Source organism: Cylindrospermopsis raciborskii Cr2010 (assembly GCF_003367075.2).
GTDB lineage: Bacteria > Cyanobacteriota > Cyanobacteriia > Cyanobacteriales > Nostocaceae > Raphidiopsis > Raphidiopsis raciborskii.
Genome location: NZ_CP065936.1, coordinates 3,574,227 through 3,631,897, shown reverse-complemented (window position 1 = coordinate 3,631,897; position 57,671 = coordinate 3,574,227). Strand labels below are relative to the sequence as shown.

Here is a 57,671-nt window from a genome sequence, read left to right as displayed (position 1 = left end):
CCATTTTCTATTAGTTCTACAGCTCCTCCAGATTTAGCTGCGATGACTATTTTACCACAGAGCATACCTTCCACAATAACTCTTCCAAAAGGTTCAGGTGCAATGGATGTATGGGTGATTAAATCACAAGCTGACATTAATTGTGGTATATCCTGACGAAAGCCTAAAAATTTAACTCGGTGTTCCAATTGTAGGTGATGAACTTTTTGGTGTAATTCCCGAACATACTCATGTTCCCCAAATAAAGCATCTCCCACCAGAATAGCTATGATATTGTCTGGAACATGGGCTAATGCTTCTATCAGAATATGCTGTCCCTTCCATGGAGATAACCTACTGAAATGTCCAATGACAAATTTATTCTCTACTGCTAAAGTGTTTCGTATTTGCTGGGTTTGATATTCTGACACTTGATAGTTTTTCGTATCAAATCCATTATATACAACTTCTACCAGTTTAGAGATTCCGCCGGCTTGAATAAATGCGTCCTTACTAGATTGAGAGTTAGCAATCACTAAAGATGCAAACCTATTGGCAAAATTAACAGCGATTTGTAAGTTAATGTGACTAAAATGTTCTAAAGACAAAATATCATGTAGATGGTAAACCAAGGGGACACGAGTCAAAAAACTAGCAATTGCTCCTACAACTAAAGCCTTTTGGGTGTTAGCATAGATTAAATCATAGTTTTTAGCATGGCAAATAACTGCATTAATAAGAGGGATAATGTGTTGTATACCAATCAAGCTAGATAAAAAACTACTTTTCTTTCTAATAGGAATACTTTGAGTTGTTAAAACCTCCACAGGAATTTGATAGCTTTCTAATAGCTTTCTAAAATCACCATCAGCAAATAAACCCACTAAACAACTATCACCAAAAGGTTTAGCAATATCTAATAGACATAACTCTGCACCACCTGGTTTACCACTTTGGTCTAAAAATAGAATCTTCATAATTATCTTATTTATGGAATACAATTACTTGTCTCACCCTTTGAGCAATATTAGTCCAATCATAGTTTTCAGCAGCATAATTTCTACATTCTTCCCTAGAGGGTAAAACAATCTTTGCTAACATTACTTCCTGCAATTTATTAGCAAGACTATCAACCGCGATGGAATCAGTAATTAACTCAGGTGTAAAGGGTTGTAAAATTTCTGGCATTCCCCCCACAGGAGTACATAAAACAGGAGTTCCACAAGCCAAAGACTCTAGAATTGCCAGTCCAAAACCTTCAAAAGATTGACTTGGCATCACAGTCAAATCAGCTGCTTGGTAGGCTATAGGTAACTGTTGATCTGGTAAAAATCCTAAAAATCTGACTTGATTTTCCAATCCCAATTCCACCACTTGTTTCTCCAGAGAAGTTTGTATATGTCCCCTTCCAGCAATAGCTAACCAAATATCTGGAACTACAGGCTTAATTTTTGCTATTGCTGTCAAGAGTTTATCAATTCCCATACGATGTACTAGACGACGAGAGGTAAATAATATCTGTCTTTCAGTTGGCCAACCCAGTTGTTCTCTCGCTGCTAAACGGGATAAATTATTTTTAAAATGTTTCACATCTACTCCCCCAGGAATAACATGTATTTTTTCCCAGGGAACCTCATACTGTTGATGTAAAATGTTCCCAAAAGCTCGACTTAAAACTATAAAGCGATCGCATTGGTTATAGGTATTTTTTTCCACCAAGTGTTGCTTGATCCAAATAGTCAGTTGTTTATTTAATAGTTCCTCTTGACTTTCAGCGGCCCATGGACCATGGAAATTAAATGTAATTGGCAATCTCTTGGGTAAAAGATCTAAAATAGGAAAGCTATACAATGCAAAGTGTAAGTTAACTGCATCAAAGTGATTGAGGTTAATTTGTCGAAAGCTACTGCGAATAGACCATAATCTTTGCCAAATCTTGCTATGGGGAGATGCGAGATTACGTAACCTAATATTGGCAATAGATATATCCTCTTGTTCAGGTAGACCAACTCCGCATAATTCAATCTGGTCTTGGTTAATAGCCAATTTATCAATTAGTTCATAAATATACCTTTCCATTCCCCCTGGTGTGGTAGGGAACCAACCGCTCCCGACGGTGAGGATAGAAGCGGAATTTAATACTGATTTTGTACTTATATCTTCCACCTAAAAATCTCCTTTGATAAATCGGTCAACAGTACTGATTAACAACATCAACTTACATGTGTTCAAATCCGGTCAAAAATCCCGGTTCAATCATGTCTTTATAATTCAAAATAATTGAATGTTAAGTACCCAGTTAACCCATCTATCCTAGGAATTATTTTTAACCCATATTTTGTAGAAGAGGGTCTACTATTTGATAGTAAGTAGGGAGGCACAATTATTTGTAGGATGGGTTAGTGGTAGGGTAACCCGTGGGGGGTTTCGTTCCTCAACCCAACCTACGTTCATGTTTAATTCCACTCACCCGGTTAGGGGTAGATTCAGGTTTAGGTTCAAAATCTCACCTTATATAAGGCTATTATTTCCCCTACATTTAATTGTTCCTTCACTATTTTACCTCCTTGGGATTTAATAGTTTTTTTCCAGTCGCTGGTAGTTTCTAAAAACACCTCCGTGCCTAAATAGGTTTCCAAAACTGCCCAATCTTCTGCTACTGGTTGAACTGAATTGATAGTGTCAAAGACAAAATTTCCACCAGGTTTTAAGACCCGTTTTACCTCCTCCAGTACCAATTGCCAATATTCCAAAGGAAAGTAATAACTAAATCCTGTAGCAATGACTAAATCAAACTGTGCTGCATCATATTCCAAACAATGAGCTGCTCCTAATTCCACACCCTTAAACAGCTTAGAATTTAATTGGGAACCCCGAGAATTTAAAGCATCCCTGGCTATATTGCTAATTTCCTGTCCGTGGAAATATGCTTGCCAATCTCGCCAAGGATATATTAAAAAACTAACTCCGCAACCAATATCTAAACAGTGTTGATTTTTTTGAGGTTGGGCAATTTCCCAAAACGGGGTGGCAATTTTTGATGATAGGATCCCACTTTTCCATTCTTGATAAATGGACATTTGTTTGATTTCCTCTGGTAGTTCAAAGGGTTGATTTTGATATTCTTGATTGAATCGATGAGCTACCTGTTCTATTCTCTGTTGCCATTTGTCCGCAGAATAGCTGTTTTTAAAAATATGGGAGAGTGAATTTTTAGACATGATTTCTCCGTAACTTAATTAAACCCTAGCTAATAATGGTGCAGCACCCAACAGAGTTTGGGTGTAAGGATGCTGGGGATGGGAAAATATCTCCTTCGTTTTTCCTAACTCTACTATTTTACCACTATTCATTACAGCAATGCGATCGCACAAAAACCTAGCCAACCATAAGTCATGGGTAATAAATAGGTAAGTTAGGTCAAATTCCGCCTTTAATTGTAACATTAAATCCAAAACCTGGGTTTGGACACTAGCATCCAACATACTCACAGGTTCATCACAGATCACTAATTTAGGGCGGGTAATCAAAGCTCGCGCTATGGCTACCCGTTGTTGTTGTCCCCCCGATAAATCTGCTGGATAACGGCGATAATAAGTTTGCCAAGGAGTTAACCCCACTTTTTCTAACATCCATACAACCTCTTCTTCGGCCTGTTTTCCACGGGCTATTTTGTGAATTAATAGGGGATCTGCTATACTTTCTCCCACGGTCATAGCTGGATTTAAACAAGCATGGGGATCTTGAAATATCATTTGAATTTCCCTGCGGAAACTGCGAACTTCTTCACGGGATAATCTGGTTAATTCTTGCCCTAAAAATTCCACTTTTCCACCCGTGGGAGGAATCAATTGTAAAATGGTTCTAGATAGGGTACTTTTACCACAACCTGACTCTCCCACCAGACCTAATATCTCTCCTGGATATAATTCTAGGTTAATGCCATCTACTGCTTTGATTGTTTGCTGTTGACTCTGAAATAATCGCTCTAGAAAATTCGGCTCTATACTATAATACTGTTGTAATTCTGTGATTTTAAGGATGGGATTTTCTTTTTTCTCCTCTTCTCCCACACCTACTGGTTCTTGCTGAATGTGTAGAGCTGCTCTTAATAAAGATTGGGTGTATTCATGCTGTGGTTGTTTAAATACACTCTCTGTTTTACCCATTTCCACTATTTTACCCTGGTACATCACCCCAATGCGATCGCAGTATTCTGCTACCATTGCTAAATCATGGGAAATCAACAACAAGCCCATATTATCTTCTGCACACAGTCTAGTTAGTTCTTGTAAAATCTGGGCAGAAACAGTTACGTCTAAACTAGTTGTTGGTTCATCCGCAATAATTAACTTGGGATTGAGTAACAAAGCTAAAGCAATAGCTACTCTTTGACGCATTCCTCCACTAAACTCATGGGGGTACTGACTCCAACGACTTCCAGGAATTTTTACTTTTTCTAAGGTAGCCAAAACTCTTTCCTTAGCTTGTTTTTTAGTCAGTTGTGGTGAATGTGCAGCCAAGGTTTCCAAACAGTGTTCACTAATAGTCATTAGTGGGTCTAACCTGGTCATAGGATCTTGAAACACCAAAGCCACCGCTTCACCTCGAAACTGTCGCATTTGAGCAGGAGTTAAATTTAACACCGAACTCTCACGAAAATTTACCTGACCTTGAACCCGACTATGGTCAGGCAATAATCGCATAATTGCCCGACCAATAGTAGATTTACCACAACCAGACTCACCCACCAAACCAATCTTTTCTCCTGGTTTTAGACTAAAGGATACATCATTAACCGCCCAGATTGGAGTTTGGTCATAATCTTGAGGATAAGCTACACAGAGATTTTGAATATTCAATAGGGATTCAGTCATAGAGAAATTTGCTCAGTACCACAATGATAACAATAGGGTAACTTCTTATAAGTCAAGTTATGGCAATGGTGACATTCCACATACTGGTAATAACCACAATGGGGACAATGGGCCTCACGAGACCTAAGGTTTCTTCCACAGTTGATGCACTGGGAGTTCTGTACTCTTTTACCAGCTTGAATTTTACTATTAAAAACTACATTCCTTTGCAACAACTTAATAATCCCAAACCCGACTAGGGGAATCACTACAATATAAACATAGCTAACTAAGAATAGTAACCCCCCCAATAAGCTACTAATAATATCTACTAAGAATTTAAATACTACGCCAACTTGCAGAAATTCCAAGACTTTGATAACTAGGGGAATCACAAATATAACTAGTAAATGCCAGCTAATTAGAGATACTAGTCCATACCCTTGGCGTTGTGACCTACCATAAATGAATGAAGCGATGAAAATTAAAGGTAATAGGAATATAGCTTGCAGGGTTACTTGAATGCTGGGATACCAAAATGAGGCTGTTTTATAGCCATTAACTAAGTTAGAAAATTGAATTTTATCCTGCAAAAACGAGAGAAATTTGCCACTTGCTGGTCGGTTGAGTAGCTGATTTTTTCTCTTTTTATTTTCCTCTTTAAATTGGGCAATTTGCCTCGTATTACTATCTAGTTTTTGCCTAGCTTTATCAGCTTCTACTTGGTTGATGGACTTGCTATCAGGTTGACGAACCATTTTTTCCAGAAGGGTGGAATCGTATTGTCTACGAATTTCGGCATTTTCTTGCCCCAACTTATTGATTTTTTTTTGGGTCTGACCAATACTTTGTAAAAATTGCCGATTTTGAACGGTATTTAAATTGTCTTTTAATAGGCCATAGTTCAGGCATATTTCTGACACTTTCCCTAATCTTCCTTGTTCTTGCTGTTTATATTTTGCGTTAAAGTTGGGCTGATTATTTTCTACTAATGAATTAGTAATTATTTCATAATCTTTAGTTGCTGAGGTTTGCTCTTGATAACCCTTCCATTCATTATGACAGGGATAAGTTTCGTCAGGAGTAAGATGCCATCTACCAATACTATCCAATCCTGTAAATACATTAATTAGAATAAAAACGTCTATTATGATAATAACTATCAAGCTGGCCTTATTTAATGGTTCTCGATTAAGCGTGCTAGTATTATTAAAAAACTTGCTAAAAAGATTACGTACTTTGTTTAACATATTAAATCTGTCAGTTAGTTGTTAAGTTTTCTAGTAGTGTTGTTTATTTGCGAAAGTTACATGCTTGTGCTACCAAAAATAATGACTTTCCAACCAACTGTATCATCTTTTTGACTTCTCATTCATTAGAACTGTAGGAGGAAAATTCGCGGGGTGTAATATTGGGTGGTGCGTCCCACCCATGGGAAATATTAGATCCGATCTCTCCAGGTTGCGAGTCCTTCGCGAGCTGGAGAGCTTTGAGACTTAAATTTTACAGTAGGGAACAGGAGAGGGAAAATGTATTAATAAACCATATTCCAAACCTGCTACCACTGCTTGATAGGAAGCTTCCAAAATATTAGTGGATACTCCTACGGTTGTCCAACGTGCTTGACCATTACCAGACTCAACTAGGGCGCGGGTTTTGGCAGAGGTGCCCACATTACCATTGAGAATTCTGACTTTGTAGTCTGTTAGTTCAAACTCGCCAATTTGAGGGTAAAAATTCAACAGCGCTTTACGCAACGCTGCGTCTAAAGCTGCAACAGGACCATTTCCTTCTGCTACCTCTAAAATATTTTCTCCCCCCACACCTACCTTAATTGTCGCTAGGGAGTTAGTGATGTTTTTTCCCTCAGCTAGATCACAATGTACTCGAAAACCTTGGACTTCAAAGAACTGTTGTTTGAGTCCTAATACTTCATACATTAATAGGACAAAACTAGCTTCTGCAGCCTCAAATTGATAGCCTTCATTTTCTAGTTCCTTAATGCGTCTGAGAATTTCCTTGGTTTTCGGGTCATGTTTATCTAATTCTATGCCCAAAGTTTTCGCCTTGGCTAAAACATTACTCACCCCAGCTTGTTCAGAAATCACGATTCGACGGAGATTGCCCACTTGCTCCGGTTGGATATGTTCATAGGTGAGAGAATTACGCTCCACAGCTGAGACATGAATGCCACCTTTATGAGCAAAAGCTGAACGTCCTACATAGGGCGCGTGGTCATCTGGTGCTAAATTAACCACTTCACTCACAAAACGACTTGTGGGTGTTAATTGACTTAGTAGATTTTCGCCAATACAATTATAACCTAATTTTAATTGTAAGTTGGGAATTAAAGAACAGAGATTAGCATTGCCACAACGCTCACCATACCCATTTATCGTCCCCTGAACCATTGTAGCTCCCGCCATTACAGCTGTAATAGCATTAGCAACTGCCATTTCTCCATCATTGTGAGTATGGATACCAATATGAGCATTTGATGACCAGTCAGAAATTGACTTGCTAACGATAGTAACAACTTGGGAAACCTCCTGGGGGAAAGTTCCACCATTAGTATCACATAAAACTAACCACTCAGCACCGCACTGAGCAGCTGTTTTGATGGTCTGTAAGGCATAATCTGGATTTTGCTTATATCCATCAAACCAATGCTCGGCATCATAAATTACCCGCTTACCTTGGGAACGTAAATACTCGATGGTATCACCAATCATGGACAAATTCTCATCCAAAGAGGTCTTAATGCCCTCTGTAACGTGTAGATCCCAAGATTTGCCAAAGATTGTCACCCAAGTTGTACCCGCAGCTAAAATCGGTTCTAGCATGGGTTCATTAATAGCTTGGGAAAAAGGACGACGGGTGGAGCAAAAGGGGACTAGTTGAGCTTGCTGTAGAGGATTTTTCCCCACTTGCCAAAAAAACTCTATATCCTTGGGATTAGCGCCTGGCCAACCACCTTCTATAAAGGGTACACCTAATTGATCCAGTTTATGGGCAATACATAATTTATCTTGTATAGATAATGACAAACCTTCCCGTTGACTGCCGTCTCGGAGAGTAGTGTCATAGATGAGAATTGGCGTGGAGAGAGCTTTAGTCATAAAGCAAAGATCTGGTAAACTACTACCTATTTTCTATGTTCTTTAATCACTGTACAATTTGGTGCGAGTCAAATTGACCATCAACTCCTACCTGTTATCCCCAAAGTGAGATATGATTTGTTCTTAGCCTGTCAAATCTGGATTTTAGGTAGTTTGAAAATGACACATCATGGATTTTCACGGTCAAGGTTCTCAGCCAGCTTGCACACCGGAAACTTATAAAGGAGATAAACAAGATGGGTAAATGGACACCATTAGTTTTAATGGCTGGAGGCGTGGCAATCCTAGTGGGCACCCTATTGGGGATTAACTTTCCCATGGGTGGAGACCAGTCTGCTAATGTTCCCCCAGAAAGGCGTGCTTCCGGCGTTCTCCCAGCTAATATTAATGTTAACACATCTGCTCCGGGAGAGGATGGGGAATCTGCTAATAGAAATAATCAAAACAATTCGGAAAGTGCCAATAACACGGATATCCCCGATGACGTTCCCAATACTCCCAGAGGTGCTAGGGTAGCTCAAAGCAATTCTACTACCGGTTCACCCAGAGATTCTAGTACCACCCAAGACCTGAACAACAGTGATGGATCTAGCTCTGATATAAATAATGGATCGGAATCTGTTAGAATTAATCGAAACAAACGACCTATTCGTGCTTTGTGGTAGTAAAGTAATTATATAAGGTGTAATCTAGGTTAGGGGGCTAAAGCCCCCAGTCTACCATTAATAGCTAATAATGGCTAAATAGATACTGATAAATACTGAGTAATGAATACGGATATTTTGATTATTGGTGGTGGTGTTATTGGCTTGGCCTGTGCTGTAGAGTTGAAGTTAAGGGGTGAAAATGTTACGGTTTTATGTCGTAATTTTACTGAAGCAGCTGGTCATGCAGCAGCAGGTATGTTGGCTCCTGATGCTGAAAACATAGCCAATGAAGCTATGTTGACCCTGAGCAAGCGATCGCTTTATTTATACCCAGAATGGGTTAGTAAGTTGGAAGAGTTAACAGGGTTGAGTACGGGTTATTGGCCTTGTGGTGTTGTTGCTCCCGTGAGTCAAAAACCAACTAATTACACCCCAGGTTACTGGTTGGATAAATCAACAATTGAGCAATATCAACGGGGTTTAGGATCGGATATAATTGGTGGTTGGTGGTATCCTGAAAACGGACAGGTGAATAATCAGTCCCTAATTCAGGTTTTACGTTCAGCAGCAGAGTCTTTAGGGATTGAGTTCCAGGATGGGGTTACTGTTGAGGCAATTCTACAGCAACATTCCCAGATTATGGGGGTTCAAACCAACAAGGGTTTATTCCACGCTGGTCACTACATCCTAGCTGCTGGTGCTTGGTCAAATCAATTGTTACCTTTACCAGTGCGCCCCTGTAAAGGACAAATGTTGCGGTTGCGCGTGCTGGGAATTGTGCAAGAAATACCTCTAACAAGAGTGCTATATGGTGAAAATGTTTATATTGTGCCTCGAAAAGACGGTTCTATTCTTGTGGGTGCTACCGTGGAAGAGGTGGGGTTTACACCCAATAACACACCAGCGGGGATTCAAAATTTACTCAACCAGTGCACCCGGTTGTACCCGTCCCTAGCAGATTATTCCCTAGAAGAGATGTGGTGGGGTTTCCGTCCAGCTACACCCGATGAATTGCCCATTTTGGGTGAAAGTTACTGTCAAAACCTGACCATGGCCACTGGTCATTATCGCAATGGGGTTTTGTTAGCACCAGTGACAGCCAAACTACTAGCTGACCTGATTGTGTCCCAAAAACCCGATCCTCTGCTCAACCATTTCCATTATTCCCGCTTTGAACATTCATCCGTGCCAAACATACCATTCACTCATTCCGCTAATTTTACTGACAGCAAAGCTAATAATTCATACTTAAAATTTCCAGAATTTAAGCAGATAGATTCAGAATTAAAGATTGGTCACAAGGTCTTCCATTCCAGATTAATGACCGGGACAGGAAAATATCGCAGTATGGGGGAAATGCAAGCAAGCATTAATGCTAGTGGTTGTCAAATAGTTACCGTAGCTGTGCGCAGGGTGCAAACTAATGCTCCTGGACATGAAGGTTTAGCAGAGTCCTTAGATTGGAGTAAAATTTGGATGTTACCCAATACAGCTGGATGTCAAACCGCCCAGGAGGCCATCCGAGTAGCTCGCTTAGGTAGGGAAATGGCTAAATTGTTAGGACAAGAAGATAATAACTTTGTTAAATTAGAGGTCATACCCGATCCTAAATACCTGTTACCTGACCCCATTGGTACCTTAGAAGCAGCAGAGCAACTGGTAAAAGAAGGTTTTGCGGTTTTACCCTATATCAATGCCGATCCAATGTTAGCAAAGCGCTTGGAGGAAGTAGGATGTGCCACAGTTATGCCCTTAGCAGCTCCCATAGGTTCAGGACAAGGATTAAAAACCAGTGCCAATATCCAGATTATCATAGAAAATAGTAAAATACCAGTAGTGGTAGATGCGGGAATTGGCTCACCTTCAGAAGCAGCACAAGCTATGGAGTTAGGAGCTGATGCCTTATTAATTAATAGTGCGATCGCCCTAGCACAAAATGCACCAGCGATGGCCTATGCTATGAACCTAGCCACCACAGCGGGAAGAATGGCATACCTAGCAGGTAGAATGCCAATCAAAGAATATGCCAGTGCCAGTTCACCTACAACAGGAACCATCACATCCTTGTAGGTGATGCTGATGGATTCAAAAAATTGTTAGAATATAACTAGAATGTAAATGGATATTTTCCACACAAAGCCAGTAGGCGAGGCCATACATGCTTATAAATACCTTACTTATTTCCTCTCAAATCCCTAACTTAAATTACTCATCCACCACAGAGCGGTTTGACCAAACCTGGGAAGCTCCATTAGCAACCTTATTGGGGTTGGGGCGTGCTGCTGGTGCGGACTTTGTGGAGTTTTTTTTAGAGCGTCGTAATTACATTAGTTGTTTAGCAGAAGAAGATATTATCACCAGTATTTCACCTAGTTTCAGCACAGGTGCGGGTGTGAGAGTATTCCATGGTAAAGCGGATTGTTACGTTAGCACCAACAATCTCACCTTTGCGGGTTTAAAAGCAGCCTTAGAAAAGGCACTTTCCATACTAGGCTTACAATTACCCATAGCAAATGCCTTCATCCCTGAAATCTACCTGGAATTGTTCCGAGACTATGGCAATAAAAGAGGAAAAGACAGTTGGTTACCCCTGTGTACCACAATTAGGGAAATGGGGGAAATACTGCTAGAGGGTACAGCCCAATTGCATAAAAAAGCCACTCACATTCAATCTCGTCGTGCCAGCTATTTTCGTGATTGGCAAGAAGTATTAGTTGCAGCCAGTGATGGTACATTTGCTCGGGATATTCGCCTGACTCAATCCGCAGGTTTTAGCCTTCTATGTGCTGACGGATCTCACCGTACCTCCATCAGTGAAAGAGCAGGCAATACCAGCGATCCTAACTTCCTCAAAAGCTGGGATTATGAACAGTCAGCAGACCAAATTGCCGAATCAGCTGGTAAAATGCTTTATGCTGACTACGTAGAATCAGGGAATTACCCCATTGTCATGGCCAATCACTTTGGCGGGGTAATATTTCATGAAGCTTGTGGACACCTACTAGAAACCACCCAAATAGAAAGAAAAACCACCCCATTTGCGGATAAAAAGGGCGAGAAAATTGCCCATGAAAGTCTAACAGCTTGGGATGAAGGGAGATCAGATAATGCTTTTGGCACAATTGACATGGATGATGAGGGAATGCCAGCCCAAAGAACATTACTCATAGAAAAAGGAGTTCTCAAAAACTTCTTAGCTGATCGAACCGGGTCTATGAGAACTGGACACCCAAGAACAGGTAGTGGTCGCCGTCAAAATTATACCTTTGCTGCTGCCAGTCGCATGAGAAATACCTATATTGCTCCTGGAGAATACACCAACGAAGATCTGTTTGCTTCCATCGACAAAGGTATTTACTGCAAGAAAATGGGTGGAGGTAGTGTAGGTGCAACTGGGCAATTTAATTTCAGCGTTGATGAGGCCTATCTCATAGAAAATGGGAAAGTCACCAAACCTTTAAAGGGCGCTACCCTAATTGGAGAAGCTAAGGAAATCATGAACAAAATTTCCCTTTGTTCCCAGGATTTAGAATTGGCACCTGGTTTTTGTGGTTCTGTGAGTGGTAGCATTTACACCACAGTAGGACAGCCACATATTAAGGTAGATTCCATTACCGTGGGGGGGAGATAGTTTGGGATCACATATCGATAACCAATAACAAAGTTTAAATACTAGAATTCTCATGTCTAATATCCAACAAGTCGCTAAAAACGCCCAGGAAACCGCTAAAAAACTGGGTATTGAAAAATTCGATATTTATGGTTCAACTGTAGATGACACCAGCGTACAAGTTGACCAAGGAGAACCCAAACAGGTAAAAGCTTCCAATCGTTCTGGGGTGACAGTCAGGGTTTGGAACGAGGAGAATACAATGGGTGTTACCAGCACCACAGACGTGGATCCCAAAGGTTTAGAATTAGCCTTGCAAACTGCTTATGAAGCTAGTTTCTTTGGGGTGAAGGAAAATGTTCCTGACTTTAGTCCAGAAGCAACATTGCCCATTGAAAGTACATCCAAAGAGAAATTTGCTCAAGCACCTGTTTCGGAACTGATTGACAAACTGCTATTGGCGGAAAAAGAACTTTTAGACTCCCACCCTGCAATTAATGGTGTACCTTATAATGGCTTATCTCAACGAGACATAGAGCGGTTCTATCTCAATAGTAATGGTGCACTAAGAAAAGAGTCTCACTCTTTAGCCTCAATTTATTTGTACAGTAAAACAGAACAAGAAGGGAAAAAACCTCGCAGTGCTGGTGCTTATCGGGTAAAAGAAAATTTAGGCAATTTAGATATTGCAGGTTGCATCAAAGAAGCAGCAGATAAAACTATCAGTCATTTGGATTACCAAAAAGTTAAAACTGGTAGATATCAGGTAGTTTTTTCTCCTGAAGCTTTTTTGAGTTTATTGGGTGCGTTCTCTAATTTATTTAATGCCCAAAATATTCTAGATAATCAAAGTTTATCCCAGGTAGATGACCTAGGGAAGCAAATTGCCTCTCCTTTACTTTCAGTTTATGATGACGCCTTGCATCCAGCTAATGTAGGAGCAGAAACCTTTGATGGAGAGGGTACACCTACCCGTCAAATAAAGCTAATAGAAAAGGGAATTTTAACCAGTTTTTTACACAGTGCAGGAACTGCCAAAAGACTCAATGCTCAACCTACAGGTAATGCCAGCATTGGTGCCAAAGTAACTGTGAGTCCTAATTTTTATCATGTGTTTGCTGCTAATACAACTGAAAAAGAATTCAGTTTACAAACAGCAGAAAATGTGATACTAATTGATGATTTACAGGCTCTTCATGCGGGTGTTAAAGCTTTACAAGGTTCTTTTTCCTTACCTTTTGATGGTTGGTTAGTGAACAAGGGCGAAAAAATCAGCATTGATTCAGCAACCGTGGCGGGGGATTTTCTGGAACTATTGAAATCTATTGTTTACATAGAGAAAGAACCAGAATTAACACCGGGGGGAGTTTGTCCCAGAATTTGGGTAGGTGAACTTTCCATTACTGGAGACTAGGTTCTTGAGATTTCTACTTGGTCAAAGATTTAGTGAGGATAGACTATGAACAATTGTATCTTAATGGTAGAGATTTATGATGAACCTCAATTGAGACACACAACAGAGGGGTTAGAAGTCACAGAGATGATAGTTCATGTACCAGGATTACGTACTGATGACCCTACCCATCCCTTAAAAGTAGTAGGTTGGGGGAATTTAGCCAAGGATATTCATCAGAATTATCATGCAGGTGACCGGGTGATTTTAGAGGGACGTCTGGGAATGAACACCTTTGATCGTCCTGAAGGGTTTAAAGAAAAACGCGCTGAGTTGACAGTGCAAAAAATTCACCCTGTCACCAAAAATACGGGAACTAGTCAATCAGCTGCACAACCTTCCCAAGAGACCCCCAACTATCAAGCAAGTAGACCCACTCCCACCCCAACAGAAACAGCACCTTCAGTAACCACCTTGGATCCCAGTCCTCAACCTGTAGCTCAAGTGGTAAGTCCTCAACCAGTGATTCAGCCAACACCTAATCCGGACGAGATACCATTTTAGCTTGTACAGCCTTAGCCAGAATGCTTGCTAGTCATTCTGGCTGTGACCGGATGGTTAGGGTTATAGGAGATGATTGTGGACTAATGGGGCTTATATTTCAGCTACAGCCCGTTCAATCAAGCGACGAGCTAGAGTTTGAGTTCCCGTGTGTTCATAATAGTTGGTGGACACATCTAAAAAGGCTGCTACATAGTCTAATTTATCATCAGCAAAATCAAGAAAACCACTGATGTTATTCAGGACTTTTTGAGCAGTTAAGGCATTAGCAGAAACTATTCCATTCATCCAACCCTGAACAGAGTCCAGACTTTGACCAATAAAGTCTATTTTTCCCCCGATACCATTTCCGGGGATTGCATCCTTGATGCTTTTAAAAGTAGAATTTTGGTCCAATTCCTGGGGATTCATACTACTGAGGAAGGCCAATGATTTTTGCACAAAATCAGGACCGAGGGGGAGAATACCATCCACACAGATTAATGCTACCATCCTAATTAGTGATTCACCAGCATATTCCCCCAAAGCGGCTACAAAATCGCCAATACTATCACCGGGAATGCCATTAATTTGACAAAAAGCCACTAATTCTACCACAATTTTTAAGGTGAGGTCAATAGTTTGGGCTTTATCGGGTTTGGGGGTGATAGAGTTTAAGAAACCAAGTAGGGGTATGGTTTCACCAACCTTATTTGCCAAAGCTGCTGCACCCAAAGCTTTATCAGTGCCATCTACGGTTTGATACAACCATAAGGCAGTTTGATAACCTTGAGATTTATCATTAAAAAGGTAAACCGCCCGTTCACCAATGGCTTGAATTAAATCTTCGTCAGTTTCACCAGTAACAGTTTTAATTGTATTGACAAACCCCACTGTATTTTGCCATTCACCAGGAGCAACAAAGTCCAAAGCGTTCAACAAAGAAACAGTTAAACCACTGGTAGGTAACTCATCAACTAGTTCAAAAATTGGCTTGCTCACAATAATCTCCTGATTTATCTCTGGTATGGTAGTATTTGTTTTGCTACTGTGCTATTTTAGGTTGTTGAGGGAGGGGGGTAATTTGACTTTAGTTGAAAGGTTATTTCAACTTGGATAAACCATCAAGATCAAATTTTTCAATCCAATCTTCTCTCTCACTGGCGTTAAATAATGGGTCTTTAGAAATCACTTTTACTTGGTACTTACCTACCAAAACAGAGGTTTGGGTTTTACCCAGTTCCACTGCTGGATAACCATCTATTGTTTTGGTGCTATTGGCATATTTTGACGCCGTTCCAGGAGTGCTAGTGGTGTCAGAAATGGCTAACTGTGCTATCACTTTACCATCTTTTTTCAAATTAGCCTCCGAGAACCCCTTTTTCTCCTGGGTATAAACTCGACTGTAGCCATCTTCACTTTTAGGAAAGAAAGCATTTAATTTACTACCCTGGGTGGCGTTTTTAGAAACTGCTTGACCACTTTTTTGCTTTGTACTTTCTTGTTGTACCGCATCAAAACGACTAGGTGCTTTGGCTGCGCAAGCTGTTGTCAACAGTAAAATGCACAGTAGCAAGCTGGCCAATATCCTGCGTCCACGGGATAAATTCATGTTGATTCTCCTGGAATTATTGTAATTTATTGTGGTTTTTGTTGAAGCAATTACCAATTTAATGCAGGGTGATCATTTGTAAGGAAAAATTTATTATTTCCTTATTATTTTTCTATTCTTTTCTAAGAAATACTACTTAATTTTAAGTATTTTTACTTGGAGGCTCGATGAGCTATCACCGCGTAAAATGGGTCTCCTCCAGGTAAACCCAACCATTTTTGTATTAAATGAGGAGCTTGTGATCTAGTAGCAATCACCTTGGGGGTGGTAAAACCGGACACGGAGGCAAAATAACGTTTGACTAACTCCACTCTAGATGATTCTGTGCCATCACGCCAGATTTGAATTGCCTTCTGATAGAACATCCGATTGGAAAAACTAATAATCGCCACACCACCAGGTTTGAGAATACGATGGATTTCTGAAAATATAGCTTCTGGATATTGGATGTACTGTACAGACACGCAATTGATCACAGCGTGAAAATCCTCATTCGCTAGTGGTAGTTGGGGTTGGGCGTTAATATTTTGGACGAAATAATGTTTTAAGCGAGGATTGCGTGCTAGTTCCTCAGCGTTTAGTCCGTGCCCTTCCACATGGTCAAAATCTACCTCTGGTGGTAAATGAGACACCCAGCTACTCATCATATCAAAAATGCGGGTTTTAGGTTGCAGGTATTGACGGTATATGTCGGTTAGCTGCTGAATGAATCCATCATCAACATGAGTTACCAATCGTGGGTAGTCGTAAAATAGGTTGTCATCGGTATCGTCTATTTTTAGACGTTGTTCTGGTCGCAGCAGCATAAGAAATATTTGTCCGTAAAATTCTTTTGAGCTTTATTAATTGTAGCAGATTTAGCTTCCTAAGTGGCGATCGCATCGCTTACCTTTTCTATACCTAGCTATTGCACATTACTGAGTTCGACGAAAAATTTGACCGAGTTTTGAATGAGTTACAGCGAGATAGGGAAGAGCAAGCTCGTAAATGGGATGAGAAAAATCGCAAACTCGATGCTTTTCAAGCTGAGCAAAATCGTAATAGAGTGGTTGACCGTAAAATTGTGATTTCCCCCATGGTGGACGAACGAGCTATACCGGTAGCGAAATCCCTAGGCATTGAGACATATAGTTACGCTCATATAGTGGTATCATAGATTATAATCACACTCTACTCTGTTAAGGAATTAAGTGTGTGAGTTTAATTAAATATAAAATGAAGCTAGGTTAAGTTTAATATGAACCGAACACCCCCATGGGTTAACCTACCGCTAACCCATCCTGCAATTGTGCATCTTTACTTAGTAGAGTTTACAAAGATCCTAAAATTAGAGGTTATAATATGGGTAAGTAGCTAAAAACTAGTTACCAGAATCCCTACCATTTGAGGGGAGCATTTCAACATCTATACCCAAAACCTATGATAGAGGCTGAAATTAAAGCATTAATCCAAAAAGAATTGCCCAGGGCGATTGCCGAAGAACCGGGGGTACGGGATTTCGTCTTGCGCACGGTGTCAGAATATTACACCCCCCGGACTGAGTTCGACGAAAAATTTGACCGAGTTTTGAATGAGTTACAGCGAGACAGGGAGGAGCAAGCTCGTAAGTGGGATGAGCAAAATCGTAAATTCGATGCTTTTCAAGCTGAGCAAAATCGTAAATGGGATGAGCAAAATCGCAAATTCGATGCTTTTCAAGCTGAGCAAGCTCAGAAGTGGGATGAGCAAAATCGTAAATGGGATGAGCAAAATCGTAAATGGGATGAGCAAAATCGCAAATGGGAGGAAAATACTCAACGTCTTGACAGAATCGAAGCTCAGAATAGTGCTACTCTAGAGGAAATCCAGAAGGCTAACCGTCGTTATGAAAGCGCCATTGGTGCTATTGGTTCCCGCTGGGGTCTCTATTCTGAAGCTAGTTTCCGTAATGGACTGAAAGCTATTTTAGGTCAGTCCTTCGGGGTGGAGGTGCTCAATCTTACCCTTTATGACCAGGAGGGGGAAGTATTTGGACGCCCAGAGCAGGTGGAATTGGATATAATTATCAAAAATGGACTGACTATTGTCTGTGAACTTAAATCTTCCATTGACAAAGCTGGTATGTACGTTTTTGGTCGCAAGGCGGAATTCTACGCTAAAAATCAAAATAGAGTGGTTGACCGTAAAATTGTGATTTCCCCCATGGTGGATGAACGGGCTATACCGGTAGCGAAATCCCTAGGTATTGAGACATATAGTTACGCTGACATGGTGGTATCATAGCTTATAATCACACTCTACTCTGTTAAGGAATTAAGTGTGTGAGTGGAATTAAATATAAAATGAAGCTAGGTTGGGTTGAAGTATGAACCCAACACCCCCATGGGTTAACCTACCGCTAACCCATCCTGCAATTGTGCATCTTTACTTAGTAGAGTTTACAAAGATCCTAAAATTAGAGGTTATAATATGGGTAAGTAGGTGAAAACTAGTTACCAGAATCCCTACCATTTGAGGGGAGCATTTCAACATCTATACCCAAAACCTATGATAGAGGCTGAAATTAAAGCATTAATCCAAAAAGAATTGCCCAGGGCGATTGCCGAAGAACCGGGGGTACGGGATTTCGTCTTGCGCACGGTGTCAGAATATTACACCCCCCGGACTGAGTTCGACGAAAAATTTGACCGAGTTTTGAATGAGTTACAGCGAGACAGGGAGGAGCAAGCTCGTAAGTGGGATGAGCAAAATCGTAAATTCGATGCTTTTCAGGCTGAGCAAGCTCAGAAGTGGGATGAGCAAAATCGTAAATGGGATGAGCAAAATCGTAAATGGGATGAGCAAAATCGCAAATGGGAGGAAAATACTCAACGTCTTGACAGAATCGAAGCTCAGAATAGTGCTACTCTAGAGGAAATCCAGAAGGCTAACCGTCGTTATGAAAGCGCCATTGGTGCTATTGGTTCCCGCTGGGGTCTCTATTCTGAAGCTAGTTTCCGTAATGGACTGAAAGCTATTTTAGGTCAGTCCTTCGGGGTGGAGGTGCTCAATCTTACCCTTTATGACCAGGAGGGGGAAGTATTTGGACGCCCAGAGCAGGTGGAATTGGATATAATTATCAAAAATGGACTGACTATTGTCTGTGAACTTAAATCTTCCATTGACAAAGCTGGTATGTACGTTTTTGGTCGCAAGGCGGAATTCTACGCTAAAAGTCAAAATAGAGTGGTTGACCGTAAAATTGTGATTTCCCCCATGGTGGATGAACGGGCTATACCGGTAGCGAAATCCCTAGGTATTGAGACATATAGTTACGCTGACATGGTGGTATCATAGCTTATAATCACACTCTACTCTGTTAAGGAATTAAGTGTGTGAGTGGAATTAAATATAAAATGAAGCTAGGTTGGGTTGAAGTATGAACCCAACACCCCCATGGGTTAACCTACCGCTAACCCATCCTGCAATTGTGCATCTTTACTTAGTAGAGTTTACAAAGATCCTAAAATTAGAGGTTATAATATGGGTAAGTAGGTGAAAACTAGTTACCAGAATCCCTACCATTTGAGGGGAGCATTTCAACATCTATACCCAAAACCTATGATAGAGGCTGAAATTAAAGCATTAATCCAAAAAGAATTGCCCAGGGCGATTGCCGAAGAACCGGGGGTACGGGATTTCGTCTTGCGCACGGTGTCAGAATATTACACCCCCCGGACTGAGTTCGACGAAAAATTTGACCGAGTTTTGAATGAGTTACAGCGAGACAGGGAGGAGCAAGCTCGTAAGTGGGATGAGCAAAATCGTAAATTCGATGCTTTTCAGGCTGAGCAAGCTCAGAAGTGGGATGAGCAAAATCACAAATTCGATGCTTTTCAAGCTGAGCAAGCTCGTAAGTGGGATGAGCAAAATCGCAAATTCGATGCTTTTCAAGCTGAGCAAGCTCAGAAGTGGGATGAGCAAAATCGCAAATTCGATGCTTTTCAAGCTGAGCAAGCTCAGAAGTGGGATGAGCAAAATCGCAAATGGGAGGAAAATACTCAACGTCTTGACAGAATCGAAGCTCAGAATAGTGCTACTCTAGAGGAAATCCAGAAGGCTAACCGTCGTTATGAAAGCGCCATTGGTGCTATTGGTTCCCGCTGGGGTCTCTATTCTGAAGCTAGTTTCCGTAATGGACTGAAAGCTATTTTAGGTCAGTCCTTCGGGGTGGAGGTGCTCAATCTTACCCTTTATGACCAGGAGGGGGAAGTATTTGGACGCCCAGAGCAGGTGGAATTGGATATAATTATCAAAAATGGACTGACTATTGTCTGTGAACTTAAATCTTCCATTGACAAAGCTGGTATGTACGTTTTTGGTCGCAAGGCGGAATTCTACGCTAAAAATCAAAATAGAGTGGTTGACCGTAAAATTGTGATTTCCCCCATGGTGGATGAACGGGCTATACCGGTAGCGAAATCCCTAGGTATTGAGACATATAGTTACGCTGACATGGTGGTATCATAGCTTATAATCACACTCTACTCTGTTAAGGAATTAAGTGTGTGAGTGGAATTAAATATAAAATGAAGCTAGGTTGGGTTGAAGTATGAACCCAACACCCCCATGGGTTAACCTACCGCTAACCCATCCTGCAATTGTGCATCTTTACTTAGTAGAGTTTACAAAGATCCTAAAATTAGAGGTTATAATATGGGTAAGTAGGTGAAAACTAGTTACCAGAATCCCTACCATTTGAGGGGAGCATTTCAACATCTATACCCAAAACCTATGATAGAGGCTGAAATTAAAGCATTAATCCAAAAAGAATTGCCCAGGGCGATTGCCGAAGAACCGGGGGTACGGGATTTCGTCTTGCGCACGGTGTCAGAATATTACACCCCCCGGACTGAGTTCGACGAAAAATTTGACCGAGTTTTGAATGAGTTACAGCGAGACAGGGAGGAGCAAGCTCGTAAGTGGGATGAGCAAAATCGTAAATTCGATGCTTTTCAAGCTGAGCAAGCTCAGAAGTGGGATGAGCAAAATCGCAAATGGGAGGAAAATACTCAACGTCTTGACAGAATCGAAGCTCAGAATAGTGCTACTCTAGAGGAAATCCAGAAGGCTAACCGTCGTTATGAAAGCGCCATTGGTGCTATTGGTTCCCGCTGGGGTCTCTATTCTGAAGCTAGTTTCCGTAATGGACTGAAAGCTATTTTAGGTCAGTCCTTCGGGGTGGAGGTGCTCAATCTTACCCTTTATGACCAGGAGGGGGAAGTATTTGGACGCCCAGAGCAGGTGGAATTGGATATAATTATCAAAAATGGACTGACTATTGTCTGTGAACTTAAATCTTCCATTGACAAAGCTGGTATGTACGTTTTTGGTCGCAAGGCGGAATTCTACGCTAAAAATCAAAATAGAGTGGTTGACCGTAAAATTGTGATTTCCCCCATGGTGGATGAACGGGCTATACCGGTAGCGAAATCCCTAGGTATTGAGACATATAGTTACGCTGACATGGTGGTATCATAGCTTATAATCACACTCTACTCTGTTAAGGAATTAAGTGTGTGAGTGGAATTAAATATAAAATGAAGCTAGGTTGGGTTGAAGTATGAACCCAACACCCCCATGGGTTACCCTACCGCTAACCCATCCTGCAATTGTGCATCTTTACTTAGTAGAGTTTACAAAGATCCTAAAATTAGAGGTTATAATATGGGTAAGTAGCTAAAAACTAGTTACCAGAATCCCTACCATTTGAGGGGAGCATTTCAACATCTATACCCAAAACCTATGATAGAGGCTGAAATTAAAGCATTAATCCAAAAAGAATTGCCCAGGGCGATTGCCGAAGAACCGGGGGTACGGGATTTCGTCTTGCGCACGGTGTCAGAATATTACACCCCCCGGACTGAGTTCGACGAAAAATTTGACCGAGTTTTGAATGAGTTACAGCGAGACAGGGAGGAGCAAGCTCGTAAGTGGGATGAGCAAAATCGTAAATTCGATGCTTTTCAAGCTGAGCAAGCTCAGAAGTGGGATGAGCAAAATCGCAAATTCGATGCTTTTCAAGCTGAGCAAGCTCAGAAGTGGGATGAGCAAAATCGTAAATGGGATGAGCAAAATCGCAAATGGGAGGAAAATACTCAACGTCTTGACAGAATCGAAGCTCAGAATAGTGCTACTCTAGAGGAAATCCAGAAGGCTAACCGTCGTTATGAAAGCGCCATTGGTGCTATTGGTTCCCGCTGGGGTCTCTATTCTGAAGCTAGTTTCCGTAATGGACTGAAAGCTATTTTAGGTCAGTCCTTCGGGGTGGAGGTGCTCAATCTTACCCTTTATGACCAGGAGGGGGAAGTATTTGGACGCCCAGAGCAGGTGGAATTGGATATAATTATCAAAAATGGACTGACTATTGTCTGTGAACTTAAATCTTCCATTGACAAAGCTGGTATGTACGTTTTTGGTCGCAAGGCGGAATTCTACGCTAAAAGTCAAAATAGAGTGGTTGACCGTAAAATTGTGATTTCCCCCATGGTGGATGAACGGGCTATACCGGTAGCGAAATCCCTAGGTATTGAGACATATAGTTACGCTGACATGGTGGTATCATAGCTTATAATCACACTCTACTCTGTTAAGGAATTAAGTGTGTGAGTGGAATTAAATATAAAATGAAGCTAGGTTGGGTTGAAGTATGAACCCAACACCCCCATGGGTTACCCTACCGCTAACCCATCCTGCAATTGTGCATCTTTACTTAGTAGAGTTTACAAAGATCCTAAAATTAGAGGTTATAATATGGGTAAGTAGCTAAAAACTAGTTACCAGAATCCCTACCATTTGAGGGGAGCATTTCAACATCTATACCCAAAACCTATGATAGAGGCTGAAATTAAAGCATTAATCCAAAAAGAATTGCCCAGGGCGATTGCCGAAGAACCGGGGGTACGGGATTTCGTCTTGCGCACGGTGTCAGAATATTACACCCCCCGGACTGAGTTCGACGAAAAATTTGACCGAGTTTTGAATGAGTTACAGCGAGACAGGGAGGAGCAAGCTCGTAAGTGGGATGAGCAAAATCGTAAATTCGATGCTTTTCAAGCTGAGCAAGCTCAGAAGTGGGATGAGCAAAATCGTAAATGGGATGAGCAAAATCGCAAATGGGAGGAAAATACTCAACGTCTTGACAGAATCGAAGCTCAGAATAGTGCTACTCTAGAGGAAATCCAGAAGGCTAACCGTCGTTATGAAAGCGCCATTGGTGCTATTGGTTCCCGCTGGGGTCTCTATTCTGAAGCTAGTTTCCGTAATGGACTGAAAGCTATTTTAGGTCAGTCCTTCGGGGTGGAGGTGCTCAATCTTACCCTTTATGACCAGGAGGGGGAAGTATTTGGACGCCCAGAGCAGGTGGAATTGGATATAATTATCAAAAATGGACTGACTATTGTCTGTGAACTTAAATCTTCCATTGACAAAGCTGGTATGTACGTTTTTGGTCGCAAGGCGGAATTCTACGCTAAAAATCAAAATAGAGTGGTTGACCGTAAAATTGTGATTTCCCCCATGGTGGATGAACGGGCTATACCGGTAGCGAAATCCCTAGGTATTGAGACATATAGTTACGCTGACATGGTGGTATCATAGCTTATAATCACACTCTACTCTGTTAAGGAATTAAGTGTGTGAGTGGAATTAAATATAAAATGAAGCTAGGTTGGGTTGAAGTATGAACCCAACACCCCCATGGGTTACCCTACCGCTAACCCATCCTGCAATTGTGCATCTTTACTTAGTAGAGTTTACAAAGATCCTAAAATTAGAGGTTATAATATGGGTAAGTAGCTAAAAACTAGTTACCAGAATCCCTACCATTTGAGGGGAGCATTTCAACATCTATACCAAAACCTATGATAGAGGCTGAAATTAAAGCATTAATCCAAAAAGAATTGCCCCGGGCGATTGCGAAGCACTCCCTACGGGAGCTCGCCGAAGAACCAGGGGTACGGGATTTCGTCTTGCGCACGGTGTCAGAATATTACACCCCCCGGACTGAGTTCGACGAAAAATTTGACCGAGTTTTGAATGAGTTACAGCGAGATAGGGAGGAGCAAGCTCGTAAGTGGGATGAGCAAAATCGCAAATGGGAGGAAAATACTCAACGTCTTGACAGAATCGAAGCCCAGAACAGTGCTACCCTGGAGGAGATCCAGAAGGCTAACCGTCGTTATGAAAGCGCCATTGGTGCTATTGGTTCCCGCTGGGGTCTCTATTCTGAAGCTAGTTTCCGTAATGGACTGAAAGCTATTTTAGGTCAGTCCTTTGGAGTGGAGGTGCTCAATCTCACCCTTTATGACCAGGAGGGGGAAGTATTTGGACGCCCAGAGCAGGTGGAATTGGATATAATTATCAAAAATGGACTGACTATTGTCTGTGAACTTAAATCTTCTATTGACAAAGCTGGTATGTACGTTTTTGGTCGCAAGGCGGAATTCTACGCTAAAAGTCAAAATAGAGTGGTTGACCGTAAAATTGTGATTTCCCCCATGGTGGATGAGCGAGCTATACCGGTAGCGAAATCCCTAGGCATTGAGATATATAGTTATGCTGATATAGTGTTACCATAGCTCATAATCACACCCTAATTTGTTGATGAAGTGAAATTCTCAGCCCAAAGTAGAAAGTTAAACCCTAATTTAAAGATAATTAATTAGATGTGCATCTATTTTTATAAGCGGTAATTACTGGTTGCATTCAACCTCTTAATAAAAATGCTGTTAAGGAAATTTGCATACTGGTAGGTTTAATTCCTTCATCCAAAATTAGGTTTAACCTATCCGTATCTTCCACCAACTGAATAATAAATTTCTCATCATCCAAATTTGATTTATCCCCATCTGTATATTCCTTCAAAAGTTTTTGTACAGATTTTCCCTCTTTCCAACTATTCAGTTTTTTCAGCGTACTTTTCACCATAACACGGTCTAAATTACCTGGGAACCTATCTAGCTTATTTAAACGACGTTGTATTTTGGTAATCCGTTCCGAAGTAATATTAATATTTTCTAGGGTTTCTGGTTCCTCTAGTTCTGCACTGCGTTGTTCCTTGAGTTTCACCAGTTCGTCATAAATTGATTCAGCTAATGATATTAAATATTTTGAAGAAAACACATTGTTAGCTGCTGGGGTTTTGATAGCAGTGGCGATCGCCAAACCATAACCATCTTTTTCTCTTGTGATATTGTTCCAAAATAGGGTTTCTTGTTTATTTTTTATAGGTTCACCATTGGGTCCGAAATATCGCACTATTAGTGCTACTAATCCGGTTGGTTGGTTTGGTTCATTGATTCGACCTAGAGCAATGGGATTTGGTTGGTAATCATCGCCCATTTTTTTTAAAAGTTCACTCAGCTCTTCACTGTGTAATATTTCATTTTGGGTATAAACATCTCGATTGGTTTCTTGTTTTTTATAAGCATCCTCCTGTAAATTACCTTGTTCCATTTTTCTAGCTTTAATTAGACTTTGGATGAAATCCACATATCCTGGTAAAATTTCATCATCAAATAATGTATCACCATAAATAGAAGATCCTAATTTATTAACACTGGAAATAGTAGGAATAGGAGGATGGTCTTCAATATTTGTGATCTTCCCATCTAGTTGAGCTAATTCACCTACTAGTTTTTTATGTAAATTTGTTAATCGAGATGCTTGTCTCAGTAGCTGACTTTCGCTGTTGGCATAATAAATATAAATATGTTCCGTCTTATGTTGTTTCGGTCTATCAATCCTGCCAATTCTTTGCTCTAAAATCATGGGATTCCAAGGCAAATCAATATTAATCAAATAATCCGCATCTTGCAAATTTTGACCCACCGATAAGGTTTCTGAACCAATTAATACTCTAATTTCTTCTTCTGGTTTGGGAAGCTCTTCAGGACTTTTACAGGTAGCATGTGGAGCAAACAATCTAAAGATACTTTGGCGATTGGAAACAACTCGACCTTGTTTAGGTTGTACTACATAAGCAGGACTTACTCTTTGTGGTTTATCTGAATTGTCCGGATAATATAATTTTGTGGAACCAATTAACATCCCAATACCCTTAGCTGCGATCGCACTGTCGCGGGTCATATAATGATAATAATCAATCACAGTATCGCTAAAGGTAGAAATTAGTAGTACCTTATGACCAAGTTTCACTAACTCACGAACTTTTTGGGTAACTTGTTGTTTTTTGTGATCAACCAAAAACTCATTCTTTAATAAGGCGTGAATTTCATCCAATTGTTGTAGGTCTTTTTCACAATCATCTAGCATGCGATTATAAATTTTTTGGGCATTGTCAGGATCATTCTGTAGATTACCTGTGAGAGTATCTATAGAACGTCTTAATTGTTGACGGTTTTGTTCTTGATTTGCTTCATTTTCCTCTTCTTCCTCCTCTTCTTCATAATCCTCATCTTCATAATGATCTAAATAATGATCTAAGAACTTTTCTGAGTTATCTTTTCTATCGGAGTTGAAATTATAGTGGACTAGTAAAAACTCCTTTAGTCCCTCCGCATCAGAAGAAACTGATTCTAAACGTTTCTGCATTTGTTCAATTCGGTAACCAAAACTCCCAATAGTTCTACCCAAGGCATACATACTAGATTCAGCTCTTTGTAAGAAAAAGCGGCGCTGATTGGATAACAAACTACGTTGTTCCACATTACTGGTTAAATAACGAATAGGGTCAGCAAAAGGAATATATAAACTAGTTTCAAACTGGGTGAAAATTTGATTTAGCGCTAATTCAGTACCATCTTCAAATTTTACTGGTAACCATTCCGCCACCCGTTTGGCATACAAGTTTAAATCCGGAGTAGCTTCTCGTAGCATTTGTCTAGTCCGTTGAAGAAACAGTTCCCGATAGGTGCGGCGAAATAGTTCCGTATTGTCCGTAAAATTTTCTACACCACTTTCGCGATTTTGAAACCAGTGGGTTACTTCTGGGGGGAATTTTAAATCATTAAAACCTTCTGGACGACTAATAAAGGGTGAAAGGATATTATAAATATCTTCTCGGCGATTATTCCAGGGAGTGGCGGTCAAAAGCAGAAAATGACGTTGCTTGCCAGTTTTTCTATCTTGTTCTTGTATCTCTAAACAAGTTTTGTGAATACGGTTTCTATAATTGCGAATACCTTCGTGGGCCTCATCAATAATTACTAAGTCTGGTCCCCCAAAACGACCAAAGTTTTCTATAAAACCACCTTTACGACTCATGAGGTTTTTGTTATAGGGTTCGTAATCACGGGATTGAAATAATCCTAATTCTCCCAGTTCCCGTTCCCAGTTGGGATGAAGTTTTTTAGCAGCTATAATAGCAATTTTAGCTTGTGCATTTTGTTGACGATATAGTCTGGCTACAGTAGCAGCTAAACGGGTTTTCCCTAAGCCTACTGCATCTGCACACACAGCTACACCAAAATTTTTCATCACTCTTAAACAATGTTGGGCCCCTGACTTTTGGTGTTCAAAGAGGGTGCTATTATTTAACAGTTCATCTAATAAATCACTGCGTTCTACTTGAAACTGTTGGGGTTTTTGCCGTGCTAACCAATAAAGAAAGTCACTAGGTGTGCCATGATTACCCGCTAAAATCATTTCTACTGCTCGTTTAAATCCCTCAATTTCTGCAAACTCAGGAATTTCTGGGGAATTAGTGACCACCGGAGGTTTTTTCGGTGCTATTTCATAACTTTGTTCAGTAGTTCTTACCTTAAACTCTTTTAAAACTGTTGGTGGATGGTTTGTGTTTATAGTAATTTGACCGAAAATACGCTCTGGTTCTTTACTATTAATGGTAACTTGTACCAGGTCATTATCAACAATTTGGATTTCTTCTACGCGATCTAGGTTTTGACCGGTAATTTCAACGTTGGTAGTTTTTCCCGAGGGAACGGTGTCAGGGGTGATAGAATCAATAACTGGTGTTTTTAATTGACTGCGACGTTCCTTTTCTGCTAATACTTCTTGGAGGAATTCTAAACTGATATCAAATGCTATATCTTCCCGTTCCCATTCCCTATCAAATTGACGAATGTTCTCTAATATGGTTTCTGTATCCAGTTCATCCCAGGAATATAAAAAAGTGATACTTTCAGCATTTCGAGAATAAGCAGCGCGGGTGAAGTTGTCCGAACCATCATGTTGAATATGATATCCCAGGGAGTCGCTGAGAATACCTGTTTTTTTATGATAAATGGCCCTTTCTGATTCCATTTTGACTAGTTTAATCACCATAAATCCTAGTCTGACTAACTCAGCTAATATTTCTGTGTGATCTAATTCTCTATCTTTTAAATTTCGTAGAAACTCTTGTAAGGTGCGTTGAATAAACTGAGTGCGATAATTAGAGTCATGAAGTTTTTCCAGTTCTTGAACATCGGACTTTTTAGTAAATCCTTGCCAGTCCACTAACAAGCGAATTCTTCCTTCTGCTTGAATAATAGCAGCCAATGGTTCCTCATATAATTTCAGAATACCACTATCAAAGTAAGCTGTGGAACGACGATAAATTTGACTGCGTTCTAATACTTTACTAAAGAATTGATGGTACTTATCCAAATCATTGGGCAGATTGAAGCGCCGCTGACGACCAGAGATTTCTCGGAAACTACCAGTTAATAAGGCTTTTTCTTTAGTGACATTTTCCACATCCAAGAATTTTTCAATAATATCGAGCTTGGATGTTCTCAGTAAGCTGGTGCTGGGTAAGTCATTTTGCTTGATGGGGGTATATGTAAAGACCTTAGCAGCTTTTTGGTCTATTCTTAATAGTTTATAAGTTGTTTGTTTTTTACTAGCACCTAAGAATTTAACAACTTTATGCAGCAGGTTATCTGCATCACGATGTTTGAAAACCAACCAATACTGATTCTCAAGCCCTTTTATGGGTGTACCTTGGATGATGTAGTAAGGACGCTGTTTTCGGATCAGTTCTTGGATAAAGGTGTCCAGCATTTGAGGTTAAAAATATCTAAAAATCACAGGTGCGGTTTGGGGAAATAATTAGTTTGATTGTAGCAGATGAAAAATAACTAATGCAATATTTACTGAATGGGCCAGTTTAGTATGGTTTCGTCATTCTTATGATCATAAATCCCTTCTTCATCAATGGTAAAATCTATATCCGCACAACTCCCCGCTAAATTTAATAACCCCCCAGAATGTAGGGGGAAATTTGCTGATAAAAAAGCCTTGAAAGCATTTTCATCCTGAAAACTTAACATCTGTCTAAATTCATTAAAATTAATCAATCCTTCTAAAAAAGCTTCTAAAGCTAATTTATTCATGACCTTTTCGGATAAGTGACCTAATTTATCCCGGAATTTATCTGTTAAGTTATCTGGTATATTGATTGTGATTTGCATAATTATAAAATCTCTTATTTAATTCCACCCACCTACTTAGACTAAACAGAAGAGCGATCGCTTCGGAGATGTCTATTATATTACTTTGATTGTAGCAGATGAAAAATAACTAATGCAATATTTACTGAATGGGCCAGTTTAGTATGGTTTCGTCAATTGATTGCATGAGTTTAATAGTTTCCTGTAGTGCTACAATTATGCGCTGATAATGTTGAATATCATTATCATTTAGGGTGCGTCCCTTACGGTCTTTAAGCCATTTTTGGCAAACTTGATAACCTCCAACATAAAAGTTCCAGACTGGTTCTGGTACTCCCACAAATTTGTCACCTTTTTTGTTGATGACTACTGTGCTTTGGGTATATTTAGGGTGACCGGGATCCACTATTCCATAACCTCCATTTTCGGTGAATTGGGTGATGAGGTTATTTAATTTGGGGGATTTCATCAGGTGTAGTGCTACTAGTTCTTCCCCATATTTTGCCAGTTGAGAGAAGAGGTTTTTGTCACTGGTGATGGGAACTCGGGGAAAATCTATTTTTAAAAATTCAGCGTAGCGGGTGCGGTAGGTGGGGGAGTGGAAGATGGCGTATATGTAGTAGAATATGGTTTCTGGTGTGGGGAGATAACCCAGGTTTATTTCTATTTTTTTTAGAAAGTCTTCTGAAAAGTTGGCGCGTTTTTCTTGTTGGAGTTCTTTGGGGTTGTTTTTATCTGGGTAGAGGTAAAGGGGACAAACATACCCAATTTCTTTAGTTTTATTAGAAATTGAACAAGATTCCGTTAGAACATTGGTTACTCCCACTAGTTGCCAGTTACCTTGTTGTGATTGTTGCCTACTAACAACTAAACAAAGATTAATAAACTTAATTAAGTGAGACATAACTTCGGGACGAGGCATACAAATAAAACCTCTACTCTTCCCAGTGTAATAAGTGAACTTCTGGTCAAATGGTCTGTATAAAATCGGTGATATATTATCTTTATCAAGATTACTGTTTCTAATATCTTCTTGGGCTAGATTAACTTTCCAATCCCTAGTATCTTCACCTAAACTATACTTCTCTCTTGCTTCTTCAATACCTAAATTTACAAAATCAGTAACAATATTCCAAACCTCTTCAGGACTGTCTTGAATAGTTAATTTATCCCTAGCTGTCACAATACCTACAGAATTCACAGGCATAACATCAGTTATTTTAAAATAATGCTCATATTCTGTAAATAAATCCGTATCTTGAGGAATTAATAAATAGAACTCAGACTTTGGTTTAACCTCAGAAAACCTAGTAGTATTAACTGTATTTTCAGTCAAAGTATTATATTTGTAATCTCTCAATCCATATAAATGAGCATGATTATTAATACATTCATTCTCTACTTTAAGAGCTAAAGTAATACTTACACCTTGCTGAATATCAAAGACATTTTCATCTTTCCCTCCATCCATATCAGTTTCCTTCTTCTTACTATTGCCATGTAAATCATAAATATAAATGCCATTAAAACTATCAATCAAATGCTGACGCATTCCCCGAAAGGTGGGATTATCTAAAAATCCATGATTACTAATAAAAGCTAAAACTCCCTGACCTGATTTATCAATTCGCCACTGAGCAAAACGGATAAATTTAACATAATCATCTTGTAACCATTTAGGATTTTTCTCACCCAATGGTTTGCCATCTACAAAATAATAATCATTAACTAACTCCTTAATCCAAGGGTTATTATTTTCTGAATGTCCCGAATAGGGAGGATTACCAATTACCACCATAATCGGTTCCTCCTTCTTAACCCTAGCCCCTGCTTTCGCTTCCTCAGCTATTAATTCCTCCATTTGGGGAATATTTAAACTTAACTGCTGGGTTTCTTCCCTTAACGTAATATCCTCCAAAGTATTAATTAAATAAACTCCCAATCGCTTAGCACCATCAAACCTATACCCGGTTTCTTGCAAAAACAAACCTATTTTCAGATGGGCGATCGCATAGGGGGACATTAACAGCTCAAAACCAAATATTCTAGGTAGCAACCGCTCCTCAACATACCCAGACCAAGACCTATCAGCTAAGCCTTCTGTAAGTGTTGCTGGGGACTCTTGAAAGCGTTGATAGATAAGTTGAAAAATATACAATAAAAATGTACCAGTACCACAAGCAGGGTCAAGAATCGTCACTGTTGGATCTGCCAAACCCAAGGGTTTATTAAACTTTTCCCGCACCAAAATATCCACAGAACGCACCATGTAAGAAACCACAGGTTCAGGTGTGTAATAAACCCCCCGTCGTTCCCGCATTTGGGGTTTATATGCTGCTAAGAAATCTTCATAGAACCGAATTACAATATCCTCCCGGTTCATTTTCATCTCAAAATCCGATAAAATCGCATCCATCTTAGTAGTACGAAGGATGACAAAAATATCCGCGATCGCCCCTATCAAATCATCACCCAATTTCTCAGCACTGCGTTCAGAAACATCCTGAAACAGCTTACGTAGAAACGGATTAGTTTCGGGTAATTGTTGCCAAGCTGATTCTCTATCAAATAAGGTTTCTTGTGTCCTTCCTGCTCTTTTATCTCTCACATAACCGAATACCCGAGCTGTAAACAAAGCATAAGCAATAGTTTGGGCATAAATATCAGCAAAACTGTAATCTTTTTCATTATCTGCACTAAGTTTAAGAGAAGGTAATAATTCCCGCTGAAAACTTTTAAGTAATGTATGTAAATATCCATCTTCCCGTTCTTGCTTGTAAGCGATAGGTATTACCTGCTCAATCTGACGTGCTGCTTGTGCTAATTTTAGAGCCAATTCCTTAGCAGTCTTGATTGGTTCATAAAACACCCATTCCACCAAAGGAACAGACATCAGTGCTTTAGTAGCAATAAATATTTCATCTTGTGTAATTCTTTTTAGTCGTGACAGTAACTGCTCATCATCACAACTAAAAGTTTGAATTTGTTGCTGACGCAATTTACCTTCCCCAGGAAGGATTAAAGAAACCCTACCAGATGACCCATGGGGTAAAAGTACATACATGACCGGTTGTTCTTCAGCTACTCGACTGATATAATGTCCGTAAATATCTCTTTGTTGTGCTTCCTCAGTGAAAAATCTTTTAGCCTCTAATTCACTTAAAGACACCAGTTCTTCATAAAAACCCACTGCAATAGGACATGTGTCAGTAGCTTGTTCCCCATCCACCCCTGGGCGCAAATACCAGAATCGTGAACCTCCCGGATCCTTTTCTCCCACAGGGTATCCTAACAGTTGTTGTAAAGCTGCAACGCGACTGCTGTCATTTTTATCTTTGATTACAACTTGAAACTGTGCCCTTGTGAAAGTCATGGGTTATATTGAGGCATATAAATATCTAATAGTACACGAAACTTGTGTGAAAGTCAACTTTACTTTAAAATCCCATGATTACCCACAAAAACAGGCGATCACTTTTCCTCGGTGAGGTTAAGAAAACCCAAAACTCGAAGATCAATGCGATTGCATGGTTCAGATTCGGGTTCCTTAGTATCTCCGCTAGCGCTTAGAAAAACTTCCTTCTTGTAAGTAACTTTCAAGTTCCTTCGTTCGTTCTTTAGTCAATCGTTCTAAACAACCGTGATATACCATTGGTACAATAGATCCTCCCTGAAATCTACCCCTAGAAAATGCGCAACTAGCATCTCGATATTTAATCCAGGCTTTTTGTGCATCTATAAGAAGTTTTGCTTCCGGATTTGCATTATACCTGACTCGAACTTGTTTATAAATCTGATTTAACTTTCCATCTGCAACCTTAGCATCAAGGGACGCACATAAATTCATATCATACTGAGTAATCCGGTTACCACAATTGGGTGATTGGGCAATAGCTGTTAACTGTGGTTCGACTAGTAGAGCAGAACTCCCCAGCATACCGGTAACAATCATAATTATATATATAAATGGTTTTTTCATATTATTTCCTTATCATCCAAATCTTACACTGGTGTCATCAATCATCTAATTTTAGAGGGTAAATGTCAGAAATGTTGAATGTCGTTACAAAACTTTACATAGTTAGATATAGTACTCCTATCAAAGGTGAAAATGTCAACATCTCATAATATCTTCCATCCAATGAACATAACTGATTTGTTGACACATACAAGCTTGAAGATAGCGGAACTTATCTAACATTTTTTCACCCCATTCATTGGGAACGGATACAAGTTGTAAAATTAGATAAGCGATGAGACTGGCATAATTCGTACCACAAAGTATTTGTCTTTTTGTACTAACTCCCGTATAAAATTTAGTCCTGCAAAACCTCTATCCATTACCCCAACTGCATCTTGAGGTAAATTAGACATCATTGATGAGCCAAATTTGTAATCATGGTCCAAAATTTATCAAATTATCTTCTGGACTTCCCGTAGAAAGATTCAGGGAGCTAAACAATTTTACTTGATGATAACCTAAAACCCATAACAACTTACTTGTTAAAGTAATTATTGTTGAATCGATTGGACAAATTGCGTATTTATCATGTAGCTTTTTATAAGCTTTTTTTGTACCAATTTATTCAATTGATGATAAATATTTTGGAATATCTCTTGATTCCTGTGTTTGTTAGCTTTGGAAAATGTCGAAATTCTTACATCAATACCTGTATGGTTTAATCTTGTAAATAAGTCCCGCATACTTGTTAAACTATTATCCAAGGCATAAGCCAACCAACACTCAACATAAAGACGGCTGTTCAAAACTGGATAATCATTTTTTGGTAACGGTCTGAGGATGTCCTTGACAATCTTGGGGAATGAATTTTTGATCATTATCAAATTAATATTTTGATATGGGTTGCCCAAATTTTAATATATTTTGGGCAATTTTTATCACAACTTTCTTAACATTCAACACTTCTGCAATCAACCCTACCGAATGGGGAAAGCTATGGGGACGGCGATTGTAACCTGAGCGTAGTTGTCTAAGAACAGAAATCAGTGTTTCATCTGCTAAAGCGTCAATTTCATCGCATGAATGATAAAGTAGTTTTCTCCATCAATTAGCGCTTTCAACTCCGGTAAGCGAGCGGTGGGGGAGAGCATATAGTGGATGTTAGCTTTACATGGTCCAGCAGTGTTAAAGTGTTTGGGCATGGTGAGGTATGAACATTAGACTATATTATGTTTATAAGGGGGAATAAGAGTGTGATACTATAGGTAATCTCCCTAACTACGAATGACGGTAATGGTTCGTCCCCCTGGACTAATGACCTCTTCCGTACTAATTCTCTCTCCCATGGGTGGTAATCCCGCACGGCGATCAAAAATCACTAACCACCCTCTATCCAATCCTAACCCATCCAGGTATTTATCCAATTGTGTTAAACCCTTGGTTAAGGGATCCAACTTTTCCCTCCGCACCTTTAATTCTATGCCCATCACTACCTTGCCATAGCGTAAACAAATATCCATTCTTCCAGAACCAATGGCATATTCCCGTTCTAGCGTACCACCACCGTTTACTACTCGATGTAAAAATGACATTAATACCAAATGGGGAGCAATCTCATGGTAGGGCGCACTTTTAAGCAGTGGTTCCCCATGTTGTCGCCAAAATTCCAGAAATGCTTCCAATAATTCATCGGGTAATAGCTCCCCTTGTTCATTTAACCAACGAGGTTCAATAACTCCAATGGAAGCCCTGGTTGTGTAACTTAACACCAAGGGTAGAACTTCCCGATAAATTGGATTGGCAATTTCCAAACCCTGTCCTCGGTCTCGACACAGTCCTAAATCCAGGACGTAACGAATATCATCCTGGGGTACATCAGGTAAATCTTCACCCGCTAAAATTGGTTCAATAATGGTTTTGACTCTATCTTCCCGTAATCTTTCTGCTAAGCTGTCTAAATGAGTATCCTGGCGCTGAATAAGAATTTCCTTAGCCTGGTTAATCACTTGAGTAGTAATGGGTTGGGTGATATCTTTCACCAAAACCTGGGTAGCTTGACGAGCTAGGGCGTTGACTAACCACGGTTGTCCATCGGTTAAATAAAATGCACGGTAGATGGCTTCGGGGGTAAAAACCTGTCCCGTCGCTTGTGTATGTTGTAAGTAAAGTTCTTCTACTTCTGGTAAGGTAAAATTATTGAGAGTTAAAGACTCAGCCTTGATATTGAAAGGACTTGACGTATTAAGTCGTTCACTTCCACCAGATTTAACCTTATAGTCCCGCACATCCCGCATACCAATCAACCCTACCGAATGGGGAAAGCTATGGGGACGGCGATTGTAACCTGAGCGTAGTTGTCTAAGAACAGAAATCAGTGTTTCATCTGCTAAAGCATCAATTTCATCCAGGAAAACCACTAGGGGACGAGTAGCAACTTTAGCCCAACTGGCTAACGCGGCTCCAATTTGCCGTCCTGGTTGAGATGCTGGCCAACGGGGTGGGTGGAGATTAGTTGATAGGTAAACACAAGCGGATTCTTGCCATTCATCCAAAATTGCACGTTCAGCCATACCCGGATCCCTGGAGAAGGGTGCCCCTACTTCTAAAGAAAGCATCACGGCGATATATTCCCCACTATCAGTCAATTCTTGGGCTAGGGCTATCATAGCAGTGGTTTTGCCTACTTGTCGCGGTGCATGAATGATAAAGTAATTGCGTCCATCGATTAGTGCTTTCAAGTCCGGTAGGCGAACTGTTGGGGAGAGCATGTAGTGGATATCAGATTGGCAAGGACCAGCAGTGTTAAAGTGTTTGGGCATGGTGAAGTCTGAGCTATCAAGGGCGCGGGTTTGTGGTAAACCCCTTTAATGATTTTATTCCATAAAAATCTATTTTACAGCAATTTTCATGTAGTTAAACTCCAAAATAAGATAAGCTATAATAAGGGTAATAAACTAAAATAGGGTAGAAATGCTGTCAAATTATATACCAAAACCTTATTCAATAGATTTGCGTAATCGCGTGATTGTAGCATGGGTTGCTCGAGAGGGATCTCAACGCCAGTTGGCAGAAAGATTCAAGGTCAGCTTATCATTTGTGAGAAATTTAGTACGTCGTTATCGTGAAACTGGGCAAGTTGAGCCAAAGCAATGTGGAGGATATGAAAAGCCTATAATTGCAGGCGAATATTTAAACATGATCAAGTCTTGGCTGGATGAGAAAAATGATTTACTGCTTTCAGAATTATGCGATCGCCTGAGAGAAACGACGGGCACTAGTTTTAGTATCACAACCATGCATCGAGCCTTAGAAAAGTTGGGTCTACGTCATAAAAAAAAAGTCTAAATGCCAGTGAACAGGAGACTCCACGTGTTCAAGAATTAAGGCATGATTATCGTCGTTGGGTAGATACAGTTGATATTAGAAATTTAGTGTTTTTAGATGAATCGGGGATAAATTTAGGGATGTCAAGGTTGTTTGCCAGAAGCCAAGATGGACAAAGAGCAATTGGTAGCGTACCAGGAAACAAGGGCAAAAATATTTCTCTGATTGGGGCTTTAAATATGGATGGAATTCTGGCAGCAATGACTGTAGAGGGAAGCACAAATACAGAAGTATTTCTCACTTATGTAAATCAGGTTTTAGTACCTCAATTATGGAAAGGGGCTATTGTTGTTATGGATAATTTAAAGGTTCATTATGCCGAGCGCGTGAGATTGTCAATTGAATCAGTCGGTGCAAAAGTTAAGTTTTTACCCCCCTATTCTCCAGACTTATCTCCGATAGAATTGTGTTGGTCAAAATTAAAGCAATTTCTCCGTAGTCGGGAGGCACGAACATTAGAAGCCCTAAATGAGGCCATGACAAGTGCAGTAAATTATATTACAGCAGAGGATGCGCTTAATTGGTTCAATCATTGTGGTTTATTTACATGAAAACCGCTGTAATCACACAGGTAGGTTGAGATGGTTTACCCGTATCTGTTGCTAAAAAGGTACGTCCAAATCCTCCCTCCCCCAAAATTTCCCGGGGGATGAACCGCTCTCGCAAAATTAATTTGTTGCCACATTTTTGGCAGAATTTACAGTCGTTTGGATTCTGGTGCAAACAGTCTGGTTTTACGCAGAGGATTTTATTCATCTTACTTGTAAGTATTTTACCTCAGTATATCAAAAGTCCATAAGATTGCGAAGCAGTAGCACTCTCCAGATTGCACTTCCTATCACAATTCCTATAACAGGATATAAATAAAAACTAACTTAATCAAATTAAATTATATAGGAGTTAACATAAAATAATCATTACAAGTGAAACTGAGCGTCAAAACTAGTAACTTAATAATCGGAAACCCCTACCACATATAGGAAAATCCCTAATTGGCAAAATTATTAAAAATTTTGTAAAAACCTCTTTACAAAACTAAATATTTGTCTTAATATAAGTTCATAAGGTAGAAACACCTACCAGAACATACATAAATCTCTCGTAAAACCGCAATTATAAAACCATGACCACTGCCATTCAACAGCGCCAAAGCGCCAACGTATGGGATCGCTTCTGTGAATTTATCACCAGCACCAACAACCGCCTCTATATTGGCTGGTTCGGGGTGTTAATGATCCCCACCCTTCTCGCAGCTACCACTTGCTTCATCATTGCTTTTATTGCTGCTCCCCCCGTGGACATCGACGGTATTCGCGAACCCGTAGCTGGTTCCCTAATGTACGGTAACAACATCATCTCCGGTGCTGTGGTTCCCTCCTCCAATGCCATTGGCTTGCACTTCTACCCCATTTGGGAAGCTGCATCCTTAGATGAATGGTTATACAACGGTGGTCCTTACCAACTAGTAATTTTCCACTTCTTGATTGGTGTAGCCTGCTACCTAGGTCGTGAATGGGAACTATCCTTCCGGTTAGGCATGCGCCCTTGGATTTGCGTAGCATTCTCCGCTCCTTTGGCAGCTGCTACCGCAGTATTCTTAATCTACCCCATCGGACAAGGTTCATTCTCTGATGGTATGCCCTTAGGTATCTCTGGAACCTTCAACTTCATGATTGTGTTCCAAGCAGAGCATAACATTCTCATGCACCCCTTCCACATGTTAGGAGTAGCAGGTGTATTCGGTGGTAGCTTGTTCAGCGCTATGCACGGTTCCTTAGTAACATCTTCCTTAGTAAGAGAAACAACCGAAACCGAGTCTCAGAACTATGGTTACAAGTTCGGACAAGAGGAAGAAACCTACAACATCGTAGCAGCACACGGTTACTTCGGACGCTTGATATTCCAATATGCTTCATTCAACAACAGCCGTTCACTACACTTCTTCTTGGCAGCATGGCCAGTAGTAGGAATCTGGTTTACAGCACTGGGTGTAAGCACCATGGCATTCAACCTGAATGGATTCAACTTCAACCAATCCATCATTGATTCTCAAGGACGCGTAATCGGTACATGGGCTGACGTAATCAACCGCGCTAACCTAGGTATGGAAGTAATGCACGAGCGTAACGCCCACAACTTCCCCTTAGACCTAGCTGCTGGTGAAGTAGCACCTGTAGCATTAACCGCTCCCGCAATCAACGGTTAATAATCAATACTGGTAAATGAAAAGCTCCTCACCTGGTGAGGGGCTTTTTTTATGGGGAGACATCAGGGATAGTTTCATCCCCAACTGTTGCGCCTTTTTGACTTAATAGAGTTCCTCTGAACTTATTGGGTTTCCCGCACTGGGAACAAAATACAAGTAAATTTTCCATTCCTACAAGCACAGACACTTCGTCTTCATATCCACAAGAGCATTCCCACTCAATCAAATTTATATCGCCCTTTAGAGTAAATTTGTAGGGGCGTTTAAAGATATAGAATTTCTCTTTCTTTTTGTATTGTGTCTTTTCATCAGGCAATGATTCTACATTTGGTTCTCCTACCTCCTGGTCTTTTAGCAGAGTAGTTTCGACCGGTTGTGTAACATCTGGTTGAGTTGATGGAACCATTTCAATAGGTAATGCTACCTCCCTGTCTTTTGGGGGAGTCATAACCACTGGGGGTATTTCAACTGGGGGTGTAACATCCCGAGGAGGTGGTGGAGCTAGAACCACAGGTGATGCTTTTTGAGATTTTTTTCTTGCAGCTTTTTGGGGGGTAGCCTTTTTATTTTCCTCAGCAGGTGGAATAATCTCATCAGGATTAGATTCCACTGGAGGGGGAGCAGCAGTTTTCTTAACCACAGATATTATTTGCAGTTTTGTTTCCTGCTTTGGCTCTTCTTTCTTTGGTACTTGCTGTTTACGTGGCATAGTCACTCCTTTGGCATACCCCTATTATACATTAGCCCTAGTTTCTTGGTTTGGGAGACAATAGCTATACTGATAAAAAACTCACCCATCCCATGAGATGAACCGCAAAAAACTTACCCAACTAATCACTATTGCAATTCTTGTCACCTTTATTACCATATTCTATCCATTTATTACTATTGCCCTAACTACCAAAGAAATCGGCGCGATCGCTGAAAGGGTGACTGTTCGCCTTAGCGGTCCCGACCAAGGTTCAGGTGTAATTATCAATAAAAATGGTAACACTTACACAGTATTAACCAATTCCCATGTTTTTCAGTATAAAGGCGCATTTGAAATTATCACCTACGATGGGAGAAAATACCAATCAAATAACGTAACAGAAATACCTAATCTTGATTTAGCCACCCTTCAATTTAACAGTGACCAAGAATATCAAGTAGTGGCATTGGGTGACTCTAATACTGTAACCATAGGGCAGGTAGTTTATATTAGTGGGTTTCCTTCTAAACAAGACTTTACCTTTAGATTTGATGGAATCTCCCGGATTTTAAAAAAACCAAGAGACGGGGGATATAGCTTGGTATATAGAATAGGAGCATTAAAAGGAATGAGTGGAGGTCCCATCCTAGATGAGAATGGTAAATTAGTAGGTATTCATGGGCTAACCCACAGTCAAAGCCTAGGAGATGGACGCGGTACACCGGAAGAATATGGAATTCCACTTCAGACCTTTTTAAATGCACCACCCCCCACCCCGAGCAGGTACACAAGATTAGAAACCTTGTTGAAAGCTCAAGACTTTAGAGAAGCAGATTTAGAAACAGACAGAGTAATGTTAGCAGTAGCTAACAGACAAAGCGAGATTTGGTTGAGAGTAGAAGATGCAGAAAATTTTCCCTGTCAAGAATTACGCACCATTGACAATCTGTGGTTAAAATATAGTCAGGGTAAATTTGGTATATCTGTCCAACAAGAAATATACAAAAACCTGGGAGGAACAAAACAATTTGATGTGAATGTATGGAGATCCTTGGGAGACAGGGTGGGATGGAGAAAACAAGGTTCATGGCTCGATTACAAAGATTTAAACTTTTCATTATCCGCACCAACGGGTCAACTCCCAAACTTGCGGATGATTTGGGCGCTGCGGTCGGTGGCACTGCAACTGAGGAGGAGGTACTTCCCTCCTGTCAAGACATGTAGAGTGTAACCCATAAAGGTTTGATAGTATTGTTAACTTTTGTAAATAACAAGAAATTAACGAAACCTTGCTAGTTCATATAATTTATTTTTAGGATTAGGTGTATAACAATTTGCCTTGACAAATATTGTTGCTGCCTTTACTATTTCCTTATTAGTTATGTCTAACTCATCCCAAAAAAGCTTTAGCTGTCCTGGTGATGTTCCCTTCTTTTTTTGATTTGGTTTCATCCCCGCCAAAAGTTTACTCCCCCACCGGTTTTTTTCCACCTTTTTCGGTTGAGGACGATATTTTTGACAAAATCCTTTCAGCATCTGATTAAAACACAGTATCTCCCACAGGGGGTGATCCCTACCCCCTTGAAATAACTGATTCATCCTTTGACGGAAAACGTTTACCGTCAATGTTTTATCAAACGGGAACCGAACATGAAACGTGCCTAGGGGAGAGCGATCTCCTGTAGGGAGTGCTGCGCAATCCCACATTGGGAGTGTGATGCGATCGCCTGTAGGGAGTGCAATGCGATCGCCTGCAGAAGAAAGAGTAACCCCAGGAGATTCTCAAGGGAAATTTCACCGAACTACTGTCGGTGTATATCATATATTGCGATCGCCCCGCCTGTAGGAAGTGCTTCGGAATCGTCCGTCATTGCCATTAACTGTCTTCAAGGAAAGGTTCACCATTTTTCCTTTGAGAGGAAATGGGTAAGCGATCGCATCTAGAAAAAAGACCTAGCCCTAAGAAATTATCAAAGGATGTTATACAGTGCGAGATCCCGCAGGGAGTGCTGCGCAATCGCCCTTTTCATTCCTCACCCCTTAACTCAAGCTATATTACAGCGGTTTTCATGTAAATAAACCACAATGATTGAACCAATTAAGCGCATCCTCTGCTGTAATATAATTTACTGCACTTGTCATGGCCTCATTTAGGGCTTCTAATGTTCGTGCCTCCCGACTACGGAGAAATTGCTTTAATTTTGACCAACACAATTCTATCGGAGATAAGTCTGGAGAATAGGGGGGTAAAAACTTAACTTTTGCACCGACTGATTCGGCGTTGCATAATAGAGGTATGAATTGAGGTAATCTACTGTGCATTGTCCAAACTGCGGGTCTTCCAAAATCAGAAAGAATGGCAAACGTCGAGGTAAACAAAATCACATTTGTGTTGATTGTGGTCGTCAATTTATCGATGTCTATAGTCCACCTAAAGGCTATTCAGAAGAAGTTAAACAAAGTTGCCTGCGCTCTTATGTTAACGGTATGGGATTTAGAGCAATTGAACGCGATAAAGGCGTTCATCATACAACTATTATTTACTGGCTAAAACAAATTGGTTCCATACTTCCAGATGCTCCACCAGGAAACACCCTTGGTAGGTGAGCTTGATGAGTTGGAGACCTTTGTGGGATCAAAAAAAAACAAAATATGGTTGTGGACAGCAGTAAATCACTTCCGTAAAAATATCCTGGCTTGGGTTGTGGGAGACCACAGCTCACAAGCATTTCAACCTTTGTGGGACATCGTTAAACTCTGGCAATGCTTTTTTTATGTTACTGATGGGTGGAGGGTTTATCCGAGTTTTATTCAGCCAGAGGATCATATTGTGAGCAAAACATATATGACTAGGGTAGAGGGTGAAAATACACGTTTACGTCACTACTTAGCGCGACTACATAGAAAAACGCTATGCTATTCAAAATCTGTAGATATGCTTAGGTATTCAATTAAATTATTACTTCACTATTTAAAGTATGAAGTAATACCCGCGTTTAGTTGATTCATCCCGCAAATATGCAACGCCAACCATGACCACTGCCATTCAACAGCGCCAAAGCGCCAACGTATGGGATCGCTTCTGTGAATTTATCACCAGCACCAACAACCGCCTTTATATTGGCTGGTTTGGCGTGTTAATGATCCCCACCCTTCTCGCAGCTACTACTTGCTTCATCATTGCTTTTATTGCTGCTCCCCCCGTGGACATCGACGGTATTCGCGAACCCGTAGCTGGTTCCCTAATGTACGGTAACAACATCATCTCCGGTGCTGTAGTTCCTTCCTCCAACGCTATTGGCTTGCACTTCTACCCAATTTGGGAAGCTGCATCCTTAGATGAATGGTTATACAACGGTGGTCCTTACCAACTAGTAATTTTCCACTTCTTGATTGGTGTAGCCTGCTACCTAGGTCGTGAATGGGAACTATCCTTCCGTTTAGGCATGCGCCCTTGGATTTGCGTAGCATTCTCCGCTCCTTTGGCAGCAGCTACCGCAGTATTCTTAATCTACCCCATCGGACAAGGTTCATTCTCTGATGGTATGCCCTTAGGTATCTCTGGAACCTTCAACTTCATGATTGTGTTCCAAGCAGAGCATAACATCCTCATGCACCCCTTCCACATGTTAGGAGTAGCAGGTGTATTCGGTGGTAGCTTGTTCAGCGCTATGCACGGTTCCTTAGTAACATCTTCCTTAGTAAGAGAAACAACCGAAACCGAGTCTCAGAACTATGGTTACAAGTTCGGACAAGAGGAAGAAACCTACAACATCGTAGCAGCACACGGTTACTTCGGACGCTTGATATTCCAATATGCTTCATTCAACAACAGCCGTTCACTACACTTCTTCTTGGCAGCATGGCCAGTAGTAGGAATCTGGTTTACAGCACTGGGTGTAAGCACCATGGCATTCAACCTGAATGGATTCAACTTCAACCAATCCATCATTGATTCTCAAGGACGCGTAATCGGTACATGGGCTGACGTAATCAACCGCGCTAACCTAGGTATGGAAGTAATGCACGAGCGTAACGCCCACAACTTCCCCTTAGACCTAGCTGCTGGTGAAGTAGCACCTGTAGCATTAACCGCCCCCGCAATCAACGGTTAATAATCAGTCCTGGTAAATGAAAAGCTCCACACCTAGTGTGGGGCTTTTTTTATGGGGAGTGCTTCGCGATCGCCTCTTTAACTTCGGTGGGTCCCAACTGGTTAATATTCCAATTAGCTCCTCACGTAGTGGGAGACTTTTTTCATAACTGGCAATTATGGCAAATAAATTTGCGATTTGCGAATATAGAATAAAATGTAGATTCATCGAAAATCTCGTCATGCTAAAACCTCAAGATATCGTTGTCTTGCTGAAAGTACACAACTTAAAAAACTCAGAATGGACTTATAACCAGCTTGGCACTGCATTACACATTAGTCCTTCGGAAGTTTATGCTGGTCTCAAAAGATGTCAGTCCAGTGGGTTGTATGATTGGTCTACTAGAAAAGTGAAAAACCATTCTTTGCTTGAATTCCTCATTCACGGACTGAAATACGTATTTCCTGAAAAACCTGGTCCTTTAACGAGGGGAATTGCTACTGCGCATTCAGCAGAACCATTAAAAAATTTACTGAATGTCAATTCTACCGATATCTACGTATGGAGTGATCCACAGGGAACTGTGAGAGGACAAAGTATTACCCCATTATATAAATCTGTTCCTGCTGCAGTAAAAAATGACCCAGAACTCTATGAGTTGTTGAGTTTGGTGGATGCAATTCGGGTTGGTCGTGCGCGAGAACAAAATCTCGCTAGTCAAGAGCTAGAAAAGAAACTGACAATCAGATGAATGAACAAGTACAAATGCTTGAAAAGGCGGCAAAATTACTTGCCGCATTAAATAAAAAAATAGTTTTTATAGGTGGGGCAACAATATCACTATATCTTGACGAAATTTCTGCTATTGATGCCCGTCCTACGAATGATGTAGATTGCGTTATCAATATTACTCCTCGTAATAAATACTATCTTTTTGAAGAAGAGCTACGTCAAATTGGACTTGAACAGGATAAAGGTAAAGTTATATGTCGTTGGCGGTATCAGGAATTAATATTAGATATAATGCCAGACGATACTTCTATCCTTGGTTTTAGCAATTCTTGGTACAAGCCAGGAATAAAAAAATCAATTATTTATACTTTTCCAAGTAGTCAAAAAATAAATATTTTCCCGGTAACTTATCTTTTAGCTTCAAAAATTGAGGCATTTAATAGTCGAGGAAATCGCAATTTCTATACTAGTCATGATTTAGAGGATATTGTTTTACTCCTGGATGGCTGTCCTAATTTAGAACAAGAAATAGAACAGGGAGATATAAAAGTCAAGAAGTTTATAAAAACATGGATTAAAACTGAATTTGAAAACCTTTTAGAAATAGCTCCTAGTCAACTTTCATTTGCATCAAAAAATGCTGGTCGTGACCAATTAATTTTGAATCTAATTCAAAGGTTAGCACAATAATTAATGCTCCCGCAATCAACGGTTAATAACAAATACTGGTAAATGAAAAGCTCCTCACCTGGTGAGGGGCTTTTTTTATGGGGAGACATCAGGGATAGTTTCATCCCCAACTGTTGCGCCTTTTTGACTTAATAGAGTTCCTCTGAACTTATTGGGTTTCCCGCACTGGGAACAAAATACAAGTAAATTTTCCATTCCTACAAGCACAGACACTTCGTCTTCATATCCACAAGAGCATTCCCACTCAATTAAATTTATATCGCCCTTTAGAGTAAATTTGTAGGGGCGTTTAAAGATATAGAATTTCTCTTTCTTTTTGTATTGTGTCTTTTCATCAGGCAATGATTCTACATTTGGTTCTCCTACCTCCTGGTCTTTTAGCAGAGTAGTTTCGACCGGTTGTGTAACATCTGGTTGAGTTGATGGAACCATTTCAATAGGTAATGCTACCTCCCTGTCTTTTGGGGGAGTCATAACCACTGGGGGTATTTCAACTGGGGGTGTAACATCCCGAGGAGGTGGTGGAGCTAGAACCACAGGTGATGCTTTTTGAGATTTTTTTCTTGCAGCTTTTTGGGGGGTAGCCTTTTTATTTTCCTCAGCAGGTGGAATAATCTCATCAGGATTAGATTCCACTGGAGGGGGAGCAGCAGTTTTCCTAACCACAGATATTATTTGCAGTTTTGTTTCCTGCTTTGGCTCTTCTTTCTTTGGTACTTGCTGTTTACGTGGCATAGTCACTCCTTTGGCATACCCCTATTATACATTAACCCTAGTTTCTTGGTTTGGGAGACAATAGCTATACTGATAAAAAACTCACCCATCCCATGAGATGAACCGCAAAAAACTTACCCAACTAATCACTATTGCAATTCTTGTCACCTTTATTACCATATTCTATCCATTTATTACTATTGCCCTAACTACCAAAGAAATCGGCGCGATCGCTGAAAGGGTGACTGTTCGCCTTAGCGGTCCCGACCAAGGTTCAGGTGTAATTATCAATAAAAATGGTAACACTTACACAGTATTAACCAATTCCCATGTTTTTCAGTATAAAGGCGCATTTGAAATTATCACCTACGATGGGAGAAAATACCAATCAAATAACGTAACAGAAATACCTAATCTTGATTTAGCCACCCTTCAATTTAACAGTGACCAAGAATATCAAGTAGTGGCATTGGGTGACTCTAATACTGTAACCATAGGGCAGGTAGTTTATATTAGTGGATTTCCTTCTAAACAAGACTTTACCTTTAGATTTGATGGAATCTCCCGGATTTTAAAAAAACCAAGAGACGGGGGATATAGCTTGGTATATAGAATAGGAGCATTAAAAGGAATGAGTGGAGGTCCCATCCTAGATGAGAATGGTAAATTAGTAGGTATTCATGGGCTAACCCACAGTCAAAGCCTAGGAGATGGACGCGGTACACCGGAAGAATATGGAATTCCACTTCAGACCTTTTTAAATGCACCACCCCCCACCCCGAGCAGGTACACAAGATTAGAAACCTTATTAGTTATGTCTAACTCATCCCAAAAGAGCTTTAGTTGTCCCGGTGATGTTTCCTTCTTTTTTTGATTTGGTTTCATCCCGGCTAAAAGTTTACTCCCCCAGCGGTTTTTTTCTACCTTTTTCGGTTGAGGACGATATTTTTGACAAAATCCTTTATAAATGCTTGCACACTCATCTAAAGTTTTTCCTAGCGCTAAAAAGGCTGGATGCCATGTTGTTACCCCATCACTACTGATTCATCCTTTGACGGAAAACGTTTACCGTCAATCTTTTATCAAACGGGAACCGAACATGAAACGTCCCTAGAGGAGAGCGATCTCCCAAAGGGAGTGCTGCGCAATCGCCCATAGGGAGTGTGATGCGATCGCCAGTTTACAATCCAGATGAAGTAAGAGCTTAAAGTGCGACCTGAAGGTGAACTAAGTGAATTATCGATAAACTGCGTTACATTTCATTAACTCACCTTATCTGATTCTCCCTAAAGTATAATCAAAGAAACAGCAAAATCAGATTATGAACTTAGATACAATTAAACAAGATATTGCGTCTCTTCCTCCCTATGCACAACAAATCATAATCGAACTTGTAGAAGTTCTGAAAAAACGCTATCCTCTTAATCAACAACGAACTTCAGAAAATTCCTTGCAAGACTGGTCAGACTTTATCGGTTGTATAGAAGCTGAAACAGACCTCTCAAAAAACTATAAAAACTATTTAGATACTGAACTTAATCAAAAATATGATCATAGTTGATACAGGCTTTTGGTTAGCTCTTGCTAATAAACAAGATGCAGTTCATATAGCCGCCAAAAAAAGATTTCAAGATTTAGCTAATCAGCAATTTATTACAACCTGGTGCGTCGTTACGGAGACTTGCTATTTATTACAAAAAAGAGTAGGAGTGGATGCTCCAAAAATCTTTATTAATAAAATTTCCACAGGAAAACTACAAATCTTTGATCTGAAACAAAATCATTGCCAGCGTATTGAAGAACTGATAGAAAAATATCAAGATTTGCCGATGGATTTGGCCGATGCTTCTCTCGTTATTCTGGCAGAACAACTAGGTCATGGGCGAATTTTGTCAGTTGATTATCGAGATTTTAACACCTATCGCTGGAAAAATACAGAACCATTTGATAACCTCTTTCAGGAATTTTTATGATGTAGTGCAGTCACCATAAATGCTATCTTGCAATTGCGATCTCCCAAAGGGAGTGCTGCGCGATCGCCCCTAGGGAATGCTTCCCAATCGCATTTATATCCCATAGGGGTGTTGGGATCCCTCAACCCAACCGACAAAACCAGTCGGTTTTCAACCGACTTTCGCTTTGAGACCGGGAATTGATTCCCGGTCTCCCCCACGGACAGTCTCCAGGTAGGGGTTAATTTAAACAATTATGGTTAATCCCCTGGGGATCTCCCATAGAAATTGCTTCGCGAGCTCCCGTAGGGAGTGCTTCGCAATCGCCTCTTTAACTTCGGTGGAGCCCAACTGGTTAAATCCTGATGGCACACTCAACCCTCAAATCCTATTAGACTCCTTGTCCCGGATTACCACCCATGGGGGAGAGAATTAGTACGGAGGAAGCTATTCTTTGGTACTTGCTGTTTACGTGGCATAGTCACTCCTTTGGCATACCCCTATTATACATTCACCCTAGTTTCTTGGTTTGGGAGACAATAGCTATACTGATAAAAAACTCACCCATCCCATGAGATGAACCGCAAAAAACTTACCCAACTAATCACTATTGCAATTCTTGTCACCTTTATTACGATATTCTATCCATTTATTACTATTGCCCTAACTACCAAAGAAATCGGCGCGATCGCTGAAAGGGTGACTGTTCGCCTTAGCGGTCCCGACCAAGGTTCAGGTGTAATTATCAATAAAAATGGTAACACTTACACAGTATTAACCAATTCCCATGTTTTTCAGTATAAAGGCGCATTTGAAATTATCACCTACGATGGGAGAAAATACCAATCAAATAACGTAACAGAAATACCTAATCTTGATTTAGCCACCCTTCAATTTAACAGTGACCAAGAATATCAAGTAGTGGCATTGGGTGACTCTAATACTGTAACCATAGGGCAGGTAGTTTATATTAGTGGGTTTCCTTCTAAACAAGACTTTACCTTTAGATTTGATGGAATCTCCCGGATTTTAAAAAAACCAAGAGACGGGGGATATAGCTTGGTATATAGAATAGGAGCATTAAAAGGAATGAGTGGAGGTCCCATCCTAGATGAGAATGGTAAATTAGTAGGTATTCATGGGCTAACCCACAGTCAAAGCCTAGGAGATGGACGCGGTACACCGGAAGAATATGGAATTCCACTTCAGACCTTTTTAAATGCACCACCCCCCACACCGAGCAGGTACACAAGATTAGAAACCTTGTTGAAAGCTCAAGACTTTAGAGAAGCAGATTTAGAAACAGACAGAGTAATGTTAGCAGTAGCTAACAGACAAGGTTGGTTGAGAATAGAAGATGCAGAAAATTTTCCCTGTAAGGAATTGCGCACCATTGACAATCTGTGGTTAAAATATAGTCAGGGTAAATTTGGTATATCTGTCCAACAAGAAATATACAAAAACCTGGGAGGAACAAAACAATATGATGAGAATGTATGGAGATCCTTCGGAGACAGGGTGGGATGGAGAAAACAAGGTTCATGGCTCTATTACCAAGATTTAAACTTTTCATTATCCGCACCAACGGGTCAACTCCCGACAGGCAGGCGGTTCCCTCCTGTCAAGACATGTAGAGTGTAACCCATAAAGGTTTGATAGTATTGTTAACTTTTGTAAATAACAAGAAATTAACGAAACCTTGCTAGTTCCAGGGTTTCGGATACCTGGTACTATTTATTTTTAGGATTAGGTGTATAACAATTTGCCTTGACAAATATTGTTGCTGCCTTTACTATTTCCTCACTAGTTATGTCTAACTCATCCCAAAAAAGCTTTAGCTGTCCTGGTGATGTTCCCTTCTTTTTTTGATTTGGTTTCATCCCGGCTAAAAGTTTACTCCCCCAGCGGTTTTTTTCTACCTTTTTCGGTTGAGGACGATATTTTTGACAAAATCCTTTATAAATGTTTGCACACTCATCTAAAGTTTTCCCTAACGCTAAAAAGGCTGGATGCCATGTTGTTACCCCATCACTACCTAATCTCTCATGTACTCCATAGTTACTAAAATCATAAAACATTCCCTGTTGTATTCCTGCTGCTTTAGGATTGCCGTGTATATATCTCAGCGTGTTTAATGCCCTTTTCTTATCTGACATGGCAAACCCCGTGCTGTGATACCTTTTTTCCCAAAAATGCCCTGTTCTATTCAGCATCTGATTAAAGCACAGTGCTGTATACCAATTTAACCAGTGCATAATTTTAGGCAAATCTGAGGGCTGTAATGGTTCTATTAAATAATGGGGGTGTTGGGTTTCATGCTTCAACCCAACCTACGTTTATCTTCCGGTGTTTAGATTAAAAAGAAGAGCGCTAGTTTTCCTCAGGGAAAATTCTGAAGATTTTGAGGGGCATGCATTTAGAAAATGCCCCTCCAACCTTGAAGGTGCTGACCTCGAAGGTGCTAACCTTGAAGATGCTAACCTTGAACGTGCTGACCTCAAAGGTGCTTACACAAGAAGTGCTAATATAGAAAATACTCACACATTAGACGCTAACTTGACAAATACACAACTGTAGTTATATTCTATATAATAGTACGATTACTCATAAGGAGTGCTTCGCGATCTCCCGTAGGGAGTGCTGTGCGATCTCCCGCAGGGAGTGCTGCGCAATCGCCTTATTAGTAACTTACAGTTTAGCTATATTACCTTCAAGAATATTTTGAATGGGAGTAGGAACATTAGAGAGAAAATCATATTCAGTGAGTTTCTCAATTTGGTCAACAGTTGTCAAAAACTTTTTCCAGTCATCCTCTAATTCTTGATCGTTGGGAATATTAACAGCAATCACCGGGGTGCGAGAAGTAATATCTAAAATCTGAGAGGGACGATCCAAGATAACAATGATTTTCCAGGTATATTTAGGGATATTAACTAGATTGTTGATTTTCCCCTTGCTTCCCCAAGTACCAGCAATAATATACAGGGTTTTCCCTTGCTCTACTAATTCTCTACTGTAATCTTCTAGATTCCCCCAGGTATTTCTATTATTATCTGGTGTTTGTGGAATGATATTCGTCATCAAGAAGGTGGAGGAATTGTCTTTAATGCTTTTTGTTCTATCCGCAGATGGAACTAAATGTCCTCTATCATATCCAGAACCCTTATATTATTGGAGAAGTTTTCTGCTAATAATGAAACGCCATTACCCAGGGTGATGATTAGGTGGGGATTGACCGATAGCAAGGGGAATCCTTTGGAGGATGAGGAACGCACTTGGCCTAGTTGGTTCAACATTGACGAGTTGAAGGGGGTGACCTAGGGGTGGTTTTTCGGGATGATTTACCAAAAATTTTTCAATGTTTTCAGATATTTTCATCCCGTAAATATGTAACTCAGAGAATGTGATTACCGGATGGCACCACTGAGGCTAGCACCTTCGAGGTTAGCACCTTCGAGGTTAGCACCTTGGAGGTTAGCACCTTGGAGGTTAGCATCAGAGAGGTTAGCATCAGAGAGGTTAGCATCAGAGAGGTTAGCATCAATGAGGAAAGCATCTTCGAGGTCAGCATATTTGAGGTTAGTACCTTCGAGGTTAGCACCTTGGAGGTTAGCATCAGAGAGGTTAGCATCAATGAGGAAAGCATCTTTGAGGTTAGCACCAGAGAGGTTAGCACCTTGGAGGTTAGCATTAATGAGGATAGCATCTTCGAGGTTAGCACTAGAGAGGTCACATCCTAGACACATATCAGTTTTTAAAAGTCTGTCCAAATCAAACTCGCTATAAGCATAACTAGGACTAGTGCCAAGGCTAAAAGAGGAAACAAGAAACAAAATCAGTATCAGCGCTAATGTGAGAAATTTTTTCATTGTCTTAAATCCGTAACCAAATTATCGAGGTAAATTATACATGACTTTTCTTATCCACAAAAGAGCAACTAAGTAGGGATGCATAATTAAATTTGTAGGATGGGTCGAGTAACGAGAACAGTGGTGTTGGGTTTCATAGTTCAATTCAACCTACGTTAAAGATAATGGTTCTACTGCTTATGTTCATATTACTGGTAAAGGTAACAAACAACGCACTTTAATTATTCCTCCTTTACTATGGGCATCTTTAAAGTCGCATAAAACTACTAATTGGTGCTGTGTTATGTAAGCAATCAACAATTAATTCACAAACATCATTAAGTGTTGATATTTCATTCTTTTTCATATCCCTAATTCCTCAAGCATTTTCTAACGATTCCCCTTTCAAATAACGTTCCAGTGCATCCGTCACCAAGTTATTAAGATTTACCCCCCGTTGTTGAGCAAATAACGCCGCTTGACGATGAAGTTGGCTACCTACACGCACATTAAAACTGCCCTTAAATGGCTTCTCAGGCTCAATACCTTTTTCTTCACAAAGAGCCAAATAATCATCAATTGCTTCCTCAAAACTAGCCCTGAGACTAGCCACATCTTCCCCTTCAAAACTAATTAAACTGCGGATATATTCCACCTGTCCGTAGAAGATTTTATCATCATCACTATAGTGAATAGACCCGAAATAATCCTTGTATTGCATCATGTTATTCATAGCAATTCTTCCTCTTGGAGAATCTCGATAATCTGTTCAATCTGATATCGTTTGAGAATATTTTGAGGATGGGGTTTGTGTAACGTAATAATCACTCCCGCATCATTGAGAAAACGCCGCCGAGAACCTCCCGTTTTACCTGTGCTGACTTCCTCAAACCCAAACCCCGAAAGCAAGCTGAGTAACTCCTCCCAGGTGAAATCCTTGGGAATGCTAAGAAACCGCTTAATTAATTTCTCCCTGCGGGTCATGAGAACTCCCGACTGCTTACTTCCATTATCTGTCCTCAACGATTTTTTGCAACTAAAATTAAAATTAGTTACATTATCACATTAAACCGATTACCGATTTTAAATACCCAACTCCTCAATTGACAAATTCTTTCTGCAACCCCTGAAAACCCAAATCTCCCTCTATTACCACTTCATCAGGAATGTATTGCACGATCTCTGATTCCTCGAGTAACCTTTTGTCATGCACTTTACCTGCTCTGGTTTTCGTCAGAATAATCACTCGTTTCTCCCTTGTGCTGACTGTAATCTGCTTGCACGTATGCCGCTTTTTCTTGCCAGAGTAATACTCCTTTTGGCGTTCTCGGTTTTGAGGACGTTGCACTGGACGTTCCGTACCATCCACAATCACCTCTTTCACACCTGGAAACCGTTTTTGTGAATTCTGCCATGCTCCTGAGTTTGCGTGCTGGCAAAACTTGCTTTTCTCCTAAAGTGGTTTCTAGCACCCACAGCAGTCGATGCACCCAATCGTGAGCACAGGAGCGGTCAAAGTTGAACAACACACTCAGCAAGTCAAACGTCGGATAACATTTGCAGTACAGTAAGATATAAAATAGTTTCTCCAGTTCTCAATGTGGGCTTGCGTCCGCCCCCGGGCGCACGTTTACGGTTTGCTAAGGAGTTGAACACGGTGCGTTAATATGTATCAGCAAACTGAGATAACAGCTCGTTGAATGCTTGACGGTTGAGTCTAGTCATTGCTCGTAGCAGTCGCTCTTGATTCAGGATGCGGTCTAAGTCCAACATTGATATCACCCTACTTGTCTGCTTGACTATTATACCTTATTTTCCAACAACTCTATTTATATAGAGCATAATTTTAAGCAGCACGCGGGTAATGCTGATTCAAAAACTTGTTTTTTTATCAAGTCTTCTATTCTCTTACTATAATCACTCTGGAGGAACCTGTTTTCCTAAAAGTTATCTGTGTCCATTTGTTACATAGTAGCAGGACTCCTAACACGTCCCACATTCTTATCTCCTTTTATGGGATTCTCAGGCGATCGCACTTTAGTTTATTCTCAATGGTAGGCGCGATCGCACTTCTCAAGGAAAAACAGTTGAATCTGTTTTTATTAATTGGCGTGCGATGGCAGTTCAGCATTTTCTGAGAGGAATATTGTTGAATCTATATTTGGTAACAAGTAATGAGATTTGTATTTAAATGCCTACTATTTTTTATAAAAGTAAATAAATGAAGAAGTTTTTTGTATGTAATTATATTGCCATACAGGCAGTTAGTTATGTCTTTTCATGGGAAAATAGTAAATCTATAAGTTTTTAATAAAGTAAATGTATTTATAGGAAAGTAGTGAAGGAGGAGATAGATAGAGAGAATAAAAAATACAGAAAAAGTACGGATAGAGGATAAGAGGGACTGAATGTAAAATAACATCAATTATCAGTTATTCATTTGGGAGGTTTTTTTATTGTCTACTATCACTGTTTTGTCTAATCCTTCTACTACATCTACTAAAGAAGATGCTATCACTAATGCTATAAATCAATGGTTATATGGTAAATCTAATCGCTCTAAAAGAAATTATACTAGAGTTATTCGTAGTTACATATCTTATTTAGGTGATATTCATATAGCTAATTCTACAGCTGCTCATTTTAGAGATTACCAGGAATATCTCTATCAATCTGGTAAAACTATTAATACTATTAACACTTACACCAATATAATAAAATCCTTCTTTACTTTTCTTAGAGATGAAAGTGTACTTCCAGTTCGCACTGCTTCTAAAAGAATTGGTATCAGCGCCAGTCCCCAGGTAGGGGTTAATTTCAACAATTATGGTTAATCCCCTGGGTATCTCCCATAGAAATTGCTTCACGATCTCCCGTAGGGAGTGTAATGCGATCTCCCGTAGGGAGTGCTTCGCAATCGCCCATTCCCACTTCCATTCCCACAAGCTTTGATAGAATAAAAATAAATCGAGCAAAGGTAACTTTTATGGCAACCCTACTCAGTGAAAGTAAATCACAGACGGGACTGGTTATCTCATGGGAAGCGTTACCCGATGATTTTCAACTAGAGGATGAACCAGTGGACAATATAGGACAACCACTTTTAGCAGGTGCTTTATGTGAAAGTTTAGAAATCAGTGGTTTTATTCAACCACAGATGTTAATTGCTGCTAATTTTGCTTTATGTGCCACATTAAATGCTCAATTTATCGCTAAAGCACCAGATTGGCTATATATACCTTCAGTTAAAGAAATATTGCCAGGACGCAAAAGCTATACACCCCATTTAGAAGGGGATATACCGGCTTTGGTTATGGAATTTTTGTCAGATAAAGAAGGCGGAGAATACTCATTTAAACGTACCTATCCGCCAGGAAAATGGTTTTTTTATGAACAGATTTTGCAAGTTCCTATTTATATAATTTTTGATCCAGATGGAAGATTATTAGAATATTATCAACTGGAAGATGAACGTTATGAATTAAAGCAACCAGACGAAAATGGTCGTCATTGGATTAAGTCAATGGGACTATTTTTAGGAACTTGGCAAGGTACAAAAGAAGGACGTACTGGCTATTGGTTGCGATGGTGGGATAAAACAGGTAATTTGTTACCTTGGGCTTTAGAACTGATTGAACAGGAACGCCAACGAGCAGAACAGGAACGTCAGGAAAAAGAAAGGTTAATAGCTTACTTGCGATCGCAAGGAGTTGACCCTAATAGTTTACCTAATCATGCCAAGTAAATTGGCTATGTAAATGTAGGCGGAACTTATCTAACATTTTGTCATCCCATTCATTAGGAACAGATACAAGAGAGTTGTTGAAAAATAAGGGATAATAATCAAGCAGACAAGTAGGGTGATATTAATGAAGTTGCGGGGAATTATTAAATGCGATCTCCCAAAGGGAGTGCTTTGCAATCACATTTATATCCCGTTTTCTCAACCCAATCGACAAAACCAGTCGGTTTTCAACCGACTTGCGCTTTGAGACCGGGAATTGATTCCCGGTCTCCCCCACAGACAGTCTCCAGGTTGCGAGTCCTTCGCGATCTCCCAAAGGGAGTGCTGCGCAATCCCCCTCCAAGTATCCCTACCCCCTTGAAATAACTGATTCATCCTTTGACGGTAAACGTTTTCCGTCAATCTTTTACCAACCGGGAACGGAACATGAAACGTGCCTAGAGGAGAGCGTGCCTTGCGATCGCCCGTCGGGGGTGTAATGCAATCTCCCCTCAACACATTCAGATTTTTCCCTTGAGAAGGAACCGGGGGGATTCCTGAATGCGAGATCCCGTGGGGAGTGCTTCGCGATCGCCTATAAAAAGTACAATGCGATCTCACCTCTTACATAAAGTATTGCACTGAGATTTGGACAAAAAGCGATCGCCTTTCACCTCCTTGCTTAAATTAGTCAAAGAGCTGGCAAATAGACGGGAACTTATTAATTGCTCTGCTGCATAAGCGGTAGCTATTTCTGATAGCGCTGTATCTACCTCCCTTCTGGTTCTTTCCCCTTTTTTGGCAATGAACTTCAGTATGGCCTCTTTTATCGCTGTAATGCTTGTTATTTCACTGTCCTCCCTTAAACTACTCGCGATCGCCTTTAGTTCATCCTGGGGGAGGATAAAACCCAGGTCTTTAGCTACAGTAGATATGGTTTGCTTTTCTGCTAAGGTAATTTCCTTATTTTGTGGTAGCTCTGGAGGCTCGTCATTCTTCTTGCCCAACCATCCTCAAGGTGGGATTGGCAAGGGACACTGCACCAATTTCTCTAATCTTTTCTTTGAGGTAGATGACCTCCCCCTAGACCAACAGTTCCAATAATCCAACCCCCGAAGATCAATGAGATCGCCTGATTACGAAACCAAAAAAAGTTGCTAAAATTAGGTTAAATCCCCCTGAGCTGAGGGGAAAACCCCCTCTTACCAACCGTGTCCCAACCTTCAACTACCACCCAAAATGTAACCCCCCCTAGGGAACCTTTCAACCTACCAGACCATACCCAGTTACCGGACTCCGATGACGATTTTGTGAAAAATTTCCAAGAACACCCGCAAAGCATAATATTAACCACATCAATTGAACCATTACTGAAAAAAATCCATCCCAACGGAGACTATTGTATAGGACAGGATAGTGGCATATATTGGCGATTCACAGAACCTCCAGAAAAAGGGGTAGAAGCACCAGACTGGTTCTATGTTCCCGGAGTGCCATCCAGATTAAATGGGCAATTGAGAAGGTCATACGTGCTATGGAAGGAAAAAGTACCTCCCTTCATAGTGATAGAATTCGCGTCTAAAAATGGAAAGGAGGAAAAAGACAGTTCCCCTCCACCAGAAGGGGATGAAATAGATCCAGAAACCGGGAAACCAAAAAAAGCGGGGAAGTTTTGGGTGTACGAACAAGCGGTAAAGATACCATATTATGCCATATTTAATGGTTTTAAGGGTACACTAGAGGTATATCATTTAGAGAGAAAAAGATACAAAGAAATAAAGGCGAATAGGCGAGGACACTATGCCATACCGGAGATGGGTATAGAATTGGGAATACTGTATGACAACCAGAAACCACCCACACCGTGGTTAAGATGGTGGGATAATAAGGGGAATCTCTTATTGACAGGAAATGAGCTTGCGGAACAAGCGGAAGTTATCGCTATTCGTGAGCGTCTGGCTAAAGAGCAAGCAGAAACTATCGCGTCTCAAGAGCGTCTGGCTAGAGAGCAAGCAGAAACTATCGCATATCAAGAGCGTCTCGCTAAAGAGCGAGCAGAAACTATCGCATATCAAGAGCGTCTCGCTAAAGAACAGGAACGCCAACAAAAAGAAAAACTAGCTGCTTATCTACGCTCCCTTGGCATTGACCCGGAGAAAATATAAAACAATATAAATAAAATATAATGTTCGATTGATGCGATCGCCCTCTCTTAAAAACGAGCGATCGCCTGAAAGACTGGGTAACTTAACTGAAGTTGTTCACTTACAGGTAAGTCAGGTATATACTCCTCAACCCGCGTAACCTCCCAGTCACCAGTTCTACAATGTGTACTTGCACCTGAAAATTGAGGATCTATACATTCCTCAGTTCTATGAAACTCTTTTAGTCTGTAACCAGGATTGGGAATTGATTTTTTAGAGCCGTCATAATGTTCAGCGAGAATGTTAGTACAAGCTCCACTGTGAGCTAATAGCATCTTCTCTCCAGTTTTCTAGTTGTCCTTTCTCAGCTTTAAAACTGCAACAGTTTGGGAACGACAAAAT

General features: G+C 40.3%; 56 protein-coding genes and 3 pseudogenes (1 of these 59 only partly in view). 30 read left to right on the top strand and 29 right to left on the bottom strand.

Features of this window, described 5'->3' with window-relative positions; genetic code table 11:
- The 6 genes from C6N34_RS16370 to cimA form a co-directional block, all read right to left on the bottom strand.
- Window positions 1–956: the 5' portion of a glycosyltransferase family 4 protein gene (locus C6N34_RS16370; protein ID WP_115538624.1), read on the bottom strand. Its footprint begins 187 nt before the window's first position; the window shows 956 of its 1,143 coding nt (coding positions 1–956); its start codon is at window positions 954–956; its stop codon lies beyond the left edge, outside the window.
- A 7-nt stretch (window positions 957–963) separates the two neighbouring features.
- A complete protein-coding gene (locus C6N34_RS16365; RefSeq protein ID WP_006279084.1) occupies window positions 964–2,145 on the bottom strand; it encodes a glycosyltransferase family 4 protein in 1,182 nt (393 codons plus the stop codon).
- 332 nt (window positions 2,146–2,477) lie between these two features.
- On the bottom strand, window positions 2,478–3,200 hold the full coding sequence (locus C6N34_RS16360) for a class I SAM-dependent methyltransferase (RefSeq protein WP_006279083.1): 723 nt from the start codon (window positions 3,198–3,200) through the stop codon (window positions 2,478–2,480).
- 18 nt (window positions 3,201–3,218) lie between these two features.
- Window positions 3,219–4,856 (bottom strand): dipeptide ABC transporter ATP-binding protein, encoded by a 1,638-nt coding sequence (locus C6N34_RS16355; protein ID WP_057178945.1) that lies wholly within the window; start codon window positions 4,854–4,856, stop codon window positions 3,219–3,221.
- Complete coding sequence (locus tag C6N34_RS16350) at window positions 4,853–6,085, bottom strand: hypothetical protein (RefSeq protein WP_115538626.1); 1,233 nt, start codon at window positions 6,083–6,085, stop codon at window positions 4,853–4,855. Before C6N34_RS16350 ends, C6N34_RS16355 begins: the two co-directional genes overlap by 4 nt.
- Before the next feature lie 246 nt (window positions 6,086–6,331).
- Window positions 6,332–7,954, bottom strand: coding sequence for a citramalate synthase (gene cimA / locus C6N34_RS16345; RefSeq protein WP_057178947.1), 1,623 nt, complete (start codon window positions 7,952–7,954; stop codon window positions 6,332–6,334).
- A 236-nt stretch (window positions 7,955–8,190) separates the two neighbouring features.
- Between cimA and C6N34_RS16340 the strand changes: the two genes are divergently transcribed.
- The 5 genes from C6N34_RS16340 to C6N34_RS16320 all read left to right on the top strand — a co-directional run bounded on the left by C6N34_RS16340 (window position 8,191) and on the right by C6N34_RS16320 (window position 14,168).
- Complete coding sequence (locus tag C6N34_RS16340; protein WP_006276196.1) at window positions 8,191–8,619, top strand: hypothetical protein; 429 nt, start codon at window positions 8,191–8,193, stop codon at window positions 8,617–8,619.
- 102 nt (window positions 8,620–8,721) lie between these two features.
- Entirely contained in the window at window positions 8,722–10,671 is a 1,950-nt protein-coding gene (gene thiO / locus C6N34_RS16335; RefSeq protein WP_006276197.1) for a glycine oxidase ThiO, read from the top strand.
- 88 nt (window positions 10,672–10,759) lie between these two features.
- Entirely contained in the window at window positions 10,760–12,232 is a 1,473-nt protein-coding gene (locus C6N34_RS16330; RefSeq protein WP_006276198.1) for a TldD/PmbA family protein, read from the top strand.
- 52 nt (window positions 12,233–12,284) lie between these two features.
- Complete coding sequence (locus C6N34_RS16325) at window positions 12,285–13,625, top strand: TldD/PmbA family protein (RefSeq protein WP_115538629.1); 1,341 nt, start codon at window positions 12,285–12,287, stop codon at window positions 13,623–13,625.
- 45 nt (window positions 13,626–13,670) lie between these two features.
- Window positions 13,671–14,168, top strand: a complete 498-nt coding sequence (locus C6N34_RS16320) for a single-stranded DNA-binding protein (protein WP_057178949.1) — start codon at window positions 13,671–13,673, stop codon at window positions 14,166–14,168.
- Window positions 14,169–14,258: 90 nt separating this feature from the next.
- Here C6N34_RS16320 and C6N34_RS16315 read toward each other — a convergent pair whose 3' ends face one another.
- The 3 genes from C6N34_RS16315 to C6N34_RS16305 all read right to left on the bottom strand — a co-directional run bounded on the left by C6N34_RS16315 (window position 14,259) and on the right by C6N34_RS16305 (window position 16,562).
- A complete protein-coding gene (locus C6N34_RS16315) occupies window positions 14,259–15,146 on the bottom strand; it encodes a hypothetical protein (protein WP_057178950.1) in 888 nt (295 codons plus the stop codon).
- Window positions 15,147–15,246: 100 nt separating this feature from the next.
- Window positions 15,247–15,756 carry a hypothetical protein gene (locus C6N34_RS16310; RefSeq protein WP_115538630.1) on the bottom strand — a complete coding sequence of 170 codons (510 nt, stop codon included), beginning with the start codon at window positions 15,754–15,756 and terminating at the stop codon, window positions 15,247–15,249.
- A 152-nt stretch (window positions 15,757–15,908) separates the two neighbouring features.
- The gene (locus C6N34_RS16305) at window positions 15,909–16,562 is read right to left on the bottom strand and encodes a methyltransferase domain-containing protein (RefSeq protein WP_006276204.1); all 654 of its coding nucleotides are present in this window, start codon (window positions 16,560–16,562) and stop codon (window positions 15,909–15,911) included.
- A gap of 101 nt (window positions 16,563–16,663) precedes the next feature.
- On the opposite strand from C6N34_RS16305, the gene C6N34_RS16300 reads away from it, so the two are divergent.
- From C6N34_RS16300 to C6N34_RS16265, 8 genes are all read left to right on the top strand, one after another.
- Window positions 16,664–16,912 carry a hypothetical protein gene (locus C6N34_RS16300; protein WP_236107246.1) on the top strand — a complete coding sequence of 83 codons (249 nt, stop codon included), beginning with the start codon at window positions 16,664–16,666 and terminating at the stop codon, window positions 16,910–16,912.
- Window positions 16,913–17,175: 263 nt separating this feature from the next.
- Complete coding sequence (locus C6N34_RS16295; RefSeq protein ID WP_236107244.1) at window positions 17,176–18,018, top strand: PD-(D/E)XK nuclease family protein; 843 nt, start codon at window positions 17,176–17,178, stop codon at window positions 18,016–18,018.
- Between the two features lie 264 nt (window positions 18,019–18,282).
- The gene (locus C6N34_RS16290) at window positions 18,283–19,071 is read left to right on the top strand and encodes a PD-(D/E)XK nuclease family protein (protein WP_211941716.1); all 789 of its coding nucleotides are present in this window, start codon (window positions 18,283–18,285) and stop codon (window positions 19,069–19,071) included.
- Between the two features lie 264 nt (window positions 19,072–19,335).
- A complete protein-coding gene (locus C6N34_RS16285) occupies window positions 19,336–20,244 on the top strand; it encodes a PD-(D/E)XK nuclease family protein (protein ID WP_236107242.1) in 909 nt (302 codons plus the stop codon).
- A 264-nt stretch (window positions 20,245–20,508) separates the two neighbouring features.
- On the top strand, window positions 20,509–21,255 hold the full coding sequence (locus C6N34_RS16280; protein WP_065180072.1) for a PD-(D/E)XK nuclease family protein: 747 nt from the start codon (window positions 20,509–20,511) through the stop codon (window positions 21,253–21,255).
- A 264-nt stretch (window positions 21,256–21,519) separates the two neighbouring features.
- On the top strand, window positions 21,520–22,341 hold the full coding sequence (locus C6N34_RS16275; RefSeq protein ID WP_096543674.1) for a PD-(D/E)XK nuclease family protein: 822 nt from the start codon (window positions 21,520–21,522) through the stop codon (window positions 22,339–22,341).
- A 264-nt stretch (window positions 22,342–22,605) separates the two neighbouring features.
- Window positions 22,606–23,373 carry a PD-(D/E)XK nuclease family protein gene (locus C6N34_RS16270; RefSeq protein ID WP_141303823.1) on the top strand — a complete coding sequence of 256 codons (768 nt, stop codon included), beginning with the start codon at window positions 22,606–22,608 and terminating at the stop codon, window positions 23,371–23,373.
- A 263-nt stretch (window positions 23,374–23,636) separates the two neighbouring features.
- Window positions 23,637–24,353, top strand: coding sequence for a PD-(D/E)XK nuclease family protein (locus tag C6N34_RS16265; RefSeq protein WP_236107240.1), 717 nt, complete (start codon window positions 23,637–23,639; stop codon window positions 24,351–24,353).
- Between the two features lie 127 nt (window positions 24,354–24,480).
- Here C6N34_RS16265 and C6N34_RS16260 read toward each other — a convergent pair whose 3' ends face one another.
- The 7 genes and pseudogenes from C6N34_RS16260 to C6N34_RS16230 all read right to left on the bottom strand — a co-directional run bounded on the left by C6N34_RS16260 (window position 24,481) and on the right by C6N34_RS16230 (window position 35,909).
- Complete coding sequence (locus C6N34_RS16260; RefSeq protein WP_115539034.1) at window positions 24,481–28,740, bottom strand: helicase-related protein; 4,260 nt, start codon at window positions 28,738–28,740, stop codon at window positions 24,481–24,483.
- A gap of 89 nt (window positions 28,741–28,829) precedes the next feature.
- Window positions 28,830–29,150 carry a hypothetical protein gene (locus tag C6N34_RS16255; protein ID WP_057178459.1) on the bottom strand — a complete coding sequence of 107 codons (321 nt, stop codon included), beginning with the start codon at window positions 29,148–29,150 and terminating at the stop codon, window positions 28,830–28,832.
- Between the two features lie 121 nt (window positions 29,151–29,271).
- The gene (locus C6N34_RS16250) at window positions 29,272–32,502 is read right to left on the bottom strand and encodes a type ISP restriction/modification enzyme (protein ID WP_115539035.1); all 3,231 of its coding nucleotides are present in this window, start codon (window positions 32,500–32,502) and stop codon (window positions 29,272–29,274) included.
- Between the two features lie 186 nt (window positions 32,503–32,688).
- Window positions 32,689–33,108 (bottom strand): lysozyme inhibitor LprI family protein, encoded by a 420-nt coding sequence (locus C6N34_RS16245; RefSeq protein ID WP_057178461.1) that lies wholly within the window; start codon window positions 33,106–33,108, stop codon window positions 32,689–32,691.
- 135 nt (window positions 33,109–33,243) lie between these two features.
- Window positions 33,244–33,968 (bottom strand): annotated as a pseudogene (locus C6N34_RS16240) (IS4 family transposase).
- Window positions 33,969–34,059: 91 nt separating this feature from the next.
- Window positions 34,060–34,292, bottom strand: a pseudogene (locus C6N34_RS16235) (ATP-binding protein); the annotation flags it as partial.
- Window positions 34,293–34,364: 72 nt separating this feature from the next.
- Window positions 34,365–35,909 (bottom strand): ATP-binding protein, encoded by a 1,545-nt coding sequence (locus C6N34_RS16230; RefSeq protein WP_057178462.1) that lies wholly within the window; start codon window positions 35,907–35,909, stop codon window positions 34,365–34,367.
- A gap of 151 nt (window positions 35,910–36,060) precedes the next feature.
- Between C6N34_RS16230 and C6N34_RS16225 the strand changes: the two genes are divergently transcribed.
- Both C6N34_RS16225 and C6N34_RS16220 read left to right on the top strand, forming a co-directional pair.
- A complete protein-coding gene (locus C6N34_RS16225) occupies window positions 36,061–36,435 on the top strand; it encodes a helix-turn-helix domain-containing protein (protein WP_236107238.1) in 375 nt (124 codons plus the stop codon).
- A 74-nt stretch (window positions 36,436–36,509) separates the two neighbouring features.
- Window positions 36,510–37,025 carry an IS630 family transposase gene (locus C6N34_RS16220; RefSeq protein WP_074404718.1) on the top strand — a complete coding sequence of 172 codons (516 nt, stop codon included), beginning with the start codon at window positions 36,510–36,512 and terminating at the stop codon, window positions 37,023–37,025.
- Here C6N34_RS16220 and C6N34_RS16215 read toward each other — a convergent pair.
- A complete protein-coding gene (locus C6N34_RS16215; RefSeq protein WP_065179953.1) occupies window positions 37,018–37,230 on the bottom strand; it encodes a 4-Cys prefix domain-containing protein in 213 nt (70 codons plus the stop codon). The two genes, C6N34_RS16220 and C6N34_RS16215, sit on opposite strands and share 8 nt — an antisense overlap.
- Before the next feature lie 367 nt (window positions 37,231–37,597).
- Here C6N34_RS16215 and psbA (C6N34_RS16210) point away from each other — a divergent pair, with 367 nt between their 5' ends.
- Window positions 37,598–38,680, top strand: coding sequence for a photosystem II q(b) protein (gene psbA / locus C6N34_RS16210; RefSeq protein ID WP_006277031.1), 1,083 nt, complete (start codon window positions 37,598–37,600; stop codon window positions 38,678–38,680).
- Window positions 38,681–38,729: 49 nt separating this feature from the next.
- Here the strand turns inward: psbA (C6N34_RS16210) and C6N34_RS16205 are convergent, their stop codons facing one another.
- Window positions 38,730–39,389, bottom strand: coding sequence for a hypothetical protein (locus C6N34_RS16205; protein WP_236107237.1), 660 nt, complete (start codon window positions 39,387–39,389; stop codon window positions 38,730–38,732).
- Window positions 39,390–39,486: 97 nt separating this feature from the next.
- Here C6N34_RS16205 and C6N34_RS16200 point away from each other — a divergent pair, with 97 nt between their 5' ends.
- On the top strand, window positions 39,487–40,602 hold the full coding sequence (locus C6N34_RS16200; RefSeq protein ID WP_236107235.1) for a GUN4 domain-containing protein: 1,116 nt from the start codon (window positions 39,487–39,489) through the stop codon (window positions 40,600–40,602).
- A 47-nt stretch (window positions 40,603–40,649) separates the two neighbouring features.
- Here C6N34_RS16200 and C6N34_RS16195 read toward each other — a convergent pair whose 3' ends face one another.
- Entirely contained in the window at window positions 40,650–40,997 is a 348-nt protein-coding gene (locus C6N34_RS16195) for a hypothetical protein (protein ID WP_181407068.1), read from the bottom strand.
- A gap of 31 nt (window positions 40,998–41,028) precedes the next feature.
- Here C6N34_RS16195 and C6N34_RS16190 point away from each other — a divergent pair, with 31 nt between their 5' ends.
- Complete coding sequence (locus tag C6N34_RS16190; RefSeq protein WP_181407067.1) at window positions 41,029–41,217, top strand: hypothetical protein; 189 nt, start codon at window positions 41,029–41,031, stop codon at window positions 41,215–41,217.
- 334 nt (window positions 41,218–41,551) lie between these two features.
- On the opposite strand, the pseudogene C6N34_RS17280 reads toward C6N34_RS16190, so the two are convergent.
- Window positions 41,552–41,648 (bottom strand): annotated as a pseudogene (locus C6N34_RS17280) (transposase); the annotation flags it as partial.
- Window positions 41,649–41,687: 39 nt separating this feature from the next.
- On the opposite strand from C6N34_RS17280, the gene C6N34_RS16180 reads away from it, so the two are divergent.
- The 4 genes from C6N34_RS16180 (at window position 41,688) to C6N34_RS16165 (ending at window position 44,887) form a co-directional block, all read left to right on the top strand.
- Window positions 41,688–42,375 (top strand): IS1 family transposase gene (locus C6N34_RS16180; RefSeq protein WP_236107022.1). Its coding sequence is split into 2 segments (ribosomal slippage): window positions 41,688–41,951 and window positions 41,953–42,375, totalling 687 coding nucleotides; the frame shifts between segments, so codons are not numbered across the junction.
- A 28-nt stretch (window positions 42,376–42,403) separates the two neighbouring features.
- Entirely contained in the window at window positions 42,404–43,486 is a 1,083-nt protein-coding gene (psbA, locus tag C6N34_RS16175) for a photosystem II q(b) protein (protein WP_006277031.1), read from the top strand.
- Between the two features lie 220 nt (window positions 43,487–43,706).
- Window positions 43,707–44,216 (top strand): hypothetical protein, encoded by a 510-nt coding sequence (locus C6N34_RS16170; RefSeq protein WP_006278945.1) that lies wholly within the window; start codon window positions 43,707–43,709, stop codon window positions 44,214–44,216.
- Window positions 44,213–44,887: a nucleotidyl transferase AbiEii/AbiGii toxin family protein gene (locus C6N34_RS16165; protein ID WP_006278946.1), complete on the top strand. Its 675-nt coding sequence runs from the start codon at window positions 44,213–44,215 to the stop codon at window positions 44,885–44,887. Before C6N34_RS16170 ends, C6N34_RS16165 begins: the two co-directional genes overlap by 4 nt.
- Before the next feature lie 75 nt (window positions 44,888–44,962).
- On the opposite strand, the gene C6N34_RS16160 is transcribed toward C6N34_RS16165, so the two are convergent.
- Window positions 44,963–45,622 carry a hypothetical protein gene (locus C6N34_RS16160; RefSeq protein WP_236107233.1) on the bottom strand — a complete coding sequence of 220 codons (660 nt, stop codon included), beginning with the start codon at window positions 45,620–45,622 and terminating at the stop codon, window positions 44,963–44,965.
- A 97-nt stretch (window positions 45,623–45,719) separates the two neighbouring features.
- Between C6N34_RS16160 and C6N34_RS16155 the strand changes: the two genes are divergently transcribed.
- The 4 genes from C6N34_RS16155 to C6N34_RS16140 all read left to right on the top strand — a co-directional run bounded on the left by C6N34_RS16155 (window position 45,720) and on the right by C6N34_RS16140 (window position 49,194).
- Window positions 45,720–46,475 carry a S1 family peptidase gene (locus C6N34_RS16155; RefSeq protein ID WP_236107231.1) on the top strand — a complete coding sequence of 252 codons (756 nt, stop codon included), beginning with the start codon at window positions 45,720–45,722 and terminating at the stop codon, window positions 46,473–46,475.
- A gap of 447 nt (window positions 46,476–46,922) precedes the next feature.
- Entirely contained in the window at window positions 46,923–47,162 is a 240-nt protein-coding gene (locus tag C6N34_RS16150; protein ID WP_057177680.1) for a hypothetical protein, read from the top strand.
- Window positions 47,149–47,574, top strand: a complete 426-nt coding sequence (locus C6N34_RS16145; RefSeq protein ID WP_057177679.1) for a type II toxin-antitoxin system VapC family toxin — start codon at window positions 47,149–47,151, stop codon at window positions 47,572–47,574. The genes C6N34_RS16150 and C6N34_RS16145 overlap by 14 nt, the downstream gene beginning before the upstream one ends.
- Before the next feature lie 555 nt (window positions 47,575–48,129).
- On the top strand, window positions 48,130–49,194 hold the full coding sequence (locus C6N34_RS16140; protein WP_236107229.1) for a GUN4 domain-containing protein: 1,065 nt from the start codon (window positions 48,130–48,132) through the stop codon (window positions 49,192–49,194).
- 89 nt (window positions 49,195–49,283) lie between these two features.
- Here the strand turns inward: C6N34_RS16140 and C6N34_RS16135 are convergent, their stop codons facing one another.
- Window positions 49,284–49,820, bottom strand: a complete 537-nt coding sequence (locus C6N34_RS16135) for a transposase (protein ID WP_236107541.1) — start codon at window positions 49,818–49,820, stop codon at window positions 49,284–49,286.
- Between the two features lie 79 nt (window positions 49,821–49,899).
- Here C6N34_RS16135 and C6N34_RS16130 point away from each other — a divergent pair, with 79 nt between their 5' ends.
- The gene (locus C6N34_RS16130) at window positions 49,900–50,130 is read left to right on the top strand and encodes a pentapeptide repeat-containing protein (protein WP_219995522.1); all 231 of its coding nucleotides are present in this window, start codon (window positions 49,900–49,902) and stop codon (window positions 50,128–50,130) included.
- Window positions 50,131–50,241: 111 nt separating this feature from the next.
- Here the strand turns inward: C6N34_RS16130 and C6N34_RS16125 are convergent, their stop codons facing one another.
- The 5 genes from C6N34_RS16125 to C6N34_RS16105 form a co-directional block, all read right to left on the bottom strand.
- Window positions 50,242–50,661 carry a DNA/RNA non-specific endonuclease gene (locus C6N34_RS16125; protein ID WP_236107539.1) on the bottom strand — a complete coding sequence of 140 codons (420 nt, stop codon included), beginning with the start codon at window positions 50,659–50,661 and terminating at the stop codon, window positions 50,242–50,244.
- Between the two features lie 299 nt (window positions 50,662–50,960).
- Window positions 50,961–51,422: a pentapeptide repeat-containing protein gene (locus C6N34_RS16120; RefSeq protein ID WP_115538415.1), complete on the bottom strand. Its 462-nt coding sequence runs from the start codon at window positions 51,420–51,422 to the stop codon at window positions 50,961–50,963.
- A 358-nt stretch (window positions 51,423–51,780) separates the two neighbouring features.
- Window positions 51,781–52,134, bottom strand: coding sequence for a type II toxin-antitoxin system HicB family antitoxin (locus C6N34_RS16115; RefSeq protein WP_181884020.1), 354 nt, complete (start codon window positions 52,132–52,134; stop codon window positions 51,781–51,783).
- Window positions 52,131–52,385, bottom strand: coding sequence for a type II toxin-antitoxin system HicA family toxin (locus C6N34_RS16110; RefSeq protein ID WP_057177966.1), 255 nt, complete (start codon window positions 52,383–52,385; stop codon window positions 52,131–52,133). The genes C6N34_RS16115 and C6N34_RS16110 overlap by 4 nt, the downstream gene beginning before the upstream one ends.
- 115 nt (window positions 52,386–52,500) lie before the next feature.
- Entirely contained in the window at window positions 52,501–52,785 is a 285-nt protein-coding gene (locus C6N34_RS16105; protein ID WP_231922615.1) for a transposase family protein, read from the bottom strand.
- Window positions 52,786–53,857: 1,072 nt separating this feature from the next.
- Here C6N34_RS16105 and C6N34_RS16095 point away from each other — a divergent pair.
- Together C6N34_RS16095 and C6N34_RS16090 are read left to right on the top strand one after the other, a co-directional pair.
- Complete coding sequence (locus tag C6N34_RS16095; protein ID WP_181884021.1) at window positions 53,858–54,235, top strand: phage integrase N-terminal SAM-like domain-containing protein; 378 nt, start codon at window positions 53,858–53,860, stop codon at window positions 54,233–54,235.
- Between the two features lie 152 nt (window positions 54,236–54,387).
- Window positions 54,388–55,146, top strand: a complete 759-nt coding sequence (locus tag C6N34_RS16090; protein WP_236107227.1) for a Uma2 family endonuclease — start codon at window positions 54,388–54,390, stop codon at window positions 55,144–55,146.
- A 596-nt stretch (window positions 55,147–55,742) separates the two neighbouring features.
- Here C6N34_RS16090 and C6N34_RS16085 read toward each other — a convergent pair.
- Window positions 55,743–56,132 (bottom strand): hypothetical protein, encoded by a 390-nt coding sequence (locus tag C6N34_RS16085; protein ID WP_115538252.1) that lies wholly within the window; start codon window positions 56,130–56,132, stop codon window positions 55,743–55,745.
- 204 nt (window positions 56,133–56,336) lie between these two features.
- Between C6N34_RS16085 and C6N34_RS16080 the strand changes: the two genes are divergently transcribed.
- Entirely contained in the window at window positions 56,337–57,290 is a 954-nt protein-coding gene (locus tag C6N34_RS16080; RefSeq protein ID WP_236107226.1) for a Uma2 family endonuclease, read from the top strand.
- 47 nt (window positions 57,291–57,337) lie between these two features.
- Here C6N34_RS16080 and C6N34_RS16075 read toward each other — a convergent pair whose 3' ends face one another.
- Entirely contained in the window at window positions 57,338–57,604 is a 267-nt protein-coding gene (locus C6N34_RS16075) for a hypothetical protein (RefSeq protein ID WP_115538250.1), read from the bottom strand.
- Window positions 57,605–57,671: the final 67 nt, after the last annotated feature.

Excerpts from the sequence above, each read along its gene's own strand:
- psbA (WP_006277031.1), top strand. The coding sequence starts at position 42,404 with ATGACCACTGCCATTCAACAGCGCCAAAGCGCCAACGTATGGGATCGC.
- C6N34_RS16260 (WP_115539034.1), bottom strand. The coding sequence starts at position 28,740 with ATGCTGGACACCTTTATCCAAGAACTGATCCGAAAACAGCGTCCTTAC.
- C6N34_RS16285 (WP_236107242.1), top strand. The coding sequence starts at position 19,336 with ATGATAGAGGCTGAAATTAAAGCATTAATCCAAAAAGAATTGCCCAGG.
- C6N34_RS16155 (WP_236107231.1), top strand. The coding sequence starts at position 45,720 with ATGAACCGCAAAAAACTTACCCAACTAATCACTATTGCAATTCTTGTC.
- C6N34_RS16355 (WP_057178945.1), bottom strand. The coding sequence starts at position 4,856 with ATGACTGAATCCCTATTGAATATTCAAAATCTCTGTGTAGCTTATCCT.
- C6N34_RS16305 (WP_006276204.1), bottom strand. The coding sequence starts at position 16,562 with ATGCTGCTGCGACCAGAACAACGTCTAAAAATAGACGATACCGATGAC.
- C6N34_RS16165 (WP_006278946.1), top strand. The coding sequence starts at position 44,213 with ATGAATGAACAAGTACAAATGCTTGAAAAGGCGGCAAAATTACTTGCC.
- C6N34_RS16320 (WP_057178949.1), top strand. The coding sequence starts at position 13,671 with ATGAACAATTGTATCTTAATGGTAGAGATTTATGATGAACCTCAATTG.
- C6N34_RS16200 (WP_236107235.1), top strand. The coding sequence starts at position 39,487 with ATGAACCGCAAAAAACTTACCCAACTAATCACTATTGCAATTCTTGTC.
- C6N34_RS16230 (WP_057178462.1), bottom strand. The coding sequence starts at position 35,909 with ATGCCCAAACACTTTAACACTGCTGGTCCTTGCCAATCTGATATCCAC.
- psbA (WP_006277031.1), top strand. The coding sequence starts at position 37,598 with ATGACCACTGCCATTCAACAGCGCCAAAGCGCCAACGTATGGGATCGC.
- C6N34_RS16090 (WP_236107227.1), top strand. The coding sequence starts at position 54,388 with ATGGCAACCCTACTCAGTGAAAGTAAATCACAGACGGGACTGGTTATC.
- C6N34_RS16215 (WP_065179953.1), bottom strand. The coding sequence starts at position 37,230 with ATGAATAAAATCCTCTGCGTAAAACCAGACTGTTTGCACCAGAATCCA.
- C6N34_RS16150 (WP_057177680.1), top strand. The coding sequence starts at position 46,923 with ATGAACTTAGATACAATTAAACAAGATATTGCGTCTCTTCCTCCCTAT.
- C6N34_RS16250 (WP_115539035.1), bottom strand. The coding sequence starts at position 32,502 with ATGACTTTCACAAGGGCACAGTTTCAAGTTGTAATCAAAGATAAAAAT.
- C6N34_RS16330 (WP_006276198.1), top strand. The coding sequence starts at position 10,760 with ATGCTTATAAATACCTTACTTATTTCCTCTCAAATCCCTAACTTAAAT.
- C6N34_RS16110 (WP_057177966.1), bottom strand. The coding sequence starts at position 52,385 with ATGACCCGCAGGGAGAAATTAATTAAGCGGTTTCTTAGCATTCCCAAG.
- cimA (WP_057178947.1), bottom strand. The coding sequence starts at position 7,954 with ATGACTAAAGCTCTCTCCACGCCAATTCTCATCTATGACACTACTCTC.
- C6N34_RS16340 (WP_006276196.1), top strand. The coding sequence starts at position 8,191 with ATGGGTAAATGGACACCATTAGTTTTAATGGCTGGAGGCGTGGCAATC.
- C6N34_RS16295 (WP_236107244.1), top strand. The coding sequence starts at position 17,176 with ATGATAGAGGCTGAAATTAAAGCATTAATCCAAAAAGAATTGCCCAGG.
- C6N34_RS16255 (WP_057178459.1), bottom strand. The coding sequence starts at position 29,150 with ATGCAAATCACAATCAATATACCAGATAACTTAACAGATAAATTCCGG.
- C6N34_RS16205 (WP_236107237.1), bottom strand. The coding sequence starts at position 39,389 with ATGCCACGTAAACAGCAAGTACCAAAGAAAGAAGAGCCAAAGCAGGAA.
- C6N34_RS16290 (WP_211941716.1), top strand. The coding sequence starts at position 18,283 with ATGATAGAGGCTGAAATTAAAGCATTAATCCAAAAAGAATTGCCCAGG.
- C6N34_RS16145 (WP_057177679.1), top strand. The coding sequence starts at position 47,149 with ATGATCATAGTTGATACAGGCTTTTGGTTAGCTCTTGCTAATAAACAA.
- C6N34_RS16280 (WP_065180072.1), top strand. The coding sequence starts at position 20,509 with ATGATAGAGGCTGAAATTAAAGCATTAATCCAAAAAGAATTGCCCAGG.
- C6N34_RS16325 (WP_115538629.1), top strand. The coding sequence starts at position 12,285 with ATGTCTAATATCCAACAAGTCGCTAAAAACGCCCAGGAAACCGCTAAA.
- C6N34_RS16115 (WP_181884020.1), bottom strand. The coding sequence starts at position 52,134 with ATGAATAACATGATGCAATACAAGGATTATTTCGGGTCTATTCACTAT.
- C6N34_RS16140 (WP_236107229.1), top strand. The coding sequence starts at position 48,130 with ATGAACCGCAAAAAACTTACCCAACTAATCACTATTGCAATTCTTGTC.
- C6N34_RS16225 (WP_236107238.1), top strand. The coding sequence starts at position 36,061 with ATGCTGTCAAATTATATACCAAAACCTTATTCAATAGATTTGCGTAAT.
- C6N34_RS16360 (WP_006279083.1), bottom strand. The coding sequence starts at position 3,200 with ATGTCTAAAAATTCACTCTCCCATATTTTTAAAAACAGCTATTCTGCG.
- C6N34_RS16170 (WP_006278945.1), top strand. The coding sequence starts at position 43,707 with ATGCTAAAACCTCAAGATATCGTTGTCTTGCTGAAAGTACACAACTTA.
- C6N34_RS16350 (WP_115538626.1), bottom strand. The coding sequence starts at position 6,085 with ATGTTAAACAAAGTACGTAATCTTTTTAGCAAGTTTTTTAATAATACT.
- C6N34_RS16120 (WP_115538415.1), bottom strand. The coding sequence starts at position 51,422 with ATGAAAAAATTTCTCACATTAGCGCTGATACTGATTTTGTTTCTTGTT.
- C6N34_RS16075 (WP_115538250.1), bottom strand. The coding sequence starts at position 57,604 with ATGCTATTAGCTCACAGTGGAGCTTGTACTAACATTCTCGCTGAACAT.
- thiO (WP_006276197.1), top strand. The coding sequence starts at position 8,722 with ATGAATACGGATATTTTGATTATTGGTGGTGGTGTTATTGGCTTGGCC.
- C6N34_RS16275 (WP_096543674.1), top strand. The coding sequence starts at position 21,520 with ATGATAGAGGCTGAAATTAAAGCATTAATCCAAAAAGAATTGCCCAGG.
- C6N34_RS16270 (WP_141303823.1), top strand. The coding sequence starts at position 22,606 with ATGATAGAGGCTGAAATTAAAGCATTAATCCAAAAAGAATTGCCCAGG.
- C6N34_RS16160 (WP_236107233.1), bottom strand. The coding sequence starts at position 45,622 with ATGCCACGTAAACAGCAAGTACCAAAGAAAGAAGAGCCAAAGCAGGAA.
- C6N34_RS16265 (WP_236107240.1), top strand. The coding sequence starts at position 23,637 with ATGATAGAGGCTGAAATTAAAGCATTAATCCAAAAAGAATTGCCCCGG.
- C6N34_RS16245 (WP_057178461.1), bottom strand. The coding sequence starts at position 33,108 with ATGAAAAAACCATTTATATATATAATTATGATTGTTACCGGTATGCTG.
- C6N34_RS16310 (WP_115538630.1), bottom strand. The coding sequence starts at position 15,756 with ATGAATTTATCCCGTGGACGCAGGATATTGGCCAGCTTGCTACTGTGC.